The 57,671-nt window shown below is 54.0% G+C and carries 48 protein-coding genes (2 of these 48 cut by a window edge); 31 read left to right on the top strand and 17 right to left on the bottom strand.

Annotated elements, in window-relative coordinates:
• Together RIC05_RS06955 and RIC05_RS06950 are read right to left on the bottom strand one after the other, a co-directional pair.
• Positions 1 to 586, bottom strand: the start of a protein-coding gene (locus RIC05_RS06955; RefSeq protein WP_350046473.1) for a prenyltransferase/squalene oxidase repeat-containing protein. The gene continues 818 nt to the left of window position 1, outside the view; 586 of the gene's 1,404 nt are visible here — the first part of the coding sequence; its start codon is at positions 584 to 586; the stop codon falls past the left edge of the window.
• Complete coding sequence (locus tag RIC05_RS06950) at positions 579 to 1,670, bottom strand: O-antigen ligase family protein (RefSeq protein ID WP_350046472.1); 1,092 nt, start codon at positions 1,668 to 1,670, stop codon at positions 579 to 581. Before RIC05_RS06950 ends, RIC05_RS06955 begins: the two co-directional genes overlap by 8 nt.
• A gap of 134 nt (positions 1,671 to 1,804) precedes the next feature.
• On the opposite strand from RIC05_RS06950, the gene RIC05_RS06945 reads away from it, so the two are divergent.
• Positions 1,805 to 3,100, top strand: coding sequence for an O-antigen ligase family protein (locus RIC05_RS06945; RefSeq protein ID WP_350046471.1), 1,296 nt, complete (start codon positions 1,805 to 1,807; stop codon positions 3,098 to 3,100).
• Positions 3,101 to 3,391: 291 nt separating this feature from the next.
• On the opposite strand, the gene RIC05_RS06940 is transcribed toward RIC05_RS06945, so the two are convergent.
• Positions 3,392 to 5,527 (bottom strand): GumC family protein, encoded by a 2,136-nt coding sequence (locus tag RIC05_RS06940; protein ID WP_350046470.1) that lies wholly within the window; start codon positions 5,525 to 5,527, stop codon positions 3,392 to 3,394.
• Positions 5,524 to 6,996: a WecB/TagA/CpsF family glycosyltransferase gene (locus RIC05_RS06935; protein ID WP_350046469.1), complete on the bottom strand. Its 1,473-nt coding sequence runs from the start codon at positions 6,994 to 6,996 to the stop codon at positions 5,524 to 5,526. Before RIC05_RS06935 ends, RIC05_RS06940 begins: the two co-directional genes overlap by 4 nt.
• 172 nt (positions 6,997 to 7,168) lie before the next feature.
• Here RIC05_RS06935 and RIC05_RS06930 point away from each other — a divergent pair, with 172 nt between their 5' ends.
• Genes RIC05_RS06930 through RIC05_RS06895 form a run of 8 tightly spaced genes read left to right on the top strand, consistent with a single transcriptional unit; the run spans position 7,169 to position 15,169 of the window.
• Complete coding sequence (locus tag RIC05_RS06930) at positions 7,169 to 8,293, top strand: glycosyltransferase family 4 protein (RefSeq protein WP_350046468.1); 1,125 nt, start codon at positions 7,169 to 7,171, stop codon at positions 8,291 to 8,293.
• Positions 8,284 to 9,498 carry a glycosyltransferase family 4 protein gene (locus RIC05_RS06925; protein WP_350046467.1) on the top strand — a complete coding sequence of 405 codons (1,215 nt, stop codon included), beginning with the start codon at positions 8,284 to 8,286 and terminating at the stop codon, positions 9,496 to 9,498. The genes RIC05_RS06930 and RIC05_RS06925 overlap by 10 nt, the downstream gene beginning before the upstream one ends.
• Positions 9,488 to 10,642, top strand: coding sequence for a hypothetical protein (locus RIC05_RS06920; protein WP_350046466.1), 1,155 nt, complete (start codon positions 9,488 to 9,490; stop codon positions 10,640 to 10,642). Before RIC05_RS06925 ends, RIC05_RS06920 begins: the two co-directional genes overlap by 11 nt.
• A complete protein-coding gene (locus tag RIC05_RS06915; RefSeq protein ID WP_350046465.1) occupies positions 10,639 to 11,382 on the top strand; it encodes a hypothetical protein in 744 nt (247 codons plus the stop codon). Before RIC05_RS06920 ends, RIC05_RS06915 begins: the two co-directional genes overlap by 4 nt.
• On the top strand, positions 11,367 to 12,875 hold the full coding sequence (locus RIC05_RS06910) for a hypothetical protein (protein WP_350046464.1): 1,509 nt from the start codon (positions 11,367 to 11,369) through the stop codon (positions 12,873 to 12,875). Before RIC05_RS06915 ends, RIC05_RS06910 begins: the two co-directional genes overlap by 16 nt.
• Positions 12,872 to 13,624 carry a glycosyltransferase family 2 protein gene (locus tag RIC05_RS06905; protein ID WP_350046463.1) on the top strand — a complete coding sequence of 251 codons (753 nt, stop codon included), beginning with the start codon at positions 12,872 to 12,874 and terminating at the stop codon, positions 13,622 to 13,624. The genes RIC05_RS06910 and RIC05_RS06905 overlap by 4 nt, the downstream gene beginning before the upstream one ends.
• Positions 13,621 to 14,814 carry a glycosyltransferase family 4 protein gene (locus RIC05_RS06900; protein WP_350046462.1) on the top strand — a complete coding sequence of 398 codons (1,194 nt, stop codon included), beginning with the start codon at positions 13,621 to 13,623 and terminating at the stop codon, positions 14,812 to 14,814. The genes RIC05_RS06905 and RIC05_RS06900 overlap by 4 nt, the downstream gene beginning before the upstream one ends.
• On the top strand, positions 14,804 to 15,169 hold the full coding sequence (locus RIC05_RS06895; RefSeq protein ID WP_350046461.1) for an MmcQ/YjbR family DNA-binding protein: 366 nt from the start codon (positions 14,804 to 14,806) through the stop codon (positions 15,167 to 15,169). The genes RIC05_RS06900 and RIC05_RS06895 overlap by 11 nt, the downstream gene beginning before the upstream one ends.
• Before the next feature lie 23 nt (positions 15,170 to 15,192).
• Here the strand turns inward: RIC05_RS06895 and RIC05_RS06890 are convergent, their stop codons facing one another.
• Together RIC05_RS06890 and RIC05_RS06885 are read right to left on the bottom strand one after the other, a co-directional pair.
• Positions 15,193 to 16,482: a nucleotide sugar dehydrogenase gene (locus tag RIC05_RS06890; RefSeq protein WP_350046460.1), complete on the bottom strand. Its 1,290-nt coding sequence runs from the start codon at positions 16,480 to 16,482 to the stop codon at positions 15,193 to 15,195.
• 136 nt (positions 16,483 to 16,618) lie between these two features.
• Positions 16,619 to 19,621: a leucine--tRNA ligase gene (locus tag RIC05_RS06885; protein WP_350046459.1), complete on the bottom strand. Its 3,003-nt coding sequence runs from the start codon at positions 19,619 to 19,621 to the stop codon at positions 16,619 to 16,621.
• 572 nt (positions 19,622 to 20,193) lie between these two features.
• Here RIC05_RS06885 and RIC05_RS06880 point away from each other — a divergent pair.
• Positions 20,194 to 20,877: a DUF5610 domain-containing protein gene (locus RIC05_RS06880; protein ID WP_350046458.1), complete on the top strand. Its 684-nt coding sequence runs from the start codon at positions 20,194 to 20,196 to the stop codon at positions 20,875 to 20,877.
• Between the two features lie 70 nt (positions 20,878 to 20,947).
• On the opposite strand, the gene RIC05_RS06875 is transcribed toward RIC05_RS06880, so the two are convergent.
• A complete protein-coding gene (locus RIC05_RS06875; protein ID WP_350046457.1) occupies positions 20,948 to 22,465 on the bottom strand; it encodes a hypothetical protein in 1,518 nt (505 codons plus the stop codon).
• A 426-nt stretch (positions 22,466 to 22,891) separates the two neighbouring features.
• On the opposite strand from RIC05_RS06875, the gene RIC05_RS06870 reads away from it, so the two are divergent.
• From RIC05_RS06870 to RIC05_RS06840, 7 genes are all read left to right on the top strand, one after another.
• Positions 22,892 to 23,770: a class I SAM-dependent methyltransferase gene (locus RIC05_RS06870; RefSeq protein ID WP_350046456.1), complete on the top strand. Its 879-nt coding sequence runs from the start codon at positions 22,892 to 22,894 to the stop codon at positions 23,768 to 23,770.
• A gap of 180 nt (positions 23,771 to 23,950) precedes the next feature.
• The gene (gene queC, locus RIC05_RS06865; protein ID WP_350046455.1) at positions 23,951 to 24,706 is read left to right on the top strand and encodes a 7-cyano-7-deazaguanine synthase QueC; all 756 of its coding nucleotides are present in this window, start codon (positions 23,951 to 23,953) and stop codon (positions 24,704 to 24,706) included.
• A gap of 171 nt (positions 24,707 to 24,877) precedes the next feature.
• A complete protein-coding gene (queD, locus tag RIC05_RS06860; RefSeq protein WP_350042068.1) occupies positions 24,878 to 25,234 on the top strand; it encodes a 6-carboxytetrahydropterin synthase QueD in 357 nt (118 codons plus the stop codon).
• The gene (gene queE / locus RIC05_RS06855; protein ID WP_350046454.1) at positions 25,231 to 26,022 is read left to right on the top strand and encodes a 7-carboxy-7-deazaguanine synthase QueE; all 792 of its coding nucleotides are present in this window, start codon (positions 25,231 to 25,233) and stop codon (positions 26,020 to 26,022) included. The genes queD and queE overlap by 4 nt, the downstream gene beginning before the upstream one ends.
• A 200-nt stretch (positions 26,023 to 26,222) precedes the next feature.
• Positions 26,223 to 26,378 carry a hypothetical protein gene (locus tag RIC05_RS06850; RefSeq protein ID WP_350046453.1) on the top strand — a complete coding sequence of 52 codons (156 nt, stop codon included), beginning with the start codon at positions 26,223 to 26,225 and terminating at the stop codon, positions 26,376 to 26,378.
• Between the two features lie 114 nt (positions 26,379 to 26,492).
• On the top strand, positions 26,493 to 26,774 hold the full coding sequence (locus tag RIC05_RS06845) for a hypothetical protein (protein ID WP_350046452.1): 282 nt from the start codon (positions 26,493 to 26,495) through the stop codon (positions 26,772 to 26,774).
• A 296-nt stretch (positions 26,775 to 27,070) separates the two neighbouring features.
• Positions 27,071 to 27,400 carry a hypothetical protein gene (locus RIC05_RS06840; protein WP_350046451.1) on the top strand — a complete coding sequence of 110 codons (330 nt, stop codon included), beginning with the start codon at positions 27,071 to 27,073 and terminating at the stop codon, positions 27,398 to 27,400.
• Positions 27,401 to 27,512: 112 nt separating this feature from the next.
• Here the strand turns inward: RIC05_RS06840 and RIC05_RS06835 are convergent, their stop codons facing one another.
• On the bottom strand, positions 27,513 to 28,196 hold the full coding sequence (locus tag RIC05_RS06835; protein ID WP_350046450.1) for a methyltransferase family protein: 684 nt from the start codon (positions 28,194 to 28,196) through the stop codon (positions 27,513 to 27,515).
• Between the two features lie 42 nt (positions 28,197 to 28,238).
• A complete protein-coding gene (locus tag RIC05_RS06830; protein ID WP_350046449.1) occupies positions 28,239 to 29,567 on the bottom strand; it encodes a helix-turn-helix domain-containing protein in 1,329 nt (442 codons plus the stop codon).
• 338 nt (positions 29,568 to 29,905) lie between these two features.
• Here RIC05_RS06830 and RIC05_RS06825 point away from each other — a divergent pair, with 338 nt between their 5' ends.
• The 6 genes from RIC05_RS06825 to RIC05_RS06800 all read left to right on the top strand — a co-directional run bounded on the left by RIC05_RS06825 (position 29,906) and on the right by RIC05_RS06800 (position 38,325).
• On the top strand, positions 29,906 to 30,490 hold the full coding sequence (locus tag RIC05_RS06825; protein WP_350046448.1) for a PadR family transcriptional regulator: 585 nt from the start codon (positions 29,906 to 29,908) through the stop codon (positions 30,488 to 30,490).
• A 100-nt stretch (positions 30,491 to 30,590) separates the two neighbouring features.
• Positions 30,591 to 31,754, top strand: coding sequence for an efflux RND transporter periplasmic adaptor subunit (locus RIC05_RS06820; protein WP_350046447.1), 1,164 nt, complete (start codon positions 30,591 to 30,593; stop codon positions 31,752 to 31,754).
• A gap of 26 nt (positions 31,755 to 31,780) precedes the next feature.
• Positions 31,781 to 34,975 carry an efflux RND transporter permease subunit gene (locus RIC05_RS06815; RefSeq protein WP_350046446.1) on the top strand — a complete coding sequence of 1,065 codons (3,195 nt, stop codon included), beginning with the start codon at positions 31,781 to 31,783 and terminating at the stop codon, positions 34,973 to 34,975.
• A gap of 259 nt (positions 34,976 to 35,234) precedes the next feature.
• Positions 35,235 to 36,149 (top strand): substrate-binding periplasmic protein, encoded by a 915-nt coding sequence (locus RIC05_RS06810; RefSeq protein ID WP_350059749.1) that lies wholly within the window; start codon positions 35,235 to 35,237, stop codon positions 36,147 to 36,149.
• Positions 36,150 to 36,233: 84 nt separating this feature from the next.
• Positions 36,234 to 37,163: a transporter substrate-binding domain-containing protein gene (locus RIC05_RS06805; protein ID WP_350046444.1), complete on the top strand. Its 930-nt coding sequence runs from the start codon at positions 36,234 to 36,236 to the stop codon at positions 37,161 to 37,163.
• A 217-nt stretch (positions 37,164 to 37,380) separates the two neighbouring features.
• Positions 37,381 to 38,325, top strand: coding sequence for a transporter substrate-binding domain-containing protein (locus RIC05_RS06800; protein ID WP_350046443.1), 945 nt, complete (start codon positions 37,381 to 37,383; stop codon positions 38,323 to 38,325).
• Positions 38,326 to 38,431: 106 nt separating this feature from the next.
• On the opposite strand, the gene pssA is transcribed toward RIC05_RS06800, so the two are convergent.
• The 4 genes from pssA to RIC05_RS06780 all read right to left on the bottom strand — a co-directional run bounded on the left by pssA (position 38,432) and on the right by RIC05_RS06780 (position 42,512).
• Positions 38,432 to 39,292, bottom strand: a complete 861-nt coding sequence (gene pssA / locus RIC05_RS06795) for a CDP-diacylglycerol--serine O-phosphatidyltransferase (protein WP_350042080.1) — start codon at positions 39,290 to 39,292, stop codon at positions 38,432 to 38,434.
• Positions 39,292 to 39,990 (bottom strand): phosphatidylserine decarboxylase, encoded by a 699-nt coding sequence (locus tag RIC05_RS06790; protein ID WP_350042131.1) that lies wholly within the window; start codon positions 39,988 to 39,990, stop codon positions 39,292 to 39,294. The genes pssA and RIC05_RS06790 overlap by 1 nt, the downstream gene beginning before the upstream one ends.
• A gap of 179 nt (positions 39,991 to 40,169) precedes the next feature.
• Positions 40,170 to 41,288 carry an Ig-like domain-containing protein gene (locus RIC05_RS06785; RefSeq protein ID WP_350046442.1) on the bottom strand — a complete coding sequence of 373 codons (1,119 nt, stop codon included), beginning with the start codon at positions 41,286 to 41,288 and terminating at the stop codon, positions 40,170 to 40,172.
• 234 nt (positions 41,289 to 41,522) lie between these two features.
• On the bottom strand, positions 41,523 to 42,512 hold the full coding sequence (locus tag RIC05_RS06780) for a hypothetical protein (protein WP_350046441.1): 990 nt from the start codon (positions 42,510 to 42,512) through the stop codon (positions 41,523 to 41,525).
• A 344-nt stretch (positions 42,513 to 42,856) separates the two neighbouring features.
• Here RIC05_RS06780 and RIC05_RS06775 point away from each other — a divergent pair, with 344 nt between their 5' ends.
• From RIC05_RS06775 to RIC05_RS06740, 8 genes are all read left to right on the top strand, one after another.
• Positions 42,857 to 43,441, top strand: a complete 585-nt coding sequence (locus tag RIC05_RS06775; protein ID WP_350042083.1) for an LOG family protein — start codon at positions 42,857 to 42,859, stop codon at positions 43,439 to 43,441.
• A gap of 364 nt (positions 43,442 to 43,805) precedes the next feature.
• Positions 43,806 to 44,759, top strand: a complete 954-nt coding sequence (locus RIC05_RS06770; RefSeq protein ID WP_350046440.1) for an NAD(P)/FAD-dependent oxidoreductase — start codon at positions 43,806 to 43,808, stop codon at positions 44,757 to 44,759.
• A 248-nt stretch (positions 44,760 to 45,007) separates the two neighbouring features.
• Positions 45,008 to 45,793 (top strand): DeoR/GlpR family DNA-binding transcription regulator, encoded by a 786-nt coding sequence (locus RIC05_RS06765; protein WP_350046439.1) that lies wholly within the window; start codon positions 45,008 to 45,010, stop codon positions 45,791 to 45,793.
• Positions 45,790 to 46,914, top strand: coding sequence for an ABC transporter ATP-binding protein (locus RIC05_RS06760; RefSeq protein WP_350046438.1), 1,125 nt, complete (start codon positions 45,790 to 45,792; stop codon positions 46,912 to 46,914). Before RIC05_RS06765 ends, RIC05_RS06760 begins: the two co-directional genes overlap by 4 nt.
• A 16-nt stretch (positions 46,915 to 46,930) precedes the next feature.
• Positions 46,931 to 48,196: an ABC transporter substrate-binding protein gene (locus tag RIC05_RS06755; protein ID WP_350046437.1), complete on the top strand. Its 1,266-nt coding sequence runs from the start codon at positions 46,931 to 46,933 to the stop codon at positions 48,194 to 48,196.
• A 100-nt stretch (positions 48,197 to 48,296) separates the two neighbouring features.
• Positions 48,297 to 49,190: a carbohydrate ABC transporter permease gene (locus tag RIC05_RS06750; protein WP_350046436.1), complete on the top strand. Its 894-nt coding sequence runs from the start codon at positions 48,297 to 48,299 to the stop codon at positions 49,188 to 49,190.
• Complete coding sequence (locus RIC05_RS06745; protein WP_350046435.1) at positions 49,187 to 50,035, top strand: carbohydrate ABC transporter permease; 849 nt, start codon at positions 49,187 to 49,189, stop codon at positions 50,033 to 50,035. The genes RIC05_RS06750 and RIC05_RS06745 overlap by 4 nt, the downstream gene beginning before the upstream one ends.
• Positions 50,036 to 50,228: 193 nt before the next feature.
• A complete protein-coding gene (locus RIC05_RS06740; protein ID WP_350046434.1) occupies positions 50,229 to 51,188 on the top strand; it encodes an EamA family transporter in 960 nt (319 codons plus the stop codon).
• Positions 51,189 to 51,395: 207 nt separating this feature from the next.
• Here the strand turns inward: RIC05_RS06740 and RIC05_RS06735 are convergent, their stop codons facing one another.
• The 4 genes from RIC05_RS06735 to RIC05_RS06720 form a co-directional block, all read right to left on the bottom strand.
• Positions 51,396 to 53,621, bottom strand: a complete 2,226-nt coding sequence (locus RIC05_RS06735; RefSeq protein WP_350046433.1) for an autotransporter outer membrane beta-barrel domain-containing protein — start codon at positions 53,619 to 53,621, stop codon at positions 51,396 to 51,398.
• A gap of 124 nt (positions 53,622 to 53,745) precedes the next feature.
• Positions 53,746 to 55,737 carry an alkyl/aryl-sulfatase gene (locus RIC05_RS06730; RefSeq protein WP_350046432.1) on the bottom strand — a complete coding sequence of 664 codons (1,992 nt, stop codon included), beginning with the start codon at positions 55,735 to 55,737 and terminating at the stop codon, positions 53,746 to 53,748.
• Positions 55,738 to 55,786: 49 nt separating this feature from the next.
• Entirely contained in the window at positions 55,787 to 56,602 is an 816-nt protein-coding gene (locus tag RIC05_RS06725) for a transporter (RefSeq protein WP_350046431.1), read from the bottom strand.
• 442 nt (positions 56,603 to 57,044) lie between these two features.
• Positions 57,045 to 57,671 carry the end of a DHA2 family efflux MFS transporter permease subunit gene (locus RIC05_RS06720; RefSeq protein WP_350046430.1) on the bottom strand. It continues 975 nt past the right edge of the window, so 627 of the gene's 1,602 nt are visible here — the last part of the coding sequence; its start codon lies off the right edge, out of view; its stop codon occupies positions 57,045 to 57,047.

The following is a 57,671-nucleotide window of genomic DNA, read 5'->3' as shown; positions in this document are numbered from 1 at the left end:
TTTTGTCGTTCCCCGCTCGAACACGGCTTAGCGCGAAGGCCGCCCACAGACTGGCATTGTGAATTTCGCAATCATCATGGCCTAGATAGGCGAAATAGCCCTCCCGCCAAAGACGGCCTTCGATAAAATCCGCAGCACCGGTCAAAACATCCTGATCAACCGGCATCCCGCCCCGGATCAGCCCGTCAATGACAAAGCTTGTCACAATCGCGTTGCTTTGGCCCCGTTTGGCGTGAAAGGCCCGGGCCTGCCATTCAAACGGATATCCCCAGCCGCCATCGGCATTTTGCATCGAGGATAATGCGGCAGTAAAATCACCAAGAACCACACCCTCGCCAGCCCCGTGTAACAAGGCCAGCGTTTTCGGATTTACCGACGGCGGTATCATTGCAAGCGAACGCAACGCGCGCGGACCGCGCTTGATGGCCTGTAACCAGATCAAGCGGGCAAGCCGAAACCGCCCCAACCCTGATGCCTGAAACAAGCGGCTTTCCAGCCCGTCAAACGGATCCGCCCCGGCATAGCCCTCCTGTTTCATGCGGGCCAAAACCCGATCCCGGATATCGATCAACTGATCTTTATCCATGCTGAGCATTCCCCCGCGCGGCAATCCCGGCAGCAATTCCACAACACATCAAATAATGCCCATAATTCAAACTGTTATCCGTCACCATCGTGACCATCACCGATAACAATATACATACAGATAACCGCGATGGGCGCACCATCCAGATCATGAGAAACCAGCCAATCGTCCAGATCCCGGCCCCAATGATCCCGGTTTCAAACAGCATCCTGAAATGATCGTTATGCAGCGCGCCAAAGGACGCAAAGGACGCATATCCTGACAAAATATGTTCGACCGACCCGGCCCCGAAGCCCAACCATTTATGGGTAGTTGGTGCGGCAACCCACATATCGGCAAAGTCACGCCAGAAGGATAAACGACCGCTGCCATGGGTCATCAAAAGCCGTGGTAAATGATCGGCAACCACCCACGCCGTTGCTGCGATGACGCAGCTACCCACCATCCACGTCCAAATGCTTGAAAACCGAATGCGCCCGGCAAGATTGATCATCATGGCCAGAACCGCAATCCGGGTCTGACTGAGCAGCACGGCAAGGGCGGCAATGCCTGCCACCACCTTTCCACCGCGCCATGCCGTCACCGAACACAGGGCAAAAAGCCCAAGAAACAGGAACGGATGATTAAGCCGCATGCCTTCATGTGTGACGTAAAACGAACTCGATAAAGGCAGATACAAAACCAGTGCTGGCATCATGATCCAAAGACACGCCCGCCCGATCAGCATGCCTGCCAGCAGCCCGACCGGCAGCATCAACAAATTACCAATCAGTCGAAGCTTTTCAGGTCCCGCACCATTGCCTGTCCCCACCAGTGCCATCAATCCGCCAAGCAGGAAAACCCCACATATGACCTCGCCGGAAAACCGTAACCGCCTGCCAAAACCGGCAATCATCAAAAGCCAGAACACCAACAAGATCAGCTTGGACACCATCCCCCCGGCACCCAACAGCCATAGCGAACAAACCATCACGACATTGCCCGCCAGAAACAGCCAAACCGGCAGAGGATTGGCACCATAAACCGCCCCTTGATCCGGGGCAGAAACATTGGCTGGGGTACTGACAACAACCCGATCCGTCATGCCCAACCTCGCGCATTAAACCTGTACGCAGAACAAAGCCATAAGACAGACCGCGCTTTTTTCGCTAGGCTAAAGACATTGTTTTCAAAGCAGATTGGCATGGCTTGATGCATCGGCTGGCGCGATATTGCCTGATGACCCAGATTGTTCTGGCCCCGGCTCTGCTGGGCGGCGCGCGGCCATGGGCGATGGCAATCCTGTCGATTTTGACCAGCATTGGCATTTTGGCCATCTGCCTGATCGCAAACCCCGCCAAACCGCGCCGCTTTCTTCGTCGTATCTGGTTGGTGGTCGCCGTGTTGGCAGGTTGGGCCTTGCTGCAATCTCTTCCGATTTGGCAAATTCAAGACGCGCCGTTTAATGCCCCGCACATTGCGCTTTATCCCGATGCGTGGATAGCCATGAGCGGCAATCTGATCTGGTTGGCGGGCAGTATCACGTTGGCATCCATGATCGCGCAAAGCCGCCCGGACCGGTTCACCTCTGATCTTGCCAAAATCATTATCGCATCCTGCGCGGTCCAGGTTTTCCTGGCTGTTTTGGCCGCGACCTTGGGACTGGAAACCACTTACTGGTTTGCCAAGCAGGCCCATCTCGGCGATTGGACCGGAAGCTTTGCCAACCGCAATGCTTTTGGCAGTTTCATGGGCATTGGCATTCTGGCCTGCCTGTATCTTTACGCTCAAAACCGGGATGGAAACAAAGCCAAACACCTTGATCAATCGGGTGGTCTTTTGGCATTGGCCATCATATTCGCCGCAAGCCTGATCCAAAGCCATTCGCGCAGCGGCATCATCCTTGGCGTCATTGGTATATTGCTTTTCGTCACCTTCAATAGGCCTGCCAAAAACCGGGTAAAGCGGCTGCTTTGGCCCGGATTGTTCGGAGGCATAGCAATGCTTGTGATTGGCCTTGCGGATCCCGATCTTGCAAGCCGCTTTAGCGAACTGGCGCGCTTTGATTTGATCCAGCGCGATGATGCATGGCAAACGGCCCTTCACGCCATTTCGGATCGCCCGATTACGGGATTTGGCAGCAATAGCATCGCCCTTGTCATGGGTCATTTCGCCACCCCGGAGCTTAACACCAACGCCCATTGGTTTAGCAGCCATAACCTGTTGCTGGATGGTGCGATGATGTTTGGCCTTCCCGTTGTCATCGCCGTTCTTATCGCGGGGTTGTTTGCGCTGAAATCCATCTTGAATAGCGCCATCAACCCATCCGACCATGCCTTGGTCGTCGCCTTAATCGGCTTTGTCCTGCTTGGCGGTTTGGTCGGTTGGGTCATGTCCTTACCCTCCCTTATTCTGCCGATTGCGGTATTATGGGTTGGCGTGTTTGAAGCCGGGCTTGCACGGCGTGCCGCAGATTTCGAACGCGTTGATCATAGGGGGCAATCGCCATTGCCTGATCAAACAAGCTTGCGCTGATTTGCAGATCACCGTTCGCGCGCATCACCTCTACCCCGGCAATCAAGGACAATAAAACCGGATCGAATGGTTTAGATTGCAACTGATCCTTGGCAGCCCGCAAAACCAGATCAGCATCCCCGTTTGCGATGGATTGCGCCCATTGGTGTTTGCGCGCTTCATCTTCAAACCCGTCACCATTGGCAAATCCCGTCCGCACATCCGGCAGCGCCATCATGGCCGTCATTTCAGTGCCCAAACGCAGCCCACCCAATCCGATCAAAACAACCGCCAGCAAAACCAAAGCTGCCCTCATGACACCTGTCCTGCTTCTTGGTGTGATGATCCTGCTTTGCCATAGGCCACACGCGGACGTGCGCTGTTTAAAATGATGCCATCGGGGGCAACTCCGGCGGTGCGCAATTGATCCAGTGCATGGCTGATGTCATCGCGCTTGCTCTGCCCGCAGCGCACTGCCAGCAATTTAACGTCAGAACCCCGCAAGGCCACAACGCCATCGGCAATGGACAGGATCGGCGGCGTATCAATGATGACGTACGAAAACCGGGTGCGTAAATCGGCAATCACACCACCCAGTTTCGTTTCAATCAGGCTGGTGGCAATCGTGCCGGGTACCGGCATCCGCGCGCCGATATAATGAACCCCGGTGCTTTGAGGCCAAAGGGCATCTTCAATCTTGCCAGCTCCCGATAAAACGGCGGTCAGATCGACAATACCTTGCTGATTTTCAAAAACTGCAACAGGGCCCGGATCATGCAAATCCGCATCAAGCAGCACAACCGATCCCCCCATTGCCGAGAGTTTATCGGCCAGTGCCCGCGCAAGATGACTTTTGCCATCCCCGGGTGCTGCTGATCCGATGGCGATCACTTGAGATGTATTGTTGGGGGCACCTGCTTCTTTTGTTTTCTTAAGGGCGTTTTGATCCAAGATCCGCATCAAAACCGCCAAATGCCCAATCGCTTCATCCCCCGCCATTCCACTGCCGCTTGCCTCGGGAATGCGGGCATAAAGCGGAATACCCAACCGGCTTTCCGGTTCAAAATCATTGCCAATGGTCTGGTCGAAATAATGGCGCAACACCCCCGCCCCGACGCCCGCAAAAATTGCCACCATCACGGCCATCAAAATCAAATCACGCTTACCGGGAAATTCGGATTGCGTTGGGGCCGTCGGGCTCCGCAATATTTCCACGTCGCCGCGAAATGACGCCAGTTCACGGCGCAGGGCTTGAACATGCAGGCCCAATTCCTGAACATTCTGACGCGTCATCGCAACAGATCGCAGCAATGCCGCCTGTCCTTGTAATCGGGCATGGCGATCCGCCATCCGGCTTTGCCAGTCATCGCGTTGCTGTGTGACCAAGCGCAATTGTTCTTGCGCACCGGCAAGGTTGAGATTGAGCTGATCTGCAACATCATTTGCCAGCTTGGCTAAAGCCCCGCGCAATTCATCCAGTTCGCGGCTTTTGCCCTGCATGACCGGGTGCTTGGGTCCATAGCGTTGATCAAGGGTGGCAAATTCCTGCTTTTTCGCATCAAACTGCGTGATCAGCTGCGCAACAACCGGATGGTTTGCGACGTCCGGTATGGTCAAAAGGTCTTGCAGGCCAGATGCTTGATTACGGCTTCGTGCCGCCATTCGAATGCTTGTCAGTTCCTGACTAAGTTTTTCCGCCTGTTCATCAAGTGCATAGATGCGATCAAGCATCATTTTGCTTTCATCGGCATCCAACACACCCGCTTGCAATTGCCACTGTGCCAGATCAGCTTCATGAACATTCAGCTCATTTTGGGCGGTTTCAAACTGCACTATTGCTTCGGCAAGTTGCCGGCGCATAACGCGTTTTTGCCGATCTTCACGTTGCCAGACATAACTTTCGATCACTGCGCGCAACACCGCCTGACTGACATCCGGATCATGGGCGGTAAATCCGATTTCAATCACAGCAGCATTGCCAATGCGGCTTGCATCCAGACCGCCACGCAACTGATTGACCCCGCGTTGCTCTGCCGGTTCTGCAATCGGTACGTTGGCTGCGCCCAACACAGACCGCACCAATTGCGTCAATCCACCTTCAGACGGTTTGGGGCTGAGCAAAACACCCTCGCCGCGCAGAACGGCAAGTGCCGTGGCAAGGAATTCCTCCCCCTTGATCTCGGCAATAACCGTTTCGATCATCTGCGCGGTCAACGGGTTTTGGCGAAGGGCCGTGCCCGCAGTCATTCCATCTGTCGGCATTGTAGCCGCATCAGACAATCCGATTTCGGCAACCGCCCGATAATCTGATTGCCAATTGCTGATCAATATCAGCAACCCGACAAACACAGAAACAAACGCCAAAGCCACAACCCCGCGGCGCTGCCACAAAATAGAAATCAGATCACGCAAGGATGGATCAAAACGGTCTGTCTGTGTTTCCGTCATCTTGGGCTGACATCCTCAAGCTCGGGAATGCGGACAGTATCCTTTTCCTCATCAGCAAGCCCCCACGTCGCCTCATCGGCAAACAACGCAAAAGTGCCACTGTTGAGCGATTGGTAAGACGGGATTTGAATAACGCGCGGTGCTTTTGCGGGCTGTTGGATCACGTTGGATGCGGATACCTGCACACCACTTTGCGCCACCAAAATCGGGTCCCTAAACCCGTCGCGATTTCGCTCCCCACCGCCAAAGACCCTTGCAGCCAATTCAGGTGCGGTTGTTTGCACAAGGCTGGCAAACCGTTCTGGTTCAGGGTGAATGTTTAAAAGCTGCTTGACCACCCCGCCCAACACCGCCTCAAGCAGAAAACTGTTCGCCCCCATACCGGCCAAAACCACATCAAGCATTCTCAGGAATGCCCGGATAGATGTATCCGCAGCCTGCCAGTCAATTTCGCTATCTTTGATATCGGCTGAAAGTGCCTCATCTGGCTGAACCAGAACAATATTCACGATCTCGGCGATGACATCTTGCACATCGTCTGGATCAGAAATTCCGGCTAATTTGGCAGCCATCCAGTCCGCTGCTACCTTTGGCTCACCTTGGGCAAAACCATCGGTCCAAACCACTTGCGCATGGGGGTCCCCGGCGCACAGCATCATTGGGGCAATAACGCCAATGAACGCGATCTGCTTAACCCAATGACGGAGCCTTTTGGTGTGATGCGCAACGATGCCCGGCACGACCAGTTTGGCAAAGCCGACCAGCCCGCGCGCATAGCGCGGGATCATGTATTTTGGTTGGCACATAATGCGCCATAAAAATTCCAACCCTGCCTTTTGCCAGATCAATGGCGCACGGGTGACGTCGCCTGCCAGCACATCAAACGCGCCGCCAACCCCCATGGCAAACCGGCACCCGGTTTGAACAGAAAAACGTTCAATGAACAGCTCCTTGCGCGGGGATGGCAAGGCAACAAACAGTGCATCTGCGCTGCTTTTCCGAACGATTTCAGCAAGTTTTGCATCATCGGGTTCATAGCCATGATGCATCCCGGCAATCACAAGATCGGGGTATATGGCGGATATTTTGATTGAAAGTTTTTCAAGCACATCTTCACGTGCACCGAGTAAGAACACGCTGACCCGCTGCTTGGCAAAGCGGGGTAAAAGGGCACTCATCAGATCAATACCCGTTACCCGCTGGGGCAGTTTGATCCCCATCAGGCGGGCCGCCCAAACAACCCCCATGCCATCGGCTGACAGGCATGTGGCATTTTCAAGGGCGCGAAGCAGGGCTCTATTACCAATCGCCTGCGGCAGTTTCACAGCATTCAAAGATTGCTGACGAAAACATGGATCGACTTTCGGCTTGGCTGAATGCGCAAGCCAATCACAAATATCGGCACACAGCTTTTCCTGCCGCCGAACATCAAGTTGCAAACCGAAAAACGCTGTTTTCCCCTGTGTCATGCACCGCCCTGCCAGCCCCGTTTCAACGGCTCTTTTTCCCAACCATCCCGCGTATTTATTGTGTGTCCTTCGATACTTATGCCAATGGACAGGTATCGTTTAATTCGTTGATGGCAATGGTAACTTATGATTGAGTTGTCGACAACAATGGCATCCATAAGCGAGTAAAGCGGTGAAGGTAGCATTGCTGACAAACATTGTTCCGCCCTACCGTTTCAATGCCTATGAGGCATTGCACATCCACGCCAAAGCCGCCGGTGGTAGCTTGACTGTGATCTGCACCCATCACAGCGAACCGCAGCGCAATTGGCCCTTGCGCGATGCGCAGTTCGGGCACCAGCTCTTGCGCGGCATTCACCTACGCCTTGGTGAAAATCGCCTGTTTTCTCTGCCCTTCGGAACGCTAAGCACCTTAAACAGCATCAAGCCTGACAGCCTGATCCTTGCCGGTTTTGGCATTGCGCACTGGCAGGCGCAAAACTGGGCCCTCAAACAGGCCATTCCCACCATCCTGCAATTTGATGGTTGGTCCGGATCGGACAAATTTTACCTCAACCCTGCACGCCGATATGTCCGGCACAGCATGGTGGCAAAAGCAGATGGTTTCATTGCCGCAGGATCACGCGGCCAAAATTGGTTTGAAAACTACCGCGCAGATCCGCACGCCATCGGCGCCGCACCGATCCCGACATCTTTTCAATCCTCCCCCTCCATGCAAAACCGCCCATTTTCCAAGCGTCGCTATGATGTGCTTTGGTGTGGCCGCACAACACAGGCCAAGGGGTTTGATCATTTTCTGGAAATTGCCTCCAGCTTGGCCAAAGCCGGTACCATCCATAAAATCGGCATTGTCGGCAGCACCGATAGTGCGGCAACGGCCCACGCAATCAACGAATGTGGTCTTTCAGGCATCACGGACATTCACGGGCAACTTCCTCCGGAACAACTTCCGACATTCCTTGGCGATGCCAAGCTGTGTCTTTTCCCAAGTCACAATGACGCATATGGCGTTGGCGTGGTTGAGGCCATTTCTTGCGGTGCTGTTGCCTTGGCAAGCCCTGCTGTTGGCTGTGCCCCCGATTTGCTCGAACGCAACGAAATCCTTCCAACAGGCAACACCACGGATTGGGTTGCCGCCTGCACCCGACTTCTTGAAAACCCCGATGCTTGGGATCGTGCCCGCCAAGCCCAAGCATCCAAAATCCGGTTTAACACGCCACAACACCACGCAGACATTATGTGGCAGGCTGTCACACGGGCGACCCACACGTCAAAGGCGATCCGCCGATGGAACTGATCAAACCGTCGGGTTCCGCCATTGCCTCTTCCCCGTCAGTCTGGATGATCAGCCGGATTGATCAGGCCGCTATTCTCGCATCCCACCTTGCCCGACAAAACCGGTTGGTCCGCTGGGACAGTTTCTGGCGTCATGACGGAACCGGGGCGATCACCCCGCTGTCTCGGCAAGTCGATCCAATAGTACACACAGTTCCCGGTCGGCATTTGATCCCCGATATGTTGGCAAAGGCCGCACAAAAGCTTCGCCTGCCCGCCCACAACCTTTATTCCGATGTTCCATTATCCGTGATCGCAGCCTTGCATGTGCCCAAGGCCGATATCCTCCATGGACAGGGGAATTACAGCCTGCCCGCCATGCGGCGCGCCAAGGCGCTTGGCATGATCACGATATCGGACGTCACCGGCCAACTGGCCGAAATACGGCAGCTACAGTTGGCAGATGAATATGCCACCCACCGAAAAACCTACCGCGAGATATCCGCGTTCCTTGCCCGACGCCGCACAGAAGAAGCCAAGTTTGCCGATGCAGTTTTCGCGCCATCCGATACGGTTGCCGATGGGCTTCAGCGATGTGGCGTGGACCTTAAGAAAATCTTCCTCGTGCCGTTTATATCGCCCTTATGCCAGACGCTTTTAGATCGAAAACGCGCAGTCAAGAATGATACCGTCATCCGCCTTTTATATGTTGGCAATCTGTCCCTTGCCAAAGGAACGGCAACACTTTTGGCGGCTTGGAAATCCTTGCGTGATCGGTTCCGACTGCGCATCGAACTCACCCTTGTCGGTGCGGCGAAACCCTGCGCAAAGGACCTTCTTACCCGCTTGCCCGATGGCTGTGAATGGCTGGGGCCATTGCCGCAGGCCGCGGTCGCCGATCTCATGCTGGCTTCTGACATCTTTGTGTTTCCCAGCCTGTCAGAAGGCAGCAGTCTGGCAACGATGGAGGCCATGGCAGCAGGCTGCGCAATCATCACGACCTTTGACGCCGGAAGCCCGGCGATTAATCAGATCAGTGGTTTGATCATTCCGCCGCGTGATCCATCCGAAATTTCAGCGGCAGTGTCCGCGCTGATCAATAATCCAACCATGCGCCGAAACATCGCACAGGCCGGACGTGATCAAATCGCACGCGATATGCAAATCGGATATGGCAACCGGGTCGATGCGGCTTACGAAGCGGTTTTGTCGCGCCATGGAAAATAAAACGCGCCACAAATTATCGCAGACCCTCTATCCGCTGTGGTTCGTCGGCGCCAATCTGGTTGCCCGTCTGGGCGGCATGATCATTCTTGTTCTGATCGGGCATGCTTTTGCATCAGACATGCTTGGCGCATACTTTTCGATGCTGGCACTGGTCGGGCTTGCCGTGACTGCGACACAGGCCGGAAGCGGCCCGCTTCTGATCCGCTTTGCACAATCAAATCAATATCGCTTCGCGCTGGGCATTGTCATCATCCGGCTCCTCATCGCCGTCATAGCAACCGCCATTGTTATGATCACCACCCCTGAACCACTTACCACCTATTGGCCGCTTATATTGATGCCAATGGCGGCCGCCTTATCCCCGGACTGGAAGATTGCGGCCCGAACCGAGTTTTCCCGGCTGGGGGCCATTGCCGTGATTGCGCAACTGGTCGGGATTTCAACGGCAATCTGGGCGGTCATGTTTGATCACGCCATTGCGCTGTTTGCTATTGCGCCCAGCATTTCGATTTCCGGGTTGATTGCCTCATCCGTCCTTGCGGTTCATCCAAGGAAACCGCAACCAGCCTTTTTCCCCGGCCACACACCCAGTCGGACAACGACCTATGGGCTGATCGGGTTCACTTTACTGGCGGGCTGTTTGCCAAATCTGGATTTCGTTTTACTCGGGCAAGACAATGACGCGCTTTTCATGGCCCAGCGGGTTTTTCTGTTCTGCGCCGGGTTGCTTGCCGCTATTGCGTCCACCTTATTTGCCAAACGCCAATCCGGCACCCTTCGCGATGTTTGGCTGCTTTTCCCGATGGCTGCGATATCGCTTGTTCTGATGGGGGCACCCGATCAGGTTGCGATGCTCATTTACGCCGCACCAAGCCCTGAACTCGTTGCGGTGCTTCAACAGGGTGCCCTTTGGCCCCTATTGCTCGCCCTGCTTACCCGTCAAATTCTGACTTTGCAGGAAATGGCAAATGCCGCTTGGTTGGGGTGGCTCTGCCTGATCGTTCTGATCGCAACGGCATTGCTGATATCACCCATAACGGCTGCTACGGACGTTATTGTGTTTGCGCAATACCGTCTGGGCCTTCTCATCGTCGTTCTTGTTGCTTGGTCCGCGATCACATCAAAACGTCGGGTTTCAGCATGACAAAACTGCAAACCACAATAGACGACACCCACCTGATCAAAGGCCAATTTGGCGATATCAGTTTCGGACCGTGGGGCATTGAATGTTCAGACAAAAATGGCTTCATCACCCTGACAGACCGGACCCGAAACGCTCATTTTCAAGATGGCATCTGGCACCTGCCAACCGGACGTCTCAAAATCGCCCTTCACACCCGACAGGTCGATGCCAACCGGATCACCATTGCGGCAAGCTTTACCGCCCTTGATGACATTGCTTTGCAAGATGCCGTCATCCGACTGATCTTTGACAAGGCTGCGATTAAATCCGGCATAATTAATGATCAGGTTTTTGCCCATACCAACAGCGACAAATACCGTCTTTTTCCGACCAAACGGGCGCAACTTATCGGAACGTCAGGACAGCGCATTACGGTAACGCTTGGCGCAACAGAAGGCGCAGGCCGGTTTGATCCATATCTCTATTTGCGTGATCGCGATGATCTTTGGATCATTCACGCCCGGCTTTTACCCCGTGATCCGGTCGATTACGTCTGGCTCCGCTGGGCCAATCGGCTTTTCACCTTATCGGCCCCAGACCCGATTGCCCGATGGGTATGGAAAACAGCACCGCTTAAAAACCTGCTGTGGCGTATGCGCGAACGGTTGGGGCGTAGATGCCCTGAAATACAGGCCGTGCCGCTGAATACCCTTCTCAAAGGACAGGTCTTATCGCTGGAGGTGACATGTCATTTTCAGTAACCCATGCCGCGATCACCCAACGCTGTGCCAATTTGTCCCATCTGATCGCCGATAATCTGGCGGACCGGCAATCAGATGATGGCAGTTTTCCTCTCCCTGATTTTTACGCCAAAGCCTTCGCCGCCAATCTATGGGCCCGAATTGATCGTGATACCTATCGCATCAATATTGATCGCGCGCTTCGTGCCCTGACGCACCAGCCACAAGATAAAAGCTACCACCGCGAATTTATCGAATATGCCCTGCTTGATATGCCGGGTTTATCCCAACAAAAACGTTTGGAAATATTGCGCGCATCCTCCAACCAATGCCCGGATGTTGCCAATTGGCAAGTCCTTGGCCTGATCAATCGCCAATCGCGTGCAAACGGAATTTGGGACAGGCTCGTTAGCATCGCCCATTACCACTTCACTCGATCCCGCTATTGGCGTTCTCCAGTCTTTCTGGATCGTCCACGCTGTTTTTCTGCGCAATATCATGCCTTTTGCGCGGCCCTTTTGGCCGACAGCCAAAACCGGCCTCAGCAAAAAATGGCAAAACCCGCGACCCGATTGATTGCAGATATGACCGGCTCACACGGATACGCCAATTTGCTTGGCCGAGGTGCTGGGCAAAGCTTTGGCGCGGTATGTGCGCTTTTCACCCTTTTGAAATACGGTGCAACAGATCAGGCTTGTGCAATCCTGTGTCACCTTGAAGATGCATTTGATAAATGCGGCTCTTTGCCGCTAAATCTGCTTGCCCCTTATCTGCTTCCACCCAATCCCGCCCCTGCAAACCCGAAAACACCCGGATGGTATAGCTATAATCGCCATGACGATTATCTCGCCTTTGCCGGATATTGGCTGTTAAAGGCAGCCAATCTGCCTTCCTCTAAAACCGCGTTCGCGTTATCCGAAAAGCCCAACCAATCTTCACAGGTCTTTCTCTTTTCATCCAGGCACTACCACGCCCAAATGGCATTAAGCGGCGAACAGTGTTTTGACTACACTCCTGCCCCGGTGATCGTTTCTGGCCACGATGAAAAAGCCTGCCTCTTGCTCCCGCCGACAGGCGGCGAACAGGACAGCCCGAGCCTCTACGGTCCGGCGACCGCTCCGCTTCCGGCATTAGATGGCGGTAACGTGGCCCGCTTTGTCAGCGCGAAACGACGTTCTTCAAACCAAGTCGATATCACCTTTGAACTGGCTGGCATCACAGGTCAAAGAAGCATCATTTTCGAAGACAAAGAAGTCACTATCACAGATCAACTTCCAAGCACCCTGCCGCAAAGCCCTAGTCTGTTACGCATTCTCATTGATGGAAATTTGGACCTTTCGCAAAAATCCAACACAGAATTCGTCGCCCCCAAAACCGGGATTACAATCACATCAGATCATCCACTTACCTTTTATAAGACAGATGCCTTTAGTGCAGCCGGTGCCGCAACCCGGATCACCGCGCGCGGGTCAAACTGTGCAACCCTGAAACTTCGGTGGGAGGATCAAGAATGAGTCATCCCATCACCCTGATCACGACCGTGCGCAATGGCGGTATTTTCCTTGATCCCTTTGCCAACAACATCACGGCAAGTTTGCGCCCGCAAGATCGCGCCATCATTGTCGATGATGGATCAGACATCCCTGTCAAATTGCCTGACATCTTGCGAAACGATGATCGCATCACATTAATAAGCCCCGGCCCTATCGGACGTGGTGCCGCCTTGAACCTTGCGATTGAAAACGCGCCAACCGATCTGATCGCCATTCAGGATATTGATGATCTTTCACTGCCCGGTCGCCTTGAACACCAATCTGAATTCCTGAGCCACAATCAGGACGCCCTGATTTTTACCCGTGCGATAACTGACCCATGGCGACCATGTTTTGGCCGTTCCCACAATATCCCCGCAGCCCGCCTATATCTTGGCAATCCGCTGCATCATTCATCGCTTACCCTGCATCGCGATGTCTGGCAACGCGCCGGTGGGTATCCATCCGATATCCCGTGTTGCATCGATCTGGAATTTTATCTGTGTGCTTGCTTGGTTGGCGGTGCATCAATCTGGCGGCTGAATGATGTCTTGATTGAACGCAATCTGGATCCGAAAACCCGGCACTTTGCAGGGATCCCGGCCAAGACCTATCACACCACACGACAACAGGTGCTGGGTCGCTATCAGGCAAAGGTTTCGCCGTCCTACTGGCTGGCTTTTGCCAAAATCAGAAACATCCTAGCGGGGCCGAAGGACCCAGCATCATGACCAAACGCGCAAAAATCATCGCCATGGTGCAACTTCCACCACCGATGCATGGTGCGGCAAAAATGAACCAGCATGCGGTTGAGGCGCTGTCAGATGATTTCGACCTTCATCTGATCGAAATGCGCTTTGCCACGGATCTTTCAGATATCGCGCGATTCTCGCTCCGGAAACTATCCGTCGCCATTTGGCTGTTGTTGCGTCTTATCTGGACCTTGCCCGGAAGTCGTGCCCTTTACATCTGCTTTGCACCATCCGGTGGGGCCTATTACCGCGATTGCCTGTATGTGTTGATGGCCAAGATGTTCGGTGTTCCGGCCATCCTGCATATCCACGGGCGCGGCCTGCCAAAAATGCGGCAATCGCGTTGGGGACATTGGCTGCAAAACCACGTCCTTGCCAAACAAACCGTTATCTTGCTGGGCGAAACTTTACGATCCGAGGTTGCTGGGCTTGCATGCAATATCGCGATCATCCCCAATTGCCTTGATGGCACCGCCTTTGCAACTGCCCCAACAGATGACTGGCACCCGCAGAAACAGGTTAAAATCCTGTGGCTTTCGAACCTGTTTCGCGCCAAAGGCATCGAAACCCTGATTGCCGCCTGTGCAGTGCTTCGGGATCAGGGAATGCCATGCGACCTGACGATTGCGGGTGCACAGGGCGATATGAACGAAGCAGACATCAAGGCGCTTCTGGCTGTCTTTGCCATGACCGACACAGCCCGCTATATCGGCCCGGTTTCCCAATCAGATCGCAAAGCAGCCTTTGATCAAGCCGATCTTTTCGTTTTTCCCAGCCACTATGCCAACGAGGCCCAACCGCTTGTCGTGCTTGAAGCCATGGCAGCAGGTATTCCCGTCATCACAAGCAACATCGCAACCCTGCCGGAATTTGTGCGAGATGGCGAAACCGGGCGATTATGCCCGCCCGAAAATCCGGCGGCACTGGCGAACGCAATCAGGGATGCCGTCGGTTCTCCAACACAGACAACAAGAATGCTCGATGCTGCATATCGCCTGTGTCAGGACCAGTTTCGCCGCGATCAGTTCGCCCGATCACTCCGTGATCTTGTCTGTGATGTGATTGGTCATGACGCGCAAAACGCTTCACATTCAAACCATGAGGTCGCAGAATGCCCTTCTGCACATACCCGCCCCACGACCTCAGGACCCAAACCAGATGACCCGTGACGAGTTTAATAATTTTTGCAAATCACTGCCACACACCACCCATGTCGTGCAATGGGGTGGTGCGGATGTCTGGAAGATTGGCGGCAAGGTGTTTGCAATTGGTGGATGGACCAAAACCGATACGCTTGGCATCACGTTCAAAACATCCGAAATCGGTTACGAGGTTCTAAAAGAACAACCCGGCCTGCGTCCTGCGCCCTATCTTGCCTCACGCGGCATGAAATGGATTCAGCATTACGACAAACCGGGCCTTGCCGATGATGACCTGCAAGGCCACATCGAATACTCATACAATTTGGTGGCCTCGGGCCTGACCAAGAAATTGCAGCGCGAACTTAATCTTCACCAAAATTGAATAATCAGCGCGATTATATCGGTTTACAGACGCCAAAGATCGATATCCGCCGGCACCGCATCGCGCGGCAAAACCGCACGCACATCGGCAACAAAGCCCTTACCGTCTTTAAGAAGGCTTTCGACCAGCGGCCAGCCCTTGGTAACATATTCCTTGTGCGACACAGCCAGAACCAGCGCATCGGCCGGTTTAAGGTCACCATCGCCACACAGTTTCAAGCCATCAAACTCATGGGCCACTTCGGCGGCATCTGCATGCAGATCATGCACCTGAACCGTAATCCCGGCATCTTCAAGCTCACGGATAATATCGATCACGCGCGTATTGCGGATATCGGGCACATCTTCCTTAAAGGTCAGGCCAAGAACCGTCACAGTCGGGTTTTTGGTCGCACCTTCGCGCAGCAATGCGCGGATAACCTTGTTGGCAACCACTGTACCCATGCCATCATTGACCCGACGACCGGCCAAAACCACCTGCGGGTAATAGCCAAGTTCTTCGGATTTATGGGTCAGGTAATAAGGATCAACACCAATGCAGTGCCCGCCCACCAGACCGGGCGTGAATTTCAGGAAGTTCCACTTGGTCCCGGCGGCTTCAAGAACATCACGGGTATCAATGCCTGCACGATCAAAAATCAGCGACAATTCATTCATCAGCGCAATGTTGAGATCACGCTGGGTGTTTTCAATCACCTTGGCAGCTTCAGCCGCCTTGATCGTTGGTGCCTTGTGAATGCCCGCAACAACAACGCTGCCATAGACATCGGCGACGATATCAAGGGTCGCCTGATCCTGACCGGAAACCACCTTCGTGATCGTGGTAAAGCGATGTTCGCGGTCGCCCGGATTGATACGTTCCGGCGAATAACCAACCGTGAAATCGGTCCCGGCTTTTAGCCCTGAAACATCTTCAAGGATCGGAACGCAGACCTCTTCGGTCGCACCGGGATAAACCGTGCTTTCATAAACAACGATGTCGCCTTTTTTAAGGATGGCGCCAACGGTTTTTGATGCCGAACGAAGCGGTGACAGATCAGGACGGTTTGAACTGTCAATCGGGGTTGGCACGGTGACGATATGGAAATCAGCCTTGGCCAGATCTTTCGGATCATCACTGATCAAAAGGTCGGCTGCGGCCAGCTCATGCGCATCAACTTCACCGGTGGCATCATGACCGGCATTAAGCTGCGCAATACGCGACGCATTGATGTCAAAGGCAACGGTGCGCCCGATGGATGTTCCGAATGCAACCGCAACCGGCAATCCAACATATCCCAACCCGATAACAGAAATCTTGCGCCCGTGGCTCATTGCTCAACCCTTGAAAAGAAACTCTTGTCTGACTTCTAGCCAGCCGACAGCCAACCGTCAATAATCCAAACCAAAGGCAAACAGGGCATCCCAAATTTGCGATGCCCTGTCTGCAAAATCAACGTGGTGCGCGGGCTTAGCCCTTTACCACGATATTCAGCAATTTCGGCGTCGGTTTGGCGATATAGATCACCTTGACGATCTCTTTGCCTTCAAGGTGGCGGGCGATATTTTCATCCGCCTTGGCAAGGGTTTCAACCGTCGCCTGATCGGCACCGGCTGCCACCATCACGGATGCGCGTTTTTTGCCATTGATCTGAACCGGCACTTCAAATTCGTCATCCTTGGCTTTTTCGGCATCAAATTCCGGCCAGTCAAACTTGATCACGGATTTTTTCACACCGAACTCATCAGACGCCATGCGGCTCATAAGCTCTTCACCCAGATGCGGGGCAAACGGGGCGACCATCAAGGCCAATGCTCTGGCGTGATCGTCATGAACCGCGTTCTGTTTGGTCAACGCATTGGTCAACTCGATCAAGGCGGCAATCGCCGTGTTCAGGCGAAGATCGGCAATATCGCCGGTTACCTTGGCAATGGTTTTATGCAGCTGCGTTTCGATCTTGCCATCAACATGATCGGTGCGTTCCATCTGGGTCGTGACTTTCCAGACGTTGGACAGGAACCGCATCATGCCAACAATCGCATCGGACTGCCACGGTTTGGAGCTGTCAAGCGGCCCCATATACATCTCGTAAGTCCGGAACGTATCAATGGTGTATTGATCGCAAATTTCTTCTGGCGGGATACCGTTTTTATACCGCTTGCCCATCTTGCCCGGAACCGTAATCAGGGCCTCATCGGTTTTGGCGTTAAACGGCTGTTTTTTGCCATCAACATCGCGCATTTCAACATCATGGATGTCAACATAAACACCGCGCGTATCGGCATAGGCGTCTGCTGTAATCATGCCCTGATTAAACAGCTTCTGGAACGGTTCAGGCGTTCCGACATGGCCAAGATCAAACAGGACCTTGTGCCAGAAGCGCGAATACAGCAGGTGAAGAACCGCATGTTCCGCACCACCAACATAAAGGTCAACCGCACCGGGCTGTGCTTTGCCATTGGCATCCGTGCTGTTCGCCCAATAGGCCGCCGCCGCATCGGATGCAAAGGCATCACTGTTATTGGCATCAAAATAACGCAGGTAATACCAGCATGACCCGGCCCAGTTCGGCATCGAGTTCGCATCACGTTTAAACGCGCGCACTTCATAGTCCGAACCGTCATGGCTGTGGCTTGCGCCGACTTCTGCGTCGACCGGCAAAACCGACCCGTCCGAAAGCACAATACCGCTTACCATCATCCAGTCATCAGCACGGGCCAAGGGCGGCTGCGGTTCGGAATTAGGATCTTCGTTCGAGACCGGTTTGAAATCGGTCATTTCCGGCAAGACAACCGGAAGGGCCGCCTGCGCAATGCCATGCACCTGACCGGTTTCCTGATCAAACAGAACCGGGAACGGCTCCCCCCAATAACGCTGACGCGAGAACAGCCAATCGCGCAATTTATACTGCACACGACCGCGTCCAATGCCCTTGCCTTCCATCCATTCAATGATTTTGGCTTTGGCATCCGGGGTCGAAAGCCCGTCAAGCGACACATCATCATTGGCGGAATTGATCGTCTCGCCAACATCCGTCTGGGCCAGTTTGAAGCTTCCCGGTGCATCGATATAGCGCGCATGAAGGGCCGCAAGATCAAGATCAACCGCATCTGCCGGTGCGTTATCTTTCAACCAGCCATCAGATGGCTTGGTGGTCGCACGGATTGGCAGATCAAATTTATGGGCGAATTCAAAATCGCGCTGGTCCCCGGCCGGGACCGCCATGATCGCGCCGGTGCCATAGCCCATCAGGACATAATCGGCAATCCAGACCGGGATTTCTTCGCCGGTCACCGGGTTGGTCGCATGTGCGCCAATAAACACGCCGGTCTTTTCGCGTTCGGCATCATCCTTGGCCGATACGGCCTTAAGTTCCGATGCCTGCGCGCGGTACGCTGCCACATCGGCCTTTTTATCATCGGACGCCAGCTTATCCACCAACGGATGTTCCGGGGCGAGAACCATATAGGTCGCGCCAAAAATCGTATCGGGACGGGTGGTATAAACCGCGATCTTGTCGTCAGAACCGTTTGCAAGCTTGACCGGGAAATTCACCCGCGCGCCCACAGAACGACCGATCCAGCCCTTTTGCATTTCGACAACGCCGTTCGGCCAATCAAGACCTTCAAGATCGGCCACCAAACGATCGGCATAATCGGTAATGCGCAACATCCACTGTTTCAGCGGGCGCTTATAAACCGGGTAATCCCCGCGCTCGGACTTGCCTTCGTTGGTGACTTCTTCATTCGACAAAACCGTGCCCAGCATCGGGCACCAGTTGACCGGCACTTCATCGACATAGGCCAGACGCCCGCGATCAATCGCACGGTCAATTTCTTTGCCTTCTGCCTTTGTGCCATCGCCAATCACGGCTTTGGGCTGCGGCACGCCATCTTCGTCCAGCACCCATTCACCGGATTCAAGAAGCGGGCGCAGCTCGGCAATCGGGCGGGCACGGCCATTGATCACCTGCCCCTGCGGGCCGATCCATTCAACAGTCGGGTCATAGAAACTGTTAAACAGCTGCAGGAAAATCCACTGCGTCCATTTATAATAATCAACATCGGTGGTGGCGAAACGGCGATGCGGATCATGGCCAAGGCCGATCACTTGCAACTGACGCAACATATTTTCAATGTTGGCTTCGGTGGTGATGCGCGGATGCTGACCGGTTTGAATGGCGAACTGTTCGGCCGGCAGGCCAAAGGCATCAAAGCCCATGGAATGCAGAACGTTATAGCCGCGCATCCGCTCGAACCGGGCTTTGACATCCGTCCCGATATAACCCAGCGGATGACCGATATGCAGGCCAACCCCGCTTGGGTACGGGAACATATCCAGAATGACGCTTTTCTTTTTGGCGGCGTCGAAATCCGCATCGCCCGGATTGGGGGTACGATAGGTATCGTTTTCCCGCCAGTAATCCTGCCAACGCTTTTCAAATTCCCGCGCACTGTCCTGATAGTTCGCCACGCTCAATCAACTCCTGCCTATCGGGCCCGTTTGGTGGCCTCGGGTGCTGCCCATAAGGCGCGCCTGCCAAACCAAATCGGGTTACATATAATACTGAACCTGTGTTCATAAGCGGGCTTTGCGCGCTGTGCAACATCAGATCACATGAAACCGGCGCAAATACGAACGATTTTCCAACCTTGGCCCATCCACCATCGCCCTTTCCGCGACGGTGGAAATCTCAACCCGGCATGTTCGCCAAACCGCAAATCCCCGCCTTTGCGGGCAGGGCGATTTTTATCGCACACTCACGCCCAATCCACGCCCCATCCTCGCCTCATCCCTGCCCTATCCCCGCATAATCCTTGGGCGATCCCCAACCTAAAACGCAGGGCGGCATTGCAGCCCCATCAACCTGAAATTTCGCAACAAGACTGGATTTTTCACAATAAAGATGCCATATTAAACAGTGAAATTTACCAAGTAATTGATCGCACTGGAATTTGTGCGATTTGTTTGCTTGGCGAAAGTGCCCGTTAACCGAGATCAACGCGGGCACAGCTCTCAAAAGCTCTCGTCCAGGGAGGACGTTTATGGATATCACCATTGGTGGCCTGTCATCCCAGCAATCCGGCGCACAGTCCGGATCTTCTGTGCGATCTGCGCAATCGTATCTGCCGGGACAAAGTGACTCTGAAAAAACGGGCAACAACAGCGCCTCTGCCTTTGCGGCGGCGACGTCTGTTTCCCTGTCTTCCGCATCGGCCGGTCGTCTTTCCACCGATCAGATCGTTTCTGCCATCAATGAAAGCCTGTCTTCGACCGGTCTTTCCCTGGGCAATGTCGATCCCGGTGAATACACCCCCGAAGCCGTGGCAGAGCGTATTCTGGCCCGCGTTGGCGATTTGATCGCCTCAAACGCCGGTTCAGAAGCCGAAGCCCGCGACATCTTTGACAAAGCCAGCGAAGGCATTGAGCGCGGTCTTAAAGACGCGCGCGAATTCCTCGAAGGCCTCGGTGCGTTGAACGAACAAATCAACGGCAACATCACCGAAACCGAAGAACGCCTGAACGAAGGCCTTAAATCGATCGAGCAGCGCCTGACGGAACTCTATAACAGCTCCGCCTCAGAAGAAGCGGCCGAAGCCGCAACCCCGGCCCGTGACGAGCAGGTCCTGCAATCGCAGGTCACCCAGACCGCACAGGCCAGCCAGGCTTATGCTGAGGCCGGAACCGCCGCCCAGCGCAATGCGCCACGATATGGGACGAACGGGTAACCTAATTACGAACCATCTGTTCGCAGACATCAAAACCGACAGCCAAAGCTGTCGGTTTTTTCGTATCCGCCTACAGCCCTGAGCCCCCCGGCCCCATAGTGTCGTCACTCCCCGGCTGCACACGGAAAATCTTCTTCCCGGCAAGCTGAATGCGGTTAAAGGCGTCTTCGGCCATAAAGCCCGACACAAACGCCATGAACGTCACCAGATACGGGCTGATATCGACTTGGCCGGAGCCATCCGCCCCGCCTTGGGTCAGCATCAACATCCCGGCTTCCGAAAACAGGAATATAGCCATGGCGGCTGCGATCCCCTCGCCGGTCATGATCAACAGCCGTGCGGCGGATAGCCAACTGACATCAGCCCGCCGTCGCCCCCCATCGTTTGCGTTGTTGTCTTTGCGACCTTTTTGCGGGTTTGTCTGATCCGCCTGATTTGCCTGCTTCATCTGATCTGCGGCCTGATGGCCCGACGGGTCATTCCCGTCACCCGATATGCGTTCTTGGGGTGCAGGGGGATCGGATGGGGTTTTGAAATTCTGTCGGGTAAAGGCCACCACCGCGCCAAGTCCCCCGGCCGCCACCGTGACCAACAAGGTCAGCATGATGGTTGGCAACTGGATCAGATAAGACATCACCCGCCCTACGGGGTGTTCAAACATCGACACCAGCGACAATGAATCCCGTTCGCCATCACCGACAAGCCGTTCGATGTCGGCATTGATGTCATTCAGTTCCGCCTGAAGGCTGCTGCGCAACTGGGTGGCCTGTTTTTGTTCGGTACGGATATTGGCCCATTCGATTTGTGCGCGTGTGCTTTTCTCGTCAAAATTCATCATGGTTGCGCGGATATCATCAAGCTGGGCATCGACCTTCTGGGTAAAATCCGGCGCGACCGTCGGGGCAAATTCCGGGTTTTCCATCAAGCCATGTAACCGCGCCATGATCCGGATGCCTTCGGTTCGGATTTGCTCATCGACATCGGCTTCGCTGACCGGCACATCGAGCCTGACGATTGGTTTGGTGCCCTGCTTTGGCGCAGTATTGCCACCACTACCGGAATTCTCGGTGCCATTAGATGCCCCGTTGCCAAAGGGAAGCTCCATATCATCGCCGACCGAAACGGGCATTTCCATACTGGACACAAACAGATAGGCCGCATTTAAGGCCTGTAAGAAATCCTTGGTAAAACCCGCCTCAAACGCGGCCTTGTTATCGACAACCGTGCGGCCAAATCTGGAATAGCTGTCAAACGCCGCCCACCAGGCGGTAATCGCGTCTTTGCGGAGCGTAAATCCCCGCCGGGCGGCATCAAGGGCGTGGGTATCGATCTCTCGAATGCGAAAGCGTAAATCACGCAGGTCTTGGCGCAATTCGGCTTCATGGTGGCCTTCTAAAACCATCCGTTCCAGACTTCCGGGTGAGGATGCGCCAAGTTCGCGGCTAAGGAGATCGCGCTGAATATCGGCGGTAAATCCGGCAAACAGGGTGACGACAAATCCAAGATAAAGCGCACAGGCCAAGCCAACTAAAACAGCCACGCCCAAAACATTTTCAATCCTGAAGCGTTGTTCACTTTCATGGGCCATCACACACCTGCCTTATCGATCCATAAGCTAAAGCATGTTGCATTTAATCTGCCGCATTTTGTTTGTTTTTGGCGTGTCGTTTGGCAAGGCACAGTGTGCAGGGCGATGCGGCGCATCGGTCAAACGGTGTAAAGTCGTCAAACGCCGCCAAAATCAAACCCTTCGGGCCGGGACAGCCTTCCGCCCCGCAGCGTCAAGACCCTTGAACGTAGCCCCGCTACGCCCTGCGGCCCTTTCCTTGCGCGATAGAAGGCTGCCTCCGGCAAAATGAGGTAAATTAAATACAACATGCTTTATCGACGGGCAGCATCAACGGGTGTGAGGGCTCCAGGCGCATCAAGGCGCCGAACCAAAAGATATAACACTGTCTTTCCAGGTTGCTTTGCTTCTATGCTGCATAGCAACCTTTGCCACGACGGGAACACCATGAACACACAGCACCAAACAACCTGGCACAACCTCTCGACGGACTGGATCAACTGGGCAGACCGGCTTGCCCCGGCGGCGGAAAAAATCAATCGTCATATGATTGAGGCGGTTGATCTGAATGCGCTGTCCATCGCACGGAACGGTACGCCAATTGATGTGCTTGATCTGGCATCCGGGGTTGGTGAACCGGCCTTTTCATTCGCCCGCGCGCTGTCGGGCGACCGCGATGTTAGCGCTAACACCCCCGGCATTGTCGGGCATGTAACCGCATCGGATATCGTCCCGGAAATGTGCGAAGGATTGGCCGAACGGGCCGAGGAAGAAGGCATTACCAATGTGTCTGTCATTCCGGCAGACATGGAAAAGCTTCCGTTTGACGATCAATCCTTTGATGTCGTGTCTTGTCGTTTTGGCGTGATGTTTTGTAATGATCCTGACCGCGCGTTGAGCGAAAGCCACCGGGTGTTGCGGTCTGGCGGTCGGGCGGCCTTTATGGTCTGGGCACCGTTGGTGGATAATCCGTTATTTGCCGCCATGGACGCGGTGTTGGGCAATATCCTTGGCATCGGGTTTGACAAGGCCGGGCTGGATCCGTTTTGCTTTGGCAATCTTGATCAATCGATTGACCGGATGGAAACAGCCGGATTTACCGGCATTGCCGCGACAACCCACAGCCCCGCCGGACGCATTCCCGAAACGGCGGCATTCTGGAAACCGCAAATGGATATGCTGTTTGGCAATGTCCTGCGCAATGCATCGGATATGGCGATGGGATCGATTAATGCCGCGATGTTTGAAACACTTTCCCCCTATATCGAAGACGGCCATTTTCAGGTTCCGATTTGTTTTCACGTACTTAGCGGAACACGCGGTTAAACAACCCGGCATCTGACATCTGATTTCATCGAAATCCAAGGAAACCTGCCGCCCGATGCATGGTGGGGTTGCTTTATTTTTCCTTGTCTTTTGCCAAAGCCCGTGGCAAACCGCCCGCCTTGGAAGGATGTTCCTTCCCCTGTCGTAGCACCAGGTTAAAAACACGAAAGATACTCAGTTATGAAGACGATTGTCGTCTGCTCTGGCGGACTGGATTCCGTCACGCTGGCCTATAAGGTCGCGCATGAGCATAAATTACATTCCCTGATTTCGTTCGATTATGGCCAGCGCCATAAAAAGGAACTTGATTTCGCCGCACAGGCTGCGGGTGATCTTGGTGTCAAACATCACATTGTTGATCTGACATCTGTTGGCGCATTGCTGGGCGGATCGTCGCTGACCAGCGATGAGATCGATGTGCCCGATGGCCATTATGCGCAGGAAACCATGCGCATCACCGTGGTGCCAAACCGCAATGCCATCATGCTTGCCGTTGCCTTTGGCGCGGCCGCCAGTGCCGGTGCCGATGCAGTTGCCGCCGCCGTTCATGGCGGCGATCATTTTATCTATCCCGACTGCCGCCCGGATTTCATCAAGGCGTTTGGCGCAATGCAAAACCACGCGCTTGACGGGGTAAAGGACGTTTCGCTGTATACCCCGTTCGTCACTGCGTCCAAGGCCGACATCGCCGCCGAGGCAGGCCGCCTTGGCGTGCCCGTTGCCCGGACATGGTCATGCTATAAGGGCCATGAAACCCATTGCGGCCGGTGCGGCACCTGTGTCGAGCGGCGCGAGGCCCTTGAACTCGCCCGGGTCAAGGACCCGACGGTGTATGAGGACCGCGATTACTGGAAACAGGCCCATGCGGAGCATGTCGCGCGCAAGCTTGCCGGTCAGAACGCGCCCGATAACGTGTCCGATAACGCAACCGAGTAATCCTCATACAATTCATAATCGCGCCATCGATGCCCACCGATACGGGCATGACCCATGGCTGTGAACCGATGTGAGTAACACCGTCATCCCCGCGCAGGCGGGGACCTTGGGGACTTTGCGCTGCATGTGTTGCTGGCGGCAAGGACCCCAAATTCACCGAAAGAAAATCTGATGTTTACCATCACCAAACAATTCGCCTTTTCCGCCAGCCATCAGTTGGCCGGGCTTGATGCCGATCATCCTTGCTCGCGCCTGCATGGTCATAACTATATCGTCGAGGTGGAGCTTAAAGGGGCCACCCTTGATGCCCGTGGTTTTGTCCGCGATTACCGCGAACTTGGTCCGCTGAAACGCATGATTGATGATGAATTTGATCATCGCCATTTAAATGATGTTTTGGCCCATGACCACCCGACCGCCGAACAGCTTGCGCTGTTTTTCTTTGAATGGGCCCATGAACGCTGGCCGGAAGTATCGGCCGTGCGCGTTTCAGAAACCCCGAAAACATGGGCGGAATATCGTCCATGACGGTGCATGATCCGAAATTGGCGGCGTCTTCTGACGACACATCATCTGGCGATAAAATCCGCATTTCCGAGATTTTCGGCCCCACCGTTCAGGGCGAAGGGGCGCTGATCGGGGTGCCGACCGTGTTTGTGCGCACGGGCGGATGTGATTTTCGCTGTTCGTGGTGTGACACCCTTTATGCAGTTGATCCGGCCTTTCGCGCCGATTGGAAACCCATGAGTACGGCGGATGTTTTGGCTGCGGTCAAAAAGCTTTCCGGTAATGCACCGATCCTGATCACGCTTTCGGGCGGCAACCCCGCGATCCAGCCGCTTGGCAAGCTGATTGAACTTGGCAAGAAAGATGGGTTTCGCTTTGCAATTGAAACCCAGGGCAGCATCGCCAAAGACTGGTTTGCCGATCTGGATTTTCTGACCATCAGCCCAAAACCGCCCAGTTCATCAACCGACTTTAACCCCGATGATCTTGCTGCCTGCATCAATGCAGCGCAGCCCGACGGCGTGCTGAGCGGCCCGGAAATTACGCTAAAATTCCCGGTGCGCGATGAAGCCGATCTGATGTTTGCCGATCATGTCCGCAAACTGCATCCCGGCATTCCGGTGTGTCTGCAGCCGGTCAATACAACACCGGCCGAACCCCATCCCGATGGCATGGACGGGGTTGATCTTGATGGCTTAACCCGTCGCTATCGCTGGCTGGTTGATGAAGTCACAAAACGGAAATGGTTTGATGTCCGCGTGTTGCCGCAATGGCATGTCCATGTCTGGGGCAATCTGCGCGGGGTTTAAGATCAAGTCCCCGCCTTCCAAGTAACTGGATTCTTTGAAGACACGTAAAAATATATTTTATACCAAATAGCTGATCCTTTTCATGGGGATCACGGTTTTGGGCCGCAAACGCCTGCCGCCGGTCTGTTGCTATTGCCCCGAAAACAACCACTTATCCAACAGCAGGCGTATGTTCGCCGCCCATTGGAAAGTTACATATCATGTCATTTCGCAATTTCTCGACGAGCCAAGCGAATTCGGGCAAGAAGCCGGAAGCCAATCCCGCTGCGGTTGGACCGGGCAAATCAGCCGAACCGACCCCTGATGCATCTGCTGCTGCCGTCAAACCGGCCCCGCATCAAGGGGCGAACGACTGACGCTTTGGAACGGCGAACGGAGGGGTATGCCCCTCCGCCCGACCACCGAAACCACCCCTGAGAAACACCGCAATATCGGTGAAAATTCATTAAAATATTTAAGGGGCTTATGCGATGACTGATGCCCGCACGACGCAAAAAACCGTCACCTTCGAACATCCATTTCATCTGAAAGGGTTCAAAGACCTCTTTCCGGCGGGCAGCTATATGGTTGAAACCACCGAAAAAATGATCGAAAGCCTGTCCTTCACCGCCTATCGCCGGGTCGCAACCGATTTGCACCTTAAGGCCAAATTGAACGGCATGATGGTCGACCGAATTTTAAACGTCGCCCCGATTGATCTAGATTTTGCCTTGGCACAGGATGCAGATCCCAAACGTCACCCCGAAGCCTAGGAAATACAGGCTTTACAGCCCCCTGTAATGGGAAGTGATTTGCGTTTTCACGCAAATCATACCATATATAAGGCATTCACCATTTCTACCGTGAATGGCAAAAATGGTTGAACGGCGCTTTGAAGTCATTACCCCGACGGTCTTGAGCACGTCCGACGGGAAAAAGCGCCCCCGTAACTGCCGAATGATGTCTGATCACGTGATCCAGACAAATCGCCCGGTAGGTGCATATTCAAAATAAAAACCAGATCCGCACCGCTGAGCGTCACTTTCGGATGCTCGAAGGAGCTATGATCATGAGCATTACCCGCACAACACATCGCACGGTGACGTTCTTTCATCCGTTCCATCTGCCCAACCATGCCGGATTGCTTCCGGCTGGCGAATATGAAGTCGACACCCTTGAAAAGCTAGATCCGAATGCGGCAACGCGAAGCTATATCAAGCTGGAATGTCACGTTTATCTTTGGTCTGAAAAAGACGCAGCAGAAGGAAAGGCAACCTTGTTGGTCGATCCAAAAGTGCTTGAATCAGCACTGGCACTTGATTCCGACCCAATGCGCGAGGATGAGCGCACCCAAATGATCAAATCGTTTGGTGGTGTTCCCGCCGACGATGCCGCCTAATCGATACGGCTTGATCACCAACCAAAACCAACCGGTCAGAGAACGCATGCAAAAAAAATCGCGTCCCAACGTCTCTGCCCGCTATTTCTGGCCCTGCCCGGATTGATGCCGATCACGGCAACTGGATCAACGGTATCAACCATCCCTCATCCTGCATCACTTTAATGCCTTCAAACACCGGTATGGCGGCCAGAAACCACAGGGCATCGCGCGTGGTGGTTAAAAACAGGGCCGGTTTGCACTGTAATGTTTCCGGGGCATGCCAGCGAAACCAGGTCGGTCGAAAACGCGGCACCGTATTTCGGTACGTTGTAAAGGCCGCGCCAAACCGTTCTGCCAGGACCGCTTCTTCGCGCAGAACAACCCCGCGAAACACCCACCAGCATGCAACCGCAAACACCAGACCAATCACCACACTGCCGGTCTGCACCCCGGCACCGAAAGCCCCGATCATGCTGAAAACATAAAGCGGGTTGCGACAGCTTGAATAAGGTCCGGTGGTCACCAGTTCGGCCGTCTTGCGCCCACCGATATACAGCGAACACCATCCACGTCCAAAAATGCACAGCCCGATCGCGCAAAGCCCGACCGCCTCGATCATATCGTGGAGCTGACTTTCGGGATGTGCCAGTGATTGACTGCCCGCCACCACCATCAGCAGGATCAAGACGCCCAACCGAAGAACGCGTTTTCGGCGGCGCTGCAGGGCCTGTAACGCCGCAACATCAGGAGCAGGGTCAGGCGAACGGATTGTGATTGGGTCATCGATTGAACAGGTTGAAGATGGACGGGACATGAAGCGGGCTCCTGCAAGAATAAAACTGCAGAAGCCCTATCGTTATACGGCTGCTTTTGGCGTCCGTTGCTGCGCATCCGGTCGTTCTGATGTGATATCGGACGGGGTGTCCGCTTTGCCGCTATCGCCCCGTTCTTCGGATAACCGCGCGGCTTCACGCACCGCACTTGGCGTTTCCCCGGTCATTTTCTTGAATGCCAGATTAAAGGTCGATTTCGAATTGAACCCGACACTCAGCGCGATATCCAAAATCGTCCGGTCCGGCTCGAGGAGCAAAACCGCGCGGGCTTCGGCAATGCGCGCCCGATTGACGAAATCAAAGAAGCTCTGCCCGACATGATGGTTCAGGACATAGGAAAGCTGATTGGGGGTCAGACCAACCGCACGAGCAAGTTTGGGCAGGGAAACAAGCGGATCAAGCAGGATATCACCGCGCTTCTGGATGTCTTTGAGCTGCGCAAGCGCACGGCTCACCCCGTCTTCATCCAGCAAAGGCCGGACTGCCGTATCTGACACAGAACTTATCGGAACCGTATTGGGATCCTGCTTGGTATCCGATGTCTCGGTGTGCTCCGTCGGAGAGGCTTGCGCAGTCGAAGTGGCGCGTTGAATGCCCGACCGGGTTGCGCTATCGGAATCAGATGGCCAGTCATCCATAACGAACAAAGCCGGTTTGGTGGCGATTTCATAACTCATGGCAAGCAAAACCACGACAAAGGCGATTTCGGTGCCAAACATCTCGGTGCTTTGCGGGAAAAAAAAGCTGACGACCCGACCAACCGCAACAGTGACAAAAACAAGCGTCAAGCCCCCCAGAATGACAATCAGCCAGCGGCGCATGATATTGCGATCCGCCCCGAGCTGTTCCTGCGTCTGGCGAAAATAATGACAGGTCACCCGCCAGATCAGCGCAATATAAAGCGTGATCTGAATGAAGATCGCCGTCCAGCTGAACGCCCCCACGACATCACCGGCCCTGTATCCGCCCGACCAGACGACCGAACTGCCACCATCATGTGTGATCGCCCAGCCAATAAGGTTCAACACCAGCAATGGCAGAATAAAGTGAATCCATGGCTGACTCGACGGGCGCCCCGATATTTCACGGAAATAAAGGTAGATCGCCGGTGCAATCACAAAATTGATCGGATCAAAGAACAGATCGAATATCCGCCCCAGATCCTCGGTCACGAACTGTTCGGTAACGTCTTCGATCAGGTTGAACGCAATCGCGGCAATAAACAGCATCATCCAGCGATTGGCACCAAAGGCCCGCATACCTTCTGAGCGTAGCAGCAAACACAGAAACACCGCCTGCACCAATCCAATGACTGCAACCGTGACATTTACATATTCTGTCCAACCTGCCATTCCGGCCAACTCCTGATCTTTTTACTGCGTCTGTTCGGGTGCCAGATTTGCGGTTCAAACCGGCTATATCGTTTCAATACGCACAACCGGACACAAATGGCGTCCGACTATGCACAAACGGACGCAAGGCCACAGCATTTCCATGCATCTTGTAACACGACACCGCCATAGATCGTCCTGATAGAAAGATTGTCATAAAAACTTCGGCCATCTTTGATTGACTATATCAGTTCGATATATGATAGTCCGATATATATCGAACTGATATAACTGTTCTGGCACCTTCCCCCGCCGGGCGGCGATTGGTTCGCGAAGCTTATAAGGATACAGAACAGAATATGGACGTACGCACACTTTGCCTCGGCGCCCTGATGGGTGGGGAAGCGACCGGATATGAAATCCGCAAGATGTTTGAAGATGGCACGTTCAGCCATTTTCAGATCGCGTCGCTTGGCTCCATCTATCCGGCATTGACCAAACTGACCCAGGACGGGTTGGTTACGTTTGTCGAGCACGAACAGGAAAACCGACCGGACAAGAAGATTTATCATCTGACCCCGGACGGAAAACGCACGTTCCTGCGCACGCTTTTGCAAACACGCCCGGCCGAAGACCGCTATCGATCCGACATTCTGTTCATGCTGACCTTTGCCGAAGAAATGCCGATTGAACTGACCGAAGCCCTGATTGACGAGTTTGCCGCCCGTCATCAAATGATGAGCCAGCAAATCGATCCTGAGAATACCGACAAACATGCCAGCACCTCGACATATGGCCATGATGAAAACGGAAAACCCAATCCGGGCTGTTGTTTTGTTGCGGGTTTGGGGCAGGCCATGTGCGATGCGACCTTGAAATTCATCAAGGAAAACAAACAGGGACTGCTTGAAGAATTGCGAAACTTCAAGGCCAACAAATCCTGATCGGACCATAAGTCCGACAAGCCTTGAAAATACGCCCAAGACGTGCCGACGAAGTGCCAAAGACGCATTCCGCCACTGGAATATTTGAGGGAACAAGAACATGAATGCTTCACGCCTGATTGCCATTTTACTGGTTTTGGGGGCCGTTATCTGGATCGGCAGCGCCTATCTCGACGATGATGTCGAAGAACAGGCAGCAGCCCAATCCAATGAGGAAACCGGTGCCGCACACACCAAGCCCCACGCAAGTGTACGCACCATCACCAGCACGGCAGTCGATCATGTTGACTATCTGAGAATTTCTGGCCGCACCGAAGCGGTCATTTCGGTTGAAATCCGTGCGGAAACCGAGGCCCGCGTCACCGAAATTGGCGCAACCAAGGGCCAGACCGTAAAAAAAGGCGACGTAATTGCCAAATTGTCGGTTGATGACCGTCAGGCACGCGTTGCCAAGGCACGCGCCCTTGTCGCCCAGCGTGAACTTGAAAATTCCGCATCAAAAAGTTTGGCCGAAAAAGACTACCGGTCCAAAACCGGTGTCGCACAAAGCCTGGCCCTGCTGGAAGAAGCCCGTGCAGACCTGTCGATTGCCCAGACCGAATTAAACAACACCGAAATCCGCGCCCCGTTTGACGGCATTGTTGAAAACCGTCCGGCTGATATTGGCGATCTTTTGTCAATTGGCGATCCGGTTGCGACCATGATCCAAGCCGACCCGATGCTTGTGGTGGCCCATGTTCCCGAACATTCGATTGGCGCAATTGACCTTGGACAATTGGCCAATGTCACGCTGTATGATGGGACGCAACATGACGGTATTGTCCGCTATACCGCACGTGTTTCCGATAATAATACCCGCACATTCCGGGTTGAGGTCGAAATCGACAATGCGGATTTGCGCATTCCCGATGGCATGACCGCAGAACTGCAAGTTCCGGTTGGCACCAAACGCGCCCATCAGGTTCTGCCATCCGTTCTGACCCTAAATGACGAAGGTCAGCTTGGCGTGCGCACAGTTGTTGACGACACCAAGGTCGCATTCCTGCCGGTTGATCTTCAGGGCGGCAGCCGTGAACGGGTTTGGATCGGTGGCCTTCCCCAGGAAATCGAACTGATTGTCGTTGGTCATGACTGGGTCAAGGAAGGGGCGATTGTTGATGTTGTCCATCTTGAATCCGATGGCACCGGCCTGCCCATTCTGGCAAAGCCTGAAAAAACGGATCCTGATAGCAACACCACCCTGTCAGAAAAATCCGCGCATTAAACGCGTGACATGAGGAGATTACGAAAATGTCCCTGATTGATCATGCGTTACATCGATCGCGTACTGTCATTCTGGTTTTGGTCCTGCTGCTTGCGGCCGGTTGGGTTGGCTATAACACCATCCCGAAGGAAGCCGACCCGGACGTTCAAATTCCGGTTCTTTATGTCACCATGCATCATGAAGGCGTTTCGCCCGAAGATGCCGAACGCCTTTTATTGCGCCCGATGGAACAGGAATTACGATCCATCGAAGGTGTGAAGGAAATGACGTCCCAGTCCTATCAGGACGGGGCATCGGTGACGCTTGAATTTTATTCCGATGTCAATATCGACGAAGCCTTGGCCGACGTGCGCGAACGGGTAGATATCGCCAAATCCGAATTGCCCGCAGATACCGACGAGCCCAAAGTTCACGAAGTGAACCTGTCGCTGTTCCCGGTTTTGGTGGTGACACTTTCGGGGGATGTTCCAGAACGTGCTTTGCTGCGCGTGGCCCGTGATCTTGAAGATTCCATCGAAGGTCTTCCGGCTGTGCTTGAAGCCAATCTGGCCGGCAACCGTGAAGAACTGGTCGAATTCATCATCGACCCGATGAAAATCGAGGCCTATCGCCTGAACGGTATTGATATCGTTTCACTCGTTCAAAGTTCAAACGCGCTGGTTGCTGCCGGTTCGGTTGATACCGGCACGGGCCGCTTTAACATCAAGGTTCCCGGCCTGTTTGAAAGCGTGAATGACATTCTTGATATGCCGCTGATTGTTGATGGCGATTCCGTCATCCGGTTCCGCGATATCGGTGATGTTCGACGCACATTCAAGGATGCCGAAAGCTTTGCCCGGCTAAATGGTGAACCCGCGATTGCGATTGAAGTATCCAAACGCGTTGGTGAAAACATCATCGAAGTCATTGATGCGATCAAAGCCACCACCGCCGAAGCCCAACAAGCCTTCCCGCCGAACCTGACCGTCAGTTATTCTCAGGATAAATCATCTGATATCCGCACCATGCTGACCGACCTTCAAAACAGCGTGATCCTTGCGGTCTTGCTGGTGATGGTTGTTGTCATCTGGTCGCTGGGCTGGCGTTCGGGGCTTTTGGTTGGCCTTGCCATTCCGGGATCGTTCCTGACCGCAATCCTTGTTCTGTGGGGATTGGGCATGACGGTCAATATTGTTGTGCTGTTCAGCCTGATCCTTGCTGTCGGGATGCTGGTCGATGGTGCGATTGTGGTAACCGAATATGCCGATCGCAAAATGATTGATGGTCTACACCGTCGCGAAGCCTATCCACTGGCGGCAAAGCGCATGGCCATGCCAATTATTGCCTCAACCGCAACAACGCTTGCCGCATTTCTGCCGCTGGCTTTCTGGCCAGATGTCGTCGGCGAGTTTATGAAATTCCTGCCGATTACGGTTCTGTTTACCCTGACCGCATCGCTTGCCATGGCACTGATCTTTGTGCCGACGGTGGGGGCGTGGTTTGGCAAACCGGGCAGTGACAGCAATGAAAGCCTCGAAGCAATTGCCGCCGACCATGCCGAAGAAATCCACAAGGTCAAAGGCGGCACCGGTTTCTATATCCGCATGCTTAAAGGATCGCTTCGCTTTTACTGGATTGTTGTGCCTGCGTCCTTTGGCATTCTGATTTCGGTTTGGGCGTCCTTTGGTGTTCTTGGCAAAGGGGTGGAGTTTTTCCCGTCGGTTGAGCCGGAAGTCGCCATTGTTCAGGTCCGTGCGCGTGGCAATATGTCCTATTTCGAACAGGATGCGTTGCTCAAAGAAGTTGAAAACCGCATTCTGGCCCTTGATACCCATCATGAAGGTCAGAACTGGTTTGATACGGTTTATGCCCGTTCGGGCAATGGTGCGGGTGGCAACGAAGCCTCTGAAGACGTGATTGGTGTCATTCAGCTTGAATATGCTGATTGGCAGACACGCCCGAAGGCCACCGAAATTGAAAAACGCATCCTGACCGAAACGGCCGATCTTGCCGGTATTCAGATCGAAGTCAGCGAAGAGGAAGCAGGTCCGCCGCAGGGTAAGGATATCCAGATCCAGCTGCGGTCATTCTATCCTGACCTTCTGGACGAAACCGCGACCAAACTTGTCACGGGTTTGCAAGATATGGGCGGGCTGTATAATTTCGAAGACGGTAAATCGCCCCCTGGCATTGATTGGGAATACACCGTTGATCGCGCACAGGCCTTGAAGTTTGGGGCCGATATCAACCAGATTGGCAATGTCGTCAAACTGGTGACCAACGGGATCAATTTTTCGACCTACCGCCCGGATGATTCAACCGAGGAAATTGATATTGTCGGGCGCTATCCGGCCCAATATCGATCCCTTGACGAGTTGGAAAACCTTCAGATCGTGACGGAAAAGGGATTGGTGCCACTTTCCAATTTCATCACCCGCACGCCAACACTTAAAACCGGAACCCTGTCGCGTGTTGACAGCCGCCGCTCCCTGACGGTCAAGGCCGATGTTCTTGATGGCGTTCTGGTTGATACCAAACTGAATGAAGTCAAAGAATGGATGGCCGGCCTTGAAATCGATCCGCGTGTTTCGGTCGAATTCAAAGGACAGGATGAAGAACAGCAAAGGTCGGCAGACTTCCTTGTGAATGCCTTTACCGTCGCCCTTTTCATCATGTTCATCATTCTGGTGACCCAGTTCAACAGCATCTCAAGTTCGCTTCTGATCATGATTGCCATCATCATGTCGACAGCGGGTGTGTTCCTTGGCCTTATGATCACCAATCAGGCGTTTTCGATTGTGATGAACGGGATTGGTGTTGTCGCACTGGCCGGGATTGTTGTGAACAACAACATCGTTCTGATCGATACATTTGACCGGTTAAAACATACCGCAGGCAGCATCGAAGATGCGATCCTGCAAACCGGCGCACAGCGTTTGCGTCCGGTGATGCTGACCTCGGTGACGACCATTCTTGGTCTGGTGCCGATGGTGCTTCAGATCAACATCGATTTTGCGGAACGTGCAGTATCGATCGGCGCACCTTCCACCCAGTGGTGGGTACAGCTTTCAACATCGATTGCGTTTGGTCTGGCCTTTGCCACGGCCTTGACACTGATCTTTACGCCCTGTGCGTTGATGATGCGTCACAAGCTTGGCGGCGGTCTCGGGAAGCTCCGCCCTTGGGTTGGAAAACATGCATCCACTGTCATGACCAAGATCAGACCGCAAACAACCAATTGACCCCATAGCCGCGCGACTTTTCCCCCGACCCCGCCGCGCGGTTACACCGGCCCCCTCCCCGGGGGCCGGTGAACTTTTATCAGAACGGACTCAGAACGCCCCAAACATCGACTATCCTTACGTATGAATACCTACGCGGAAGAAATACATACTTTCCTAAGAACTCTTCTTTTATTCTGATGGCAAAATAAAAGAAAACCGGAACCGGGAACTGGGGATCGCAATGGCGTGGCATTTTAAAAACCCTGCGAAATCATGCATGATCGCGACGGCATGTTTGTTTTCTGTACTTGCATCGACAGGGGTGCAGGCACAGACACCTGACGCTCCTCCAACCATGACATGGACGGTTCCGCCCTTTGCCCCGGCCTTTATCACGGATGGTGATGCCTTGACCGGCTATGCGGCAGATACCCAAAACTGGTTCGCCGCCCTGATGCCGGGATATCATCACAGCGTCTTGCAGGTTCCCTTGGCCCGTTTGTTGGCCGAAATGAAAAATGGTGAAGGTGATTTACGCTGTTCGACAACCTTGATCCCAACCCCTGAACGGCAAGAATATATCGTCTTTGCCAAGACCATTTTGCTTCATCTGCCGATTTCAGCCATCGTGCGGGCCCGCGATACGGAACTGTTTGATCCCTATCTTGATGGCGAAGGCCATCTGGTGCTTTCGCAAATGCTTGCAGATAGCGACTTAACAACGGCTGTGCGTATTGGTCGGGCTTACGGCACTTTGGTTGATAACTATCTTGACGTGAACCGCGAAAGCCCGCAGGTCATGGAAGTGGCTGATGATACCAAGTTTCTGCGCATGCTTAGTCTGGACCGGATTGACTGGACGCTTTTCTTCCCGTCAGAAGCCGAATTTTACCGTCGCGATCAGACGCCCGACCTTGAAATCAAGGCCATCCCGATTGCTGGTAACACAACCCTGCTTGAAGCAACCATTGGCTGTGCCGACACACCCGCAGGACAAAAGGCCATTGCTGAAATCAACGCGATTATTGAACAATATCCCTCCATGCCATGGACGGAATTCTATGCCGAATGGCTAAGTCCGCCAGATCGGGAATGGTTCAACGCCGCCAAATCGCAATATATCAATTCAGATCAATTCGAAGCCCGCCTTGAATACCGCCCAGCAGCCATCGGCACGAACACCCAAGAATAATCTTAACAAGTATTTGCAATTGTTCCGTTCAATACCCTTATAAGTATATCACTCATATCATAGTATTGAACGGAGACACCGGCAATGCGCCCCACTTGCCAAGGCCTTTTACGTGCGTTTCATCGTGGATTGCTGGCATCTGTTATCTGTCTTTGCAGCCTTGTAATAAGTGCTGCCGGTTCTGTTGCGCACAGTGCGGAAAAAGACGATATCGTTTGGGCCTTGACGCCATTGCCACCCGCGATGCTTGAAACCAACGGCGAAATCACGGGATATGGCGTTGATATCCTTGACTGGTTTGCCGACCAGCTTCCGCAATACACCCATCGCAAAGAAATCGTTCCTTTGGCCCGGTTGCTTCAAACCATTACCGGGCCTGGCACCTTTTGCAATATCGGCATGAACCCAACGCCTGAACGTCAGCAAATCCTGCATTTCACCGACGCGGTTCTGCCGCACTTGCCGGTCAGCTTGATTGTTGATGCCGCGCGCGATCATAAACTGAAGCCGTTTCTGACCGACAACGGGCAAGTCGATCTCGACCTTCTGATCACGGAAGGTAAACTTGATGGTGGATTGCGTTCAAAACGATCCTATGGCCCGTTCATTGATCGCATCGTGCAAAACCATCCCGATAATCCCCGCATCAGCCAGATCGGCAATGATGCCAATTTCCTGCAGCTGATCGCACTTGGCCGTATGGATTGGACTTTGTATCTTCCGGCTGAAGCGGAATATCACCGCCGCACCAAACTGCCCGACACAGTGTTTTCAAGCTGGCAAATCGCAGGCAATGACCAACTCATGCCGGCATCGATTGCGTGCAGCAAAAACGCAACCGGCGAGAACATTGTGACCGAGATCAACGATCTGGTGCGAAAGCATCCGGAAATGCCCTGGGCGAAATTCTATTCCTCGTCCCTTTCCGATGCCGATCAGATCCGCTATCAGCAGGCTCTCAAGCATTATTCATCGGGCAGAAAGACAAACCCTACACCGTTTGCCGATCAATAAGCCCGGTTGATTTTCATCTTGGCAGCCATGCAATCACCGTCCTTGCGCCTGCCCACGTGACACGTTAACAAGCGCGCCTCGGTTGAACCGGCACGGGCGACACCCAACGTTTATGCCGATCTGTCCGGTTCCTGTGGTGTGTCAAACGCGAAAAGACATTATGAAACGGCCTCAGCGATCCAAATCCAGTTCTTTGTGGAACGGTGTCCCTCTGCCCATGCCTGCTAAGCTGGCAACGGCTGTTTTAGCGTTATGCATGCTGTTGCCAAGCACCCTTGTTCTTGGCAATACCGCCGCGCCCGATCCGCAACGGCATCAGCCACACCAGATGCCGGGCCAGCATACGCACGGCTCGCAGCGGATGGATGAAGGCATCGTCTGGGCAATAGATATTGTTCCACCAGCATTTTATCTTGAAGACGGGCAGTTGAGCGGGTTCGGCTCGGATGCAGTCAACTGGTTTATCAATTCCATAGGCCACCACACCATCAAGGTCCTGCCCCTGCCCCGTGGCCGGGCATTCGAGGTCATGCACCATGCCAATATGTCTGGGGATCACACAGTTTGTATTCCCGGCGTTCTGGAAACACCACAACGGGCCCGTGACTTCATCCTGAGCAAGCCGGTTTTTTCACAACTGCCCGTTTCCCTGATCATCAAGGCAGACCGGGAACCCGAATTTGCCCCGTTCCTGACCAATGCAGGCGAAATTGATTTGGCACGCCTGCTGCGCAATGACCGCTTCTATGCCGCACTGGAAGCCGGGCGGTCATATGGCCTGATCGTTGATGACATTCTGCGCCCTTATGAATCTGGCAAGCATATCCAGAAGACCAGACAAACCGCAGAATTCACCACAATGCTTGAACTACAGCGTATTGACTGGTTTCTCGCCTATCCAATCGAGGCCGAACATCAGCGCAAATCCGCCAACCAAGACGGCATGATCAAATCACTGCCAATAGCCGGGATGCCAGAAACACTTGATGCCAGAATCGCGTGCAGCATAACGGATACCGGGCGGCATTTGGTCGAACATACCGATGCCATCATCGCAGACTTCCCGGAAATGCCATGGGCGGAGGGATATATTGAATTGCTGTCCCCCGATGATGCCAAGCGTTATCGCGCCCTGGTCCTCAAACGGCAGGCCTCTCAGTAAGCGCCCACATCAAAAGTCCTGATCGGTAGTCCGCCATAAAGCCGCATCCCGGAACACAAAAAGCCGACACTTCTGCCGGCTTTTTGAAATCTTCCTGATACGCTGGTCAGTTCTGATGAACGCGATTAAGGCCCTCTTCGGGGTCATCATCGGGTTGGCCGTCATCATCTTCTTCATCGACCTTGTCGATATGCTGCTGGTTCTCAACCCCCATACGACGGTAGGAACGGTAAGATAGCGGCATGGTGATGAAATAGATCGCAGCAATGGCCGACAGGGTCAGCCACGGCGAGGACACCAGAAACGCAACCGATGCGCCGAATGCCAACATCAAGGGCAAGACCCACGCACGCGGGATTTTGACCTTTTTAAAGCTGTAGGTCGGCAGACGCGACACCATCAGACACGCAATCAAGACACCATAAGGTGCAACGATATACGGGCTGTCAAAGATGCCTTCGCCAAACTGGAAGGTCAAAACGATTGGCCACATGGCAAGGGCGGCTGCCGCCGGGGCGGGAACCCCGGTGAAAAAGCGATAGGCCCATGTCGGCAATTCCGGCTCGCCGAGCATCTGGGTGTTAAACCGTGCCAGACGCAGCATCATGCAAACCGCAAACAGCAACGACAATGCCCAACCGATTGATCCAAATTCATGGAGCGACCAGAAATACAGCATCATCGCCGGTGCAACGCCAAAACAGACAAAGTCCGACAGGCTGTCAAGTTCAGCACCAAAGCGGCTTGACGCGTTCAGCATGCGGGCCAGACGGCCATCAAGACCGTCAATGATCCCGGCAATCAGAATGGCGGCAACGGCGGCCTCCCATCGATCCTGCATCGCAAAGCGGATCGAGGTCAGACCGGCACACATGCCCATCATCGTCGCAACATTGGGCACAAGCCGCGTTAACGACATGGCCTTAAAGCGGCGCGGACGACGGGTAGGTTCGATGCCGCCAGCCATTAGCGGATCTCCCCGATAGCGGCTTCTTTGCCCTTGACCGAAACATCGGCAAGAACCGTTTCACCCGCAATCGTGGTCTGACCGACAATCACGTTCGGCGAGACACCTTCAGGCAAATACACATCAACGCGCGAGCCAAAACGGATCAGGCCAAAACGCTCACCAGCCTTAAGCTGTGATCCGGTTCCGACATCACACAAGATACGACGAGCAACAAGGCCTGCGATCTGGACAACACCGAACTCACGGCCTTCTTTGTCACGGACCAGAAGGATCTGGCGTTCGTTATTGTCAGATGCTTTATCCAGCTCTGCATTGACGAACTTGCCCGGAACATAGGCCTCGCCGATGATTTCGCCATTGACCGGGCAACGGTTCACATGGACGTTGAACACATTCATGAAGATCGACACGCGCGTACGCGGGGTCTTGTCTTCAAGTTCCAGTTCTTTGGGCAGCGGCGCCTGCGAAATCATGCATACGCGGCCATCTGCCGGCGAGATCACCAGATTTTCATCGGTCGGTGTGATGCGATCTGGATCACGGAAGAAATAAGCACACCACAATGTCAGGATCACACCGATCCAGCCCAGCGGTTCCGCAATCAGGAACAGGCCCAAAGTGATCGCCGCGAAAATTGCTACGAATTTCCAGCCTTCAGGATTAATCGGCACAAGAACGGATTTCAAAGTCTTAATTCCCTGGTTGCCATGGATTGGGCATATCAATTCGGCACCATTGGTACCATGCGGGGGCGTTCTTAGCATCTAGTGATGACAAAGGGCAACGCAACCCTGCAGAACTGTATCGCCCTCATAAAAACAAAGGGCAGAACACACTTATCATGTGTTCTGCCCTTCGAAAAGAAAAGCGATGCTTACTGAGCTTTTTCTTCGCTGGGCAGTGCAAATATCTGCCCAGGATAAATCAGATCAGGGTCGCGGATTTTTTTGCTGTTCTGATTGTAGATGACCCAATATTTCAGGCCATCGCCATAGGTCCGACGTGCAATCCGCCACAGGCTGTTGCCCGGCTGAACAACATAGCGTGAACCCGGCTCAAGAATTTCTTCCGGCTTGGCCCGTTCGAACGGAATTTCCACACGCGCGGTGACTTTATCGGATGCATCAATCTGATCGGCACGCATCGTGTAATTGCCCGGTTCAATCGGCTCGCCAATGGTCAGCGCCCAATTCCCGTTTTCGTCCGCAGGGGCCGTTCCGACATGCTTGTTATCAAGATAAATCCGAACGGTATGATCCAGATCGGCCTTGCCCGACATCGCAACGCGACCTTCGGTGTCGTAATCGACGATATCAATCGACAGGCGCGGCATTTTTGCAGTTGGCTCATCGCCATCCTTCGGCGTTGCCTCAGCCGTTTCGGTTACCGGTTCGGGCGTCGCTGTCGGGCCCTGCAACACAGTGGCCGCACCATCACCTGTGGATGGGACTTTAAGCGCAATGATTGGCTGTTCTTCGGCAGGCTTCGTATCGGTGCTTTCGGTGTCGCTTAGCGCGGGTGCCGGTTTGGCATCCGGGATCAGGACGACAACCTTGTCATCAGCTTTGCTGATTTTTCCGGTTTCGTCTTCGGACTCAAGCGACAGTTCGCGATCCCCGCTGGTCAGTGGCTTGCCCGGAAGGACAACCCATTCGCCGCGCTCATCCGCCGTTGCTTCGCCGATGACTTCGTCACCTTCGCGAATGACCACTTTGCTGTTGGGTTCTGCACGACCGGCAATCACGGCATTACCATCCGGGCCGATGCGCACAACATCAAAGCTTGGATTGGTAATGGCCGGCGCCGTCGTTTCCGACGTCGAGTCCGGTTCCGTGGTCGGGACCTCTGACATTTCAGTGGTCGAAACAGCAGGCGGTTGCATTGCTTCCGGTGCGGTTTCTTCATCCGCACTCTTGGTCAGCATGTAATTTAGCGCAATCGCTGCAATGATCAGTACAACGCCGACAATGACGAGGATATAGGGTCGTTTCACCGGAAATATCCTTGAACGATGTTTATGTTATCGGGGCCTGGCCCCATGGTCGCATCGAAAGCCTTGGTATTGCTTGCCATCTTCCCCTCAAACAACCCGCTTCGACGCGTTAATTAGAAACTTGTACTACTTTCAGTCCACAGTTTCCATAACGTAACGAACAAACGATATCGTGCAACCGTTAGGTAAAGATGAATAGAATCAGTCTGTTTGCATAAACATTAAGGACGGCCTCTAGGAAATGGTTCCCGCCATCTGCGCACCGACATAGGCAACCAATGCCGCCATGATCAATGGCAGGGCCAAAACCCCGAACCGGATCACGCTGCCCAGTATCACCGCCTGTGCCGGGTTTCCCGCCGGAATGTGGGCTGCAAGCCGTGGCCCGGCCCGCCCTGCCGAGACCACCAAAAGCAGAACGGCAAAGGAAACACAGGATGCAGGCATGCTGATCATGACCGCTGCCGCACTTGCCATCAACGCACTGACAACGCCAAGCCAAACAGCAACACGGTATTGCGGGGCGGCCTTTTCAGACACCAACGCAACAACCAGAGCGATCCAAAGGGCAGCCTGAAACACCACGTGATCCCGCAATCCGAATTGATCGGCAATAATCCCCTGCCCCAATGCCAGCGTCATCAAGACGGCCACCGGTCCGGGTTTGGCGATAATTGCCAGATCAAGCGGCCCATCTGTTGAGGCTGACTTCGCCGTTTTGGCCTTGGTCGCGCGGGTTGCTTTGGTTTTCTTACCCTTGCCGGATGTGGCAGACGGGTCTTCATCTTCGGAAAAGTCGGGACGTGTGACCCACAGGAAAGTGGCGCCAACAATCAGGAATGCCAGCCAAGCCAGCAACTTAACCGCAAACGGATGATAGGAAAGACCACTTACCGGGGCGGCAAGAACCAGCCAGGCCCCAAGAATTACAAGAAGGACGGCAACAATCAGACTGATGCGTTCTGATAGTTTGGCAAAATCAAGGATCGCACCACAGACACCACCAAGGACCAGCATCAACAACGCCGCACCAATGCCGCCACGCGCGGTTTCAGGCAAGCCGATGGCCGCAGGCACGGCAACAGCCACTGCCGGAATAATCGCCCCAAGTACCAGACGCCGCGCCACCGCGCGATCCAGACCAAGCCACAGGGCAAGCATCAGAACGGCGGCAATAATACCCGATACCAGAATGGCGAGAATAAAGGGGTTGTCGACAAACACGTTGGGCGATCCTGCCTTCTTTTTGTTTCATGAATGCGCAGCAAGACGTTTTCCTGCTGCGCTGGTCCGGCTGCACTAGCCTTCCCACAATCAGGTTCATAACTTGTTAACCCTCAGGCGAAACATGCCCGATTAATCAAGCTGTCAGACCTGATTGGCCTTTTTGCAGGTAAAAGCAACGAAAATGCGGCGCGATCACGTCATTAAAATTTAAATGCTGCCCTGCGGAAATTCTTGCCCCAAGGCCGGTTTGATCGGCTATGGTCACTGTGAGTACGGGTGTGCGGCGGTGTTATCTGCTGTTGCCCGCTACCTGCGAAACAAAAAGCAAAAGGCAGGTCGCCATGACAAATGTAAAATCAATCTGTGTATTCTGTGGCGCATCGGACGGCAAAGATCCCCGTCACATGGAAAATGCCATCGCCTTTGGCAAAATGATGGCCGAACGCGGCATCAAGCTGGTCTATGGCGGAGGCCGCATTGGCCTGATGGGGGCTGTTGCCGATGCCGTCATGAAGAATGGCGGCGAAGTGGTCGGCATTATCCCCGCACATCTCGACGATATCGAAGTCGGCCATACCGGCCTTTCCGAATTGATCGTGTGCAAATCCATGCATGAACGCAAAGTCGAAATGTTCAAGCGGTCCGACGCCTTTGTCACCCTTGCCGGGGGGCTTGGCAGTCTGGATGAAGCATTTGAAGCCATGACCCTGCGTCAACTTGGCATCCATGACACTCCGATGGTGTTTTTCAACGCCCTTGGCTATTGGGATAAATGCCTTGATATGATCGATGGCATCATTGCCGATGGCTTTGCGCGCGAAAGCCACAAAAACCTGTTCACGGTTGCCAATACGCTGGAAGAAATTTTTGAACAACTTGCCGCCGAACCGGCCCCGAAATTCGATCCGCGCGAAAAACTGTTCTGAGTTTGCGCCTGATCTGGTGGTGACACCGCAGAATCCGGTCCTTAAACACCATCGTAAAGCCGATCAAACCGCCCTTTTCACAAGGGCGGTTTTCTTTTGGTCATTCGGATCTCTAGAGACACCAAAAACGATCTTTGATCCGCGACTCCCACGCCGCTATCTGACAGGCAGCGCATCACGAGTTGAGTGATCCCTCGCCTTTCCCCCTGCTGCCCTTCTTCATTTTTCTGGCCGAACGCCTGCATTGTCAGCAATCACGATACATTTAAAGTTACAAGACAATTGACACTCGCAATTTACGTTACTTATAAAGTTACATGAATAACCAAAATCGCATTCCGACCAGACAAACAGGACCAAGATCATGATCCCCAAAACGATCTCCAACGAAACATCCCCTCGCCCGATATTTGATGTCGCCATTATCGGTGGCAGTTTTGCCGGACTGACCGCCGCAATGCAGCTTGCCCGCGCCCGACGCAATATCTGTGTGATTGATGCGGGCAAACCGCGTAATCGATTTGCGCTGACATCACACGGTTTTCTGGGGCTGGATGGCAAAAGCCCGACGGAAATTCGCAAGACGGCGATATCACAGCTCATGGCCTATCCCACGGTTACCATGCGCGACGGGCTGGTCAGCCACGCCGAACCCCATGCAGGTCCATATGACAGCGACATGCGTTTTGACATTACGATCGAGGGCAGTGAATGCATCACCGCGCGCCGCATCATTCTGGCAACCGGTGTGCGCGATATCCTGCCCGATATTTCCGGCATGACAGAACGTTGGGGCGTAACAGTTTTGCATTGTCCTTATTGCCATGGATATGAAGTCCGCGACGAGCAGATCGGCGTCATCGCCACCATGCCCCAATCAAGCCATCAGGCAATGATGCTGCCCGATTGGGGGCCGACAACCTATTTCACGCAAGGCGTCTATCTGCCCGATGACGAGACGAGCGCAAAAATGGCGCAACGTGGCATCACGATTGAAAACAGCCCCGTGGTCGCACTTCTGGGAACCGCCCCGGTACTTGAGGCGGTGCGTCTGGCAGATGGCCGCACGCTGCCGATCACAGCCGTCTTTACCGGACCGAAAGTCGCTATGCCGTCTCCCGTTGCCGGGTTGCTTGGCTGTGCCTTTGATGACGGACCACAAGGCCCGTTCATCAAAGTCGATGCATCACAGGAAACCACTGTACCCGGCATTTTTGCCGCCGGTGATGCTGCGGCCGCCCGTCATAATGCAACCCTTGCCTCGGCCGCGGGGATCATGGCCGGATTTGGTGCCCATCAATCTTTGATCTTTGCCTGATCCCGGTCGAGCAAACGCTACGCCGGTACAATGCCGCCCGATATCCGGGCGGCATTTCTGTCACAAATCGCCGTTCAACAGGGTGTTTGAACTGACATTCAGGTGAACATCTTGTCTTAACACAAGCCTTTCTGCGGCTTTCACCCTCCCGCCCAACATTCATCTGAATGTCATGCTTCTGAAATCTTAGTGACAACGAAGCCGCGTATGATCGTTTTCATGTTCAAAGCAACAAGTTGAACGATCAAATGAATATTTCGACCCGCCAACGCGACATCATCGACATTCTGCGCCGCGACAGCTTTGCCTCGATCGAAGCCCTTGCAGATCATTTTGCCGTCACACCGCAAACAGTGCGCCGCGACGTCAATATGCTCAGCGACGCCAATCTGGTGCGCCGTCGCCATGGCGGTGTTGAATATGCCGGTGAACCGGGCATGAACCTGTCTTATGACAGTCGGCAAGTCACCAATATTGCCGCCAAACATGCCATATCGCTGCATGTCGCCAATCTGATCCCCGATGGCGCATCGATCCTGATCGGGATTGGCAGCACGTTGGAGCTGGTCGCGCTTAATCTGGTCGATCATCGCCATCTGACCGTGATCACCAACAATCTGAATGCCGCCATGGCGCTGGGCAACAATCCCGGCAACCGGATTGTTATTCCCGGTGGGACGCTGCGTTTACCAGATCGCGACGTCATCAGCCCGGACGCCGAAGCGATGTTTAACAATTACAAGGTCGATTACGGCCTGTTCGGGGTTGGCGGGATCGAACCCGATGGAACGCTGACCGATTTTGACCACCGCGAAGTGTCTCTGCGTCAGGCGATTGCCGGGAATTGCCGCAATTCCATTCTGGTTGCCGACAAATCGAAATTTGGTCGCCCCGCCCCGGCCAAGGGCGGGCATATCACCGACCCGGACATTGTCGTTGTCGACAGCATCCCCGATGGGCCATTTGCCCCCCTGTTTGATCGACAAGACGTCCGTTCACGCCTTCACATTGCAAAAAGCGAAGTTCTTAAATGACGGCCGAAACACCCTTTATCCAGATCCATTCCGTATCGCGCGTGTTTAACGGCGGCAACGGGGTGCATGATCTTTCGATTGATATCCCGCGCGGCAGCTTTGTTGTTCTGCTTGGCCCGTCGGGCTGTGGCAAATCGACAACCCTTCGTCTTATTGCCGGTCTGGAAACGGCTGATCAGGGTCGTATTTTGATTGATGGCACAGATGTCACCAACAGCCCCCCGTCAAAACGGGGATTGTCGATGGTGTTTCAATCCTATGCCCTGTTTCCGCATCTTGATGTGGCGGAAAACATCATCTTTGGCCTGAAGGTCCGCAAGACCCAGAAGGACGAGATTAAAACCCGCCTTGCCGAGGCGCTTAATGTCACCGGCCTTGAAGGATATGAAGACCGCAAACCGTCCGAGCTTTCCGGGGGGCAGCGCCAACGTGTGGCATTGGCGCGTGCGATTGTCGCTGGTCATCCGCTGTGTCTGATGGATGAGCCGTTATCAAACCTTGATGCCAAATTACGCCATTCCGTGCGCAAGGACATTCGTGATCTGCAGCAACGTCTTGGGATCACGGTTGTCTATGTCACCCATGATCAGACCGAAGCCATGAGCATGGCCGACATTGTTATCCTGATGAAGGATGGCAAGATCGAGCAATCTGGCAATCCGGCGGATCTTTATCTGCAACCGGCCAGTGCCTTTGCCGCCGGTTTTGTTGGCAGTCCGCCTATGGCGCTTTTGCCCGCCTCCGCCCTGCCAGAAGATGTCATTCCCGAAGGCCACGCTGCCAACACCCTGACCTTTGGCATCCGCCCCGAAGATTTAGCTCTTTCGACCGAACCGGATAAAGCGCCTTGGGGCATCGCCGCCACCGTCACGGGCAGCGAATTTTTGGGTGCAGAAACCTATGTGTTTGTCGCGATCCCCGGAACGGACGGGGCAACTGCCCGCCTGCCCGGTCGCGTCCATATTTCGCCCGGGACAGAAGTCTCGCTCAGTTGGGCTGGCGCTGCAGCCCACTGGTTTGATGGCGAAACCGGTCATCGTCTTGCATCGATGAAGACCAGCCATACAGCGCAAGAAAAACCTTCAAGCATCGAAACTGACACTGCAATTCCGACATTGTAACAGGGAAACCATGTCCATGCGTAAGATCGTAACCAGTGCCGCCTTTGCGGCCGGACTGATGGCAACGGCGGCAACGCCTGCCTTTGCTGCGACCGAATTGACCATGTATTATCCAATCGCTGTTGGCGGCCCGCTGACCGACGTGATTGACGGCATGATCGAAGGTTTTGAGTCCGAACACCCGGACGTCAAAGTAAACGCCATCTATGCAGGCAATTATGACGATACCCGTCTGCGCGCCGTATCGGCGATCAAAAGCGGCGACCCGGCACAGCTTTCCGTCATGTTCTCGATCGATGTGTATGATTTGATCGAACAGGACCTGATTGTTGCGTTTGACGATGTGGTCAAAACCGCCGAAGACAAAGAATGGCTTAAAGGCTTTTACCCGGCCCTGATGGCCAATGGCACGGTCGATGACAAAACCTGGGGCATCCCGTTCCAACGTTCGACCATTGTCATGTACTACAACAAGGACATGTTCCGCGAAGCCGGCCTTGATCCGGAAATGCCGCCAAAAACCTGGGAAGAACTGGTGTCGACCGGTAAAGCACTTTCCAAAGACGGCAAATGGGGCCTGATGGTGCCATCAACCGGATATCCGTACTGGATGTTCCAGTGCTTTGCCATTCAGAATGGCAAAGAGCTTATGAGCAGCGATGGTTCAGAAACCTATTTCGATGATCCGGCCGTTGTCGAGGCCCTTGAATTCTGGCGTGGTCTTGCCACCGATGAGAAAATCATGCCGGAAGGTACGATTGAATGGGGAACGCTGCGTCAGGCATTTGTTCAGGGTCAGACCGCAATGATGTGGCATTCAACCGGCAACCTGTCGGCTGTTAAACGCGAAGCCAAATTTGACTTTGGTGTTGCCATGTTGCCTGAACACAAAAAACCGGGATCGCCGACCGGTGGTGGCAACTTCTATCTGTTTAAAAATGCTACCGATGATCAGAAAGAAGCATCCCTTGCGCTGATCAAATACATGACCGCACCGGAACGTGCTGCGGAATGGTCGATTGCCACCGGTTATGTTGGTGTCACGCCAGAAGCATATGAAACCGATGCGCTGAAATCCTATGCTGCTGACTTCCCGCAGGCCCTTGTTGCCCGCGATCAGCTTGAAGTGTCGATTGCCGAGTTTTCCACCTATGACACCGCACGCGTTCGTGACGGTCTGAACAACGCCATTCAGGCTGCTTTGACTGGCGAAAAAACGCCAAAAGAAGCCCTTGAAGGTGCTCAGGCCGAAGCCGTTCGTCTTCTGCGCGCATTCCAGTAAGGAATGCCGATCTGCAACCGAAGCGGGCCCCCAATGCCCGCTTCGGTACTTTTCATTTATCAATTTGATCAATTCCATCGTTTTTACGGACGTTCTGACCATGAACGAAATGGCCCGACTTCAACACCGCAGACTAGCGCTTTATGGCTGGATGCTTGCCGCACCGGCCTTGGCCCTCATGAGCTTGTTTGCCTTTTACCCGGCCATTGCGACCCTGTGGCACAGCCTGTTTAGCCGTGGCACCACGCGCCGTCCGTCGGTGTTTGCCGGGCTTGATAATTATGGCGATCTGTTTGCCGATCCAACCTTCTGGACGGTTGCGACCAACAATCTGATTTACGCCGGTGTGACCATCCCGGTTTCGATCATTTTTGCCCTGATCATGGCGCTTTGGGCCAATGCCCATATTCCGGCCCGATCATTTGTCCGCAGTGCCTATTTCACGCCGACCATTTTGCCCATGATTGCTGCGGCCAATTTATGGCTGTTTTTCTATACACCTGATCTGGGGGTAATTGATCAGATCACCGGATTTTTCGGGGCAGAACCCACCAACTGGCTCGGCCAACCGGAAACCGCACTGGCATCGGTAATTATTGTCACGATCTGGAAAGAGTCCGGGTTTTTCATGATCTTTTATCTCGCCGCCCTTCAGACCATTCCGCCGGATTTGCGCGAAGCCGCAAGGATCGAGGGGGCGGGTCGTTGGACCTATACACGCCGCGTCTTACTGCCGCTTTTGATGCCGACCACGATCTTTGTGTTCGTCAATGCCATGATCAATTCGGTCAAGCTGATCGATCATTTGTTCATCCTGACCAAAGGCGGGCCAAACAATGCATCGAAACTGATCCTCTACTGGATTTGGGAAATGGCCTTTTCCTATTTCGACAGCCCGCATGCCGCGGCCATGACCATTCTTGTTTTGCTGACCCTTGGCATTGTTGCCGTCATTCAGTTCCGACTGGTTGAAAAACGGACCCATTACCGATGAACATGCTTGTTTCTGCCAGCACAGCCAAATCGATCCTGCCAAGTTATGACAAGGTTTTGGACGCCATTGGCGCATGGGTTCTGGCCATTGTGTGGATTTCGCCGTTGCTGTTTGCCACATGGGCGGCATTGCAGCCATCTGGCACAGCCCTTGGTCTTGATTTTTCAAACCCGCTGACATTTGAGAACTTTATCTATGTCTGGAATGCCGTGCCATGGGGCGGGTATTTCACCAATACGGTCGTTCTTGTCACACTCATTCTAGCCGGGCAACTGGTGCTGTGCACATTGGCCGGGTTTGCCTTTGCCCGATTTGACTTCAAGGGCCGCGATACGGTCTTTATCCTTGTTTTATTGCAGCTTTTCATTCTGCCGGAAGTGCTGATTGTCGAAAACTACGCCATCATTTCCAAGCTTGGCCTGTTTGATACTGCACTTGGAATTGGCCTGCCTTACATGGCCAGTGCGTTTGGTATTTTCCTTTTACGCCAAGCGTTCAAATCCGTTCCGATTGAACTGGAAGAAGCCGCCCGGATTGAAGGATGCGGCTGGATGGGGGTTTTGTGGAAGGTTTATGTGCCTGCGGCCAAGCCGGTTTATCTGGCCTATGCGCTGGTTTCCATCGCAACGCATTGGAACAATTTCCTGTGGCCTTTGATTGTCACCAACTCACCCGAAACCAGACCACTGACGGTTGGCTTATCGTTATTTGGCGCACCGGAAACCGGGGTTGATATTTCCGTCATCAGTGCGGCCACGATCATGACCATATTGCCCTTGCTGGTCGCGTTCCTGATTTTCCAGCGTCAGTTTATCCAGGCGTTCTTGCGTGCGGGCATTCGATAAGCCAGTCGCCTAACCACAGCATAAAACTCCGCCCAAACCCGAACCAAACCACGATCCCGCCACAGTATTGCGATGTGGCGGGGTTTTGTTTTCATGAATTAATTTCAGATGTTTGGCCGTAAAATCCCGTCGCCTATTTTTTATATTCGGTGCACTATACAAAACCAAATCATAACTTTTACGAATTCATCATATGTCCGTATTGATCCTGTTGCTCAGCACCACCCTGATCTGGGCCATGTTGTTGGTCTGCAACCGCATTGCCCTGACCAGTTTTGACATTGATCCTTATGCCATGACCTGCTGGCAGTTGGTGTTTGGCGGGATTGCGCTTGTTCTGATGGCGCCGGGTCGTCGCATTCCATGGCGGCAATTTACCCTGCCGATCAATTGGGCCTATGGGTTTTTGCGCGTCATGACCGGGGTGACCTGGACCGCATCGCTTTTATATATCAGCGCACCGGAAAGCGGCATTTTGTCGCAAACCGGCATGCCACTGGCCGCCATTGCCGCGACCTTTATTCTGGGCAGAGCCCCCGGGCGGTCTGAATGGCTGGGCCATGTAACTTTAATTGCAGGGGCGGTCTGGCTGGCCTGGCATCTGCCCGGTGGCTTTGCCAATCCGGCCGTTTTATTGATGCTGGCATCCGAGGTCACGGCAATTTCATCATCGGTTCTGGCGGAAAAGCACCCGGATAACCAGATCAAGGATGCTTGGGCGCATTTGCGCTTTACCGGGGTGCTGTTGCTGATCACCGCATCGATCTTTTTGGCGGTTCCGCCACTGGTTGACCTGATCAGTCCGGTACCCATTCCCTATATCTCGACCGCCGGTCTGTTTGGCACGGAAACGCTGATTGCCGGGCTTGTGATCGGGGTTTTGTTTCGCGGACCTGCGATGGTTCTATCCCTGCGATCAATCAAAACAGCCGGAATTGAAAAGTATATTCTTTCAACCAGCATTCTGCCCTTCATCCTGCTGGCACTTGAAATGATTGCCGCCCGGTTTGGTCTGACACCAACGCCGACACATGACAGTGTGTTCTGGATCTCTTCCCTGTTGATCATGATCGGGATAATCCAGATTACAGTTTCCAAACAACGGCATGCTTCAAAACAGCGGATGCTTGCAGCGAAACCGATATCACCCTGATCCGCATGGAATAATTACCCGTCCACGCGAGCGGCAAGGCACGGCTCCCTTTTCCCCGAAGGGAACATCCATCCCACCAACGCCCCCCGATTATGTTGGTGTGATGAGATCGTGCTTTGCCTTCCTTTCGGCGCCCTCCCTGCCGGAAGACAGAAACGCCCGGGACTTCATCCCCGGGCGTTTCCTTTATCTGCTGATCAGATGAGCTTAGAAGGCAAACGAAACCTTTGCCGTGGCTTCCCATACGTCCAGCCCGTTCTGGCCGATACTGAGATACCCAGCACCGACGTCAAAGAATATCTCGTCATCATAGACAAAACGCATCCCGCCGCGCAGTGTCCCTGAAACCGGAGACGTATCTTCATAGGTGAGATTACCCGAAAGAATCTCCCCGTCATTGGGCCGCAGGAACGCGTAATGCAGACCAAGTTCGGCATAGGGCATCCCGATCAGATCATCTGAGAGGACCCTGACTGTGCTGACCTCGCCCGACATTTCTGCTTCGCCGTAGCCAAAATGATCCGATCCGACATTGACCGTCACCGGATTGCCGGCAATCGCGCCGCTCAGATCATAATCCTCGACAAAGGTTTCAGCATAAGACAGGCCAAACCGTGGCCGGAATGTCCATTCGTCGTAACGATATTGACCATTTAGCGCCGTCGCGCCGGAAAGCTGATGAGACAGGTAACTCCCATCAAGCACAACAACACTCAGATCATTGTGCAACAGCATATAGCCAAGCGATCCTTCGACCGCCCATTCCGGCGAGATGCGGTGCGCAATATAGGGCCCGATCGACATGCCATAGGCCTTGGTTTCAAGGTTATCATTGAACCCTTCGGACCGGCTTGTTTCAAAGGATCCCGAAATACCTGCGACCGTGCCTTGCGCAATCTCGCGGTCAACACCGGCAAGAAATGATCCGTTAAATGCCGTCGTATCAAGATCATGACGACGATCATGCGCATAAATGCCGCTGGTTTCTGTCCAGAAATTCCACAGCGGCTCTTCAACAAACTCGCGTCCCGGCGTTAACGGCACAACATCCGATTGCATGCTGATGGACGCGACTGTCACGCCCCGATAGCCACCCTGGCGCACAAGTTCACAAGGGGCAGTGTAAACCAGCCCGTTTTCGGTGCGATAAAGCTGCCCTTCAACATCCAGAACAGCACAGTTGTCACTGGGCAGGAACGCTGCACCGCCTTTTGTGATCTGGGCATTCGCAACTGTTTGGGTAACGCCCGGCGCAGTTGGCGTCACGGTGGTTGGCGGGTTCGTTGGCGGTACTGTTGGCACCGTTGGCGTCAATCCGTCAGGCGGCAACGTTCCAATCGGCGGCGTTATGTTGCTACCGGGTAGCTGCACACCGCCAAGTGATGGGCGCTCGGGGGTAACACCTTCTGGCGTAAATGTACCGATGGGGGGTGTTACGCTGCTCCCGGGCAATTGTACGCCACCGGTTGGTGGAAGCCCCGGCATCACACCTTCTGGCGGAACGGTGCCAATCGGCGGTGTGACGCCACCGCCCGGTAATTGAACGCCACCGGTTGGCGGAAGGGTCGGCATCACGCCTTCTGGCGGTACTGTGCCAATCGGCGGTGTGATGCCACCACCGGGCAACTGAACGCCACCGGTTGGCGGAAGCGTCGGCATCACACCTTCTGGCGGTACTGTGCCAATCGGCGGTGTGACGCTACCACCGGGCAAATGAACGCCGCCTGTTGGCGGAAGGGTCGGCATTACGCCTTCTGGCGGAACGGTTCCAATCGGGGCTGTGACGCCACCACCGGGCAATTGAACGCCACCAGTTGGCGGAAGCCCCGGCATCACGCCTTCTGGCGGAACGGTTCCAATCGGCGGCGTGACGCCACCACCGGGCAATTGAACGCCACCGGTTGGCGGAAGGGTCGGCATAAGACCTTCTGGTGGCGGCAAAACACCAATCGGCGGGGAAAATCCGGGCGGCAGGCCCGGCATCAAACCGGTAGGCGGCAAGGTTGCGATTGGCGGCGTGACATTTCCGGGACGTTCGGGCATGACGAAATCAGGAAAAAGATCCCCGATCGGTGGCAGGTTCACCCCGCCCTTCTGGTTCTGACTGTCAAGAAGGCAGCCAGCACCACTATTGTCATACAAATGGTGCGTACCGCCATTTCCGGTCGAAACAACATTTGAAAGTGTTAGATGCAATCCCCGGCGACCTTCGGTCCATGTATCAACCGTCCCGCCTTGCGCATCGAGCCTGAAAGACCCGGCACTGGTTCCCGAAAGCCAGACCGAATTAGCGTTGCCCGCGGTCTTGCCAACGAAAAGCAATCCACCTTTGGAGCTGCAATTTGCAGCATGGGCGTCTGATGAAAACTGTAATGATGCCACAAGGGCAAGAACGCTAACGCCCGCAACCCCAGCATACGTCCGACACTTCATGCTTCCCGCTCTTTGTTATTTTTAGCCATTTTGCCCACCTCGACACCGACAGGATAGCTGACCTTTCCAAAACGATGCACGCGAAAAATCACCAACCGGGGAAACCCCCGGTTGGTGCATAAGATTACATCGCTTCTTTCGGGGTCACGATTGGCCACCAGAATTCGAACGTATCGAGTGTCGTTCTGAATGCGTCGAACATGGCCGCATCGCCTTTAAGCTCGGCCTTACCTGCATCGACCTGATCTTTAAGCGTGGTCTTGCCGAGCATGACGTCATTGAATTCCGAACGTGCCACACTCAGCGCCACGTCAGGTTGGTCAAACGTTGAGCTGTAATAGTTCAGCACCCCGTTTTCGAGCGCCACGCCATAGGCTTCGTCGGTATCGGTCATGGTAAAGTTCATAAAGATCCGTTTGCCTGCCGCGCGCTCGCCATTGACATGCACCGCAAGGAAATCAAGGAACATGGTCAATGGCATGGATTTGATGATATCGGGCGATGAGGTATTGGGGGCTGGCAATTCCTGAATACCACCGCGCAATTCCTGCGCGCCGGACAGATAGAAGTTACGCCATGGGCCACTTTCGGCCTGATATCCCATTTGTTCAAGCGCATCGGCCAAAAGGTCCTTGGCGTCCTGATTGTCCGGTTCGGCCATCACGACCTTGTCAAGAACCTGAGCAACCCAGCGATAATTGCCTTCGTCGAAATCGGCTTTGGCCTTTTCGATCACGGCATCGGCACCGCCCATATATTCAACGAATTTCGGACCGGCATCCGCAGGTGGCAGTTGATCAAGACGCGATGGATTGCCATCGAAATAGCCAAGATAGAAGTTCCAGACCGCCTTGATGTCATGTTTGACCGACCCGTAATAGCCGCGTGCCGCCCAATAATTTGCAAGCTCGTCCGGGATTTTGATCATCTCGGCGGCTTCTTCCATGTTGTAGCCCATATTGGCCAGACGCAGGGTCTGGTCATTAAGGTACTTCATGATGTCGCGCTGTTTTTTCAGACGTTCGACAATGTCTTCCTTGCCCCAGACCGGCCAGTGATGTGGCGCAAACAGGACTTCTGCCTGCCCGCCCCAGATTTCCAGCGTCTGTTGCAGATAGCCTGACCATGCCCGCGCATTACGGACCTTTGCCCCGCGCAGGGTATAAAGGTTATGCAGGGTATGGGTGGCATTTTCCGCCGTGCAAAGTGCTTTGAGTTCCTTGATGAAGAAATGCATCTCGGATGGTGCTTCGGAGCCCGGCGCCATCAGGAACTGATAGGTCAAACCATCAAGTTCCATGGTCTGGCCGGTTTTCATGATGATATTGGTCGGTTCGATCAGGGTGATTTCGCCCGTCGACGTGCCAAGGCCAAGACCGGTTCCAAGACCGGCATTCGGCCCCTTGCCCAGAAGGTTGCCATACATATATGTCGCACGGCGGCTCATGGCATTACCGGCAAAGACGTTTTCACTGATGGCTTCTTCGGTGAAACCTTCCGGGGCAATGATTTTAACCTTGCCCGATTTGACATCGGCCTCATCGACCACACCGCGAACACCGCCGAAATGATCAACATGGCTGTGGGTATAGATCACACCAACAACCGGCTTGTTCCCGCGATGTTCACGATAAAGATCAAGTGCGACCTTTGCCGTTTCAGCCGAAATCAACGGATCAACGATGGTGATCCCGGTATCACCTTCGATAAAGGTGATGACAGAGAGGTCCGAACCACGCACCTGATAGATTTGCGGGGTGACTTCATACAACCCGCCCTGAAGCATCAATTGTAATTGACGCCACAGGCTGGGGTTCACGGTATCTGGCGCTTCCTTGCCTTTGGCAAACTGATAGGCTGACAAATCCCAAACCGGATTGCCATCTTTGCCATTGATCACGCCATTGTTGGGGATCGGTGCGATGAAGCCGCGTGCGGCATCTTCGAAATCGTCCGTATTATCGAACGGCAATTCATCAAGCACAGCCGCATTCGATGCTTTGGTTGTGTCGCTCGCCGGTTTGGGATCAGCCGCAAAGGCAGCCCCCCCGATGACGCACGACATCAGAACACCTGTCAGTGCACCTGTCGCTTTCTTCAAACTGTAGGTCGTCATTGTCTCAAACTCCGTTTGCTTGCACTGGAATTTGCCCGTTTGGCGGGACTTACTTCGGGAAAAGGAAGGTTAATTGCAGGCGAAGGCCCCAACCATCAGGCCCTGCATCCGGGCTTTCTGCCCAGTATCGGACACCACCGCCCACACTGATTTTCTGATCCCCGATGCTGGTCAGCTTGGTCACCAATGCATTGATCGGGACGGACCATTGTTCGGCCTCCCAATTATAGGTCGTCTCGGTATTGAGGACGTATGTCCAGGCATCCGGGGTGGTGTAATTCAGAAACGGTTGGAAGAAAGACGCATTTGTTTTGGCTGCGGCTGATCCTGCATCCGAACTCCAGATGTGATTGACCAACCCGCCATAGGTCCAGCCATCATGGGAATACAGGCCGACCGCCGATGGTCCAGCCCCCCACTGATCATTGCCAAGATTGTTATCGGTCGCCGTGGGTAAAAGAAGGGCGGGTCCAGCCCCCCAGATCAAGCCACCTTCGGTCGGCTCAACTGGCGACAGAAACAGGGTTTGAACCGTATCGCCAAGCCCGACGTCAGTGCCGCTATTGCCGCGAATGTCATTTTGATAGACCAGCGGCAGGATGGTTCGGGAAATCAGATTCCAGTCTTCATTGATGCTGACCGGCAAGACGGGCTGTACATTGACAAAGGTCTTGTTGCCATCTTCAGTCCCATAGCCGCCATCGTAATTCAATTGAAATGGTACGCTGATCAGACTGGCCACCGGATTGGCCAACTGTTTTGCCAGATCGGAATCATCGGACTGGGCGTGCGCAGGCGCGCTCCAACCGATCAGAACGACGCCCAAAGTGCTAAAAGTTCCGGGAAAAAATCTTGCTAAAAACATCACGGCACACCTCAAAGCCAAGCCAAAGCAATGATGCTTTGACCCTACAGGTCGTGCCAGGCGGTCCCATCAGTTAACGAACAGGCAAATCATTGACGTACTGCGTTTATATGCAGCACGAATGCATCTTGTTTTCCCGACGAAGGGGTGAAAATCTCCCCTGCCCCGAATGCCGTTTGCCGTGTCCTTGGTCGTCTTAATTTTATCTTTTATTTATCGTAGTTTACACCAAGCAATCGAAGATGCGAATAGAAATCATCACACAAAACCCCCGATCATATTTCTGTCACAAACAAAAATGCCGGCCCCCGGGGAACGGGGACCGGCCAAGCCGCACTCGAGCTTAAAAGCTCGCGGGGTCGGGGGAACTGTGTGCGGCCTGTCTAGTTTGCGAAAGTTACTTCGCAATTTTCGACGCTAAAGCATTTTGCATTTAAGTGCGTTAGTGCCCGCCGCCTCCACCACCGGCATTGGCACGCGGTGGCTTGGCCAACGGCAACAGCAAAAAGGCGATAAAGAAAGTCGCTGCCAAGGCAAGATAGACATCGTTAAACGAAATCATCGATGCTTCGCGTGTCACCAGATTGACGATGAATTTCATTGCTGCCGCATGCGGATCAGGAATGCCCATTTCCGAATAGCGCGCCATGATCGTCGCCAGATAGTTCTTGAACGCCGTACTTGCCGGATTGATATGATCCGATAACAGCGAGAAGTGATAATCAATGCGTTTATCAAGCAATGTATTGATCGCCGCCATCCCAATCGCCCCGCCAAGGTTGCGCATCAGGTTGTAAAGACCGCTGGCATTTTTGATCTTTTCTGGTGGCAAGGTACCAAGGGCGAGATTGGTGATCGGCAACATGCAGAACATCAGGGCGGAACCACGGACGACCTGCGGCAAGATCAGTTCGTCAAACGACACCTCGCTGGTGTTAAAGCCATGCATTGCAAGCCCGACAGCAAACAGCAAAAGCCCAAATCCAAGGACAACACGCGGTGGATATTTGGCCGTCATCTTCCCGGCAATCGGGGCAGACAGGAATTGCGCAACCCCGGTGACTGCCAT

It is taken from the genome of Thalassospira sp. (assembly GCF_040218635.1).
Classification (GTDB): Bacteria; Pseudomonadota; Alphaproteobacteria; order Rhodospirillales; family Thalassospiraceae; genus Thalassospira.
Note: the sequence above shows the minus strand (reverse complement) of the source record. Positions and strands in the feature narration are given on the sequence as shown.

Bases quoted from the DNA above. Each gene is read 5' to 3' on its own strand.
- RIC05_RS06950 (WP_350046472.1), bottom strand. From the start codon at position 1,670: ATGACGGATCGGGTTGTTGTCAGTACCCCAGCCAATGTTTCTGCCCCG.
- RIC05_RS06945 (WP_350046471.1), top strand. From the start codon at position 1,805: ATGACCCAGATTGTTCTGGCCCCGGCTCTGCTGGGCGGCGCGCGGCCA.
- RIC05_RS06940 (WP_350046470.1), bottom strand. From the start codon at position 5,527: ATGACGGAAACACAGACAGACCGTTTTGATCCATCCTTGCGTGATCTG.
- RIC05_RS06935 (WP_350046469.1), bottom strand. From the start codon at position 6,996: ATGACACAGGGGAAAACAGCGTTTTTCGGTTTGCAACTTGATGTTCGG.
- RIC05_RS06925 (WP_350046467.1), top strand. From the start codon at position 8,284: ATGGAACTGATCAAACCGTCGGGTTCCGCCATTGCCTCTTCCCCGTCA.
- RIC05_RS06920 (WP_350046466.1), top strand. From the start codon at position 9,488: ATGGAAAATAAAACGCGCCACAAATTATCGCAGACCCTCTATCCGCTG.
- RIC05_RS06915 (WP_350046465.1), top strand. From the start codon at position 10,639: ATGACAAAACTGCAAACCACAATAGACGACACCCACCTGATCAAAGGC.
- RIC05_RS06910 (WP_350046464.1), top strand. From the start codon at position 11,367: ATGTCATTTTCAGTAACCCATGCCGCGATCACCCAACGCTGTGCCAAT.
- RIC05_RS06905 (WP_350046463.1), top strand. From the start codon at position 12,872: ATGAGTCATCCCATCACCCTGATCACGACCGTGCGCAATGGCGGTATT.
- RIC05_RS06900 (WP_350046462.1), top strand. From the start codon at position 13,621: ATGACCAAACGCGCAAAAATCATCGCCATGGTGCAACTTCCACCACCG.
- RIC05_RS06895 (WP_350046461.1), top strand. From the start codon at position 14,804: ATGACCCGTGACGAGTTTAATAATTTTTGCAAATCACTGCCACACACC.
- RIC05_RS06890 (WP_350046460.1), bottom strand. From the start codon at position 16,482: ATGAGCCACGGGCGCAAGATTTCTGTTATCGGGTTGGGATATGTTGGA.
- RIC05_RS06880 (WP_350046458.1), top strand. From the start codon at position 20,194: ATGGATATCACCATTGGTGGCCTGTCATCCCAGCAATCCGGCGCACAG.
- RIC05_RS06875 (WP_350046457.1), bottom strand. From the start codon at position 22,465: ATGGCCCATGAAAGTGAACAACGCTTCAGGATTGAAAATGTTTTGGGC.
- RIC05_RS06870 (WP_350046456.1), top strand. From the start codon at position 22,892: ATGAACACACAGCACCAAACAACCTGGCACAACCTCTCGACGGACTGG.
- queC (WP_350046455.1), top strand. From the start codon at position 23,951: ATGAAGACGATTGTCGTCTGCTCTGGCGGACTGGATTCCGTCACGCTG.
- queD (WP_350042068.1), top strand. From the start codon at position 24,878: ATGTTTACCATCACCAAACAATTCGCCTTTTCCGCCAGCCATCAGTTG.
- queE (WP_350046454.1), top strand. From the start codon at position 25,231: ATGACGGTGCATGATCCGAAATTGGCGGCGTCTTCTGACGACACATCA.
- RIC05_RS06850 (WP_350046453.1), top strand. From the start codon at position 26,223: ATGTCATTTCGCAATTTCTCGACGAGCCAAGCGAATTCGGGCAAGAAG.
- RIC05_RS06845 (WP_350046452.1), top strand. From the start codon at position 26,493: ATGACTGATGCCCGCACGACGCAAAAAACCGTCACCTTCGAACATCCA.
- RIC05_RS06840 (WP_350046451.1), top strand. From the start codon at position 27,071: ATGAGCATTACCCGCACAACACATCGCACGGTGACGTTCTTTCATCCG.
- RIC05_RS06835 (WP_350046450.1), bottom strand. From the start codon at position 28,196: ATGTCCCGTCCATCTTCAACCTGTTCAATCGATGACCCAATCACAATC.
- RIC05_RS06830 (WP_350046449.1), bottom strand. From the start codon at position 29,567: ATGGCAGGTTGGACAGAATATGTAAATGTCACGGTTGCAGTCATTGGA.
- RIC05_RS06825 (WP_350046448.1), top strand. From the start codon at position 29,906: ATGGACGTACGCACACTTTGCCTCGGCGCCCTGATGGGTGGGGAAGCG.
- RIC05_RS06820 (WP_350046447.1), top strand. From the start codon at position 30,591: ATGAATGCTTCACGCCTGATTGCCATTTTACTGGTTTTGGGGGCCGTT.
- RIC05_RS06815 (WP_350046446.1), top strand. From the start codon at position 31,781: ATGTCCCTGATTGATCATGCGTTACATCGATCGCGTACTGTCATTCTG.
- RIC05_RS06810 (WP_350059749.1), top strand. From the start codon at position 35,235: ATGATCGCGACGGCATGTTTGTTTTCTGTACTTGCATCGACAGGGGTG.
- RIC05_RS06805 (WP_350046444.1), top strand. From the start codon at position 36,234: ATGCGCCCCACTTGCCAAGGCCTTTTACGTGCGTTTCATCGTGGATTG.
- RIC05_RS06800 (WP_350046443.1), top strand. From the start codon at position 37,381: ATGCCTGCTAAGCTGGCAACGGCTGTTTTAGCGTTATGCATGCTGTTG.
- pssA (WP_350042080.1), bottom strand. From the start codon at position 39,292: ATGGCTGGCGGCATCGAACCTACCCGTCGTCCGCGCCGCTTTAAGGCC.
- RIC05_RS06775 (WP_350042083.1), top strand. From the start codon at position 42,857: ATGACAAATGTAAAATCAATCTGTGTATTCTGTGGCGCATCGGACGGC.
- RIC05_RS06770 (WP_350046440.1), top strand. From the start codon at position 43,806: ATGATCCCCAAAACGATCTCCAACGAAACATCCCCTCGCCCGATATTT.
- RIC05_RS06765 (WP_350046439.1), top strand. From the start codon at position 45,008: ATGAATATTTCGACCCGCCAACGCGACATCATCGACATTCTGCGCCGC.
- RIC05_RS06760 (WP_350046438.1), top strand. From the start codon at position 45,790: ATGACGGCCGAAACACCCTTTATCCAGATCCATTCCGTATCGCGCGTG.
- RIC05_RS06755 (WP_350046437.1), top strand. From the start codon at position 46,931: ATGCGTAAGATCGTAACCAGTGCCGCCTTTGCGGCCGGACTGATGGCA.
- RIC05_RS06750 (WP_350046436.1), top strand. From the start codon at position 48,297: ATGAACGAAATGGCCCGACTTCAACACCGCAGACTAGCGCTTTATGGC.
- RIC05_RS06745 (WP_350046435.1), top strand. From the start codon at position 49,187: ATGAACATGCTTGTTTCTGCCAGCACAGCCAAATCGATCCTGCCAAGT.
- RIC05_RS06740 (WP_350046434.1), top strand. From the start codon at position 50,229: ATGTCCGTATTGATCCTGTTGCTCAGCACCACCCTGATCTGGGCCATG.
- RIC05_RS06735 (WP_350046433.1), bottom strand. From the start codon at position 53,621: ATGAAGTGTCGGACGTATGCTGGGGTTGCGGGCGTTAGCGTTCTTGCC.
- RIC05_RS06730 (WP_350046432.1), bottom strand. From the start codon at position 55,737: ATGACGACCTACAGTTTGAAGAAAGCGACAGGTGCACTGACAGGTGTT.
- RIC05_RS06725 (WP_350046431.1), bottom strand. From the start codon at position 56,602: ATGTTTTTAGCAAGATTTTTTCCCGGAACTTTTAGCACTTTGGGCGTC.